Origin of the sequence: Tabrizicola sp. (assembly GCF_041913445.1) — a bacterium.
Lineage (GTDB): Bacteria > Pseudomonadota > Alphaproteobacteria > Rhodobacterales > Rhodobacteraceae > Tabrizicola.
On record NZ_JAYSFG010000008.1, the window covers coordinates 109,270 to 164,873 of the forward strand.

The window sequence follows — 55,604 nt, forward strand, 5'->3', positions numbered from 1 at the left end:
CTTTACGAGGTCTATGTCACCCCCGGCCTCTGCGCGATGATCCAGCTTTTCAACGGGATGCAGTCCTCGCTTTCTATGGTCTACGACCGCGAGACGGGGGCGATGCGGACGCTGCTCGTCAGCCCTGCGCCGCGTTGGTTCCTGCTTCTGTCCAAGCTGATGGCCGGGGTCTTTGTGTCGATCCTGCAGGTCTATGCCTTCCTGCTGATCGCCTGGGCCTGGGACGTCAGGCCGCCCGTCCTGGGCTACCTCACTGTCCTGCCCGCGCTGGTCCTGTCCGGCCTGATGCTGGGGGCGCTGGGGCTGTTCGTGTCCTCGACCATCCGGCAGTTGGAGAATTTTGCGGGCGTGATGAACTTCCTGATCTTCCCGATGTTCTTCGCATCCTCCGCGCTTTATCCCCTTTGGCGGATGCAGGAATCCAGCGAGCTTCTGTACTGGATCTGTGCGGTGAACCCCTTCACCCATGCCGTCGAGCTGATCCGCTTTGCACTCTACCTCCAGTTCCAGCCAACCGCGTTCCTGGTCACCGCCGGAGGTTTCGCCGCCTTCTTCGCAGCGGCGGTCTACATGTACGACCCCGCGAAGGGCCTCTGGGTCCGCCGGAAAGGACAAGCCGCATGAAACCAATGCTCGTCGTCGCCCTTCTGCTGACTAGCCCGGCCTTGGCCGAGGGTCCGGCGGACCACACCTGGCCCTGCATCCAGCGGAAGCAGCCGCATCTGTCCATAGGCCAGCTTTGGCCCGGTCCGCCCCCGGACGATGCAGCAACCGAACTTGCGCAGCGCCCCGACATTGCGGCGCTGGCGCAGGTGCTGGAGCAGCGGCGCGTTTCGCTGGAAGAGGCCGAGGCGGAGATCGCCACCTTTGCCAAGGGCGCCAGCGCCGAGGAGCTGACCGCCCTTTTCGTGGCCGTCTTCGACCGGATCGACCCCTACCGCAGCCGCATCATGGCAGGCATTGCGCGCTATGCCGAAAAGCAGATGGTGCTGAGCAACCAGATCGACGCACGGCGGGCCGAGTTGGCGCGGCTCTCTGCGTCCGAAAACCCTGACTTCGACAAGATCGACGCCGAGGAGGCGAAACTTGACTGGGACATCCGGATCTTCACCGACCGGCAGGCGCAGCTGACCTATGTCTGCGAGACGCCGGTGATCCTGGAACAACGCGTCTTCGCATTGGGACGGGCGATCGCTGGGCATCTGCCTATTCCCACTCCAGCTCCTTGAAGGCGGCAATGGCATTGCGGGCGTTGATCTCGGCGAAGCCCTTCCAGCCGTCCTGCTGGTCGGCCCCGACATGTGTGGCAGCATCGCTCATCGCCTCGCCTGCCTGGATCGCGGCCTGGGTCTGGTCGGCAAGGGCCGTCAGGTAGGCGCGCAGCGGCGCGGTGCCGCTGTTCCACTCCATCTCCACGGGCCCGTGGCCGGGGACGATGCGGTGCGGCAGGGGGGATGGAGCCTGTTCGAGCCAACTCAGCCAGCCCGTCAGCGAGCCATCGAGCGAGGGGGTCAGCCCGGCAAAGACCAGATCCCCGGTGAAAAGCGTGGCGCTTTCCAGATGGAAGACCGTCAGGTCGTTGTCCGTGTGCGCCGTCGCCTCCGGCGTCAGTCGCAAGGTCGCGCCACCAAGATCGATCTTCTCGGGCGCGGCGATCGTGCGGTGGGGCGGTATGGCGCGCGTGCCGAGCATCGCCAATGCCCCGGCCTGAAGCGGGATGCTTTCGGCCCAGGCCGCCTCTCGCCGCTCTATCCCGGAGGGCAGGTTGCGGTGCCCGATGATCTTTGCCCCAGCCTCGGCAAAGACCTCGGCGCCATAGATGTGGTCGGGGTGCATGTGGGTGAGGATCACATGGGTGATCGGCTTGTCGGTGATCCGCCGGATCGCGGCGTAGAGACGCTCGCCGATAGCGCGGCTTCCGCCCGGGTCGATGACGGCCACGCTGTCGCCAAGGACCACACCAAGGTTGGCGATGTCGCCGCCATTCTCGACGGAGACAGGCTCGGACTGGCCAGGGTGAACCAGAACCTTGGGCGCGATCTCGGTCAGGTCGAGATAGGGCAGGTCCCCGGTCGGGCGGCAGCGCCAGTCGCCTGGGGCGAGGTCGGGGTGCAAGGCGATCCAAGCTGCGATCCGGGCCTCGGCGCCCGCGATGCACGCGGCTTCGGTCAGCGTCCCGGGTGTGGGCAACAGTCGCTCGGCACAGATCGAAGGATCAGCTGCAAGGCAGGCCGTGACGACCAGATGGAACATGGGATGCCTCCTGCGATCAGTCTAGCGCATCGCCGGCCCTGGGGGGATCAACCGAAAGTACGACTCGCCCCACGGCCCGCGACGTGCGGTAATCGGGACGGGGAGGATGCGTCATGCACGCCATTCGGACCGCCGTCCTTGTCGTCCTGCTGAGCGCTGCGCCGGGTCTGGCGCAGGACAATCCGCTGGTGGACAGTCCCGCCTGGCAGGAGCTGAAGGCCCTTGTCCCCGCCGGGGAGAGCGCCACCGAGAACTCCAGGGTTCTGCTTCTGGAAGCACCATTCCGCGCCGCGGACCCCGCCTTCGTCCCGGTCCACCTGACGCAGCCGCCCGGCGCCCCGCCGATCCAGGCGCTGACGGTGGTGATCGACGAAAACCCCGCCCCGGTCGCCGCCGAGATCACGCTTGGCCCGGCGATGCTGCCCCTGGACATGGAACTGCGGCTTCGGGTGAACGCCTATTCCAACGTGCGCGCCATCGCGACGACCGACACGGCGAGCGTGCTGGCGGGGCGGTTCGTCAAGGCGAGCGGAGGCTGCGCCGCCCCGGCGTCCAAGGACCTGACGGCCCTGATGGCCGAGATGGGGCAGATGCGGTTCCAGATCCTGTCCTCGGAAACCGAGGGCACGAGGACGCGCCACAACGCAAAGCTGATGCTGCGGCACCCGAACACCACCGGATTCCAGCGAGACCAGGTGACGCTCCTCAACATTCCCGCGCATTTCGTGGATCTGCTGGAGGTGCGGCAGGGCGACGACCTTCTGTTCAAGATCACGGCCGGGATCTCGATCTCGGAAGACCCCGTCTTTCAGTTCCGCTTTCTCGACAACGGTGCCGAACGGATCACCGTTCATGCCGAAGACACAGAGGGCAATGTCTTTGATCAGAGCTTTCCCCTGACCGGGCTCTAGCCGTCCAGCGTGGCCGGACTGCCGGAAAGCGTCAGCGGCTCTGCCTTCAGGCGCGCGGCCTCGGTCGGGTCATGGGTCACGAAGATCAGCGACACCCCGGCGCGGTCCAGAAGCTCTGCCGTCAGGTCCAGCATACGCCCTGCCGTTTCGGCGTCCAGCGAGGCGAAGGGTTCGTCCATCAAGAGGGTGGTGGGCGAGGGTGCAAAGGCCCGCGCCAGGGCAAGCCGCCGCTGCTGCCCAAGTGAGAGCTGGCGCGGATAAAGCACTTCCTTCCCGCCCAACCCCACCTCGGCCATCAGCTTGCGCGCCACCTCGGGTGTTACCCCGGCAGGTAAGGTGATGTTCTCAAGCGCCGTGCGCCAGGGCAGGAGGGTTGGCTCCTGAAACACGACTGTGGTGCGGCCCTCCGGGCTGACGGTCCCGTCGAAGTCCGCGTCCAGTCCCGCCACGATCCGCAAGAAGGTGGTCTTGCCGATGCCCGACGGGCCCAGGATCGCCACCCTTTGCCCCTGGGCCAGGGAAAGCCGGATCGGGCCCAGCACGGGGCGCCCGGAGAAGGACTTGGCCCTGATGTCAATGTCCATCCTGCCTCCACCGCCCGGCATGGCGCTCCAGCGGCCGCAGGATCAGATATTCGATCACCAGCATGACCAGGATGAAGGCGAAGGCATAGGCCAGGATATGCGCCACCCGGAACATCGAGAAGTTGAGGTGAATCTGGAAGCCCACGCCGCTGGAGCGTCCCAGAAATTCCACCACCAGCACGATCTTCCAGATCAGGGACAACCCCGCACGGGCGGCCCCCGCGATGTAGGGGGCCATCTGCGGCAGTACGACGTGGCGCAGCCTGGCGGAAGGGGTCATGCGGAAGATCCGCGCCATGTCATCGAGGTCGGGCCGCAGGGCTCGGGCCCCTTCGCGCACCATGACGGTAACGAGCGGAACCTTGTTGATGACGACGGCGGCGACGGCCGCGACTTCGTTCAGGCCGATCCAGATGTAGCACAGGACCGTGACGACCAGCGCGGGCATGTTGACCAGGATGACCAGCCAGGGATTTACCCAGGTGTCCGTCGTTCGGCTGCGGCCCAGGACCAGGCCGAGCGCGACGCCGATGGCCATCGCGACGACGAAGGCGGCGATGACCCGCAGAAGCGTGATCCCGGTGTGCGAGATCAACCGGCCCGAGGCGAGTTCGTCCATGAGCACAGTCCCGACCTTCATGGGGCCGGGCATGGTGATCGGCTCGGCCACCAGGGCTGCTACGATGGCCCAAAGCGCCAGAAAGGCCGCCAGCGACAGGACGGCAGAAACCAGCCCGCCCGTCCGCCTGCCTTGGGGAATGCCGCTAGTCACCGTTGTAGAAGATGCCTTCGGGCAGTTGCGTGACCGTGCCCAGAAGCTCCTCTCCGCCAAGCTCCACCATCAGGGCAAAGACCTTGGCGGCATTGGCCTCATCCACCGGGGCGTCGGCGGGGACGCCCTGGCGCCAGCCCTCGCGCAGCGCGGCGAATTCGGCATCGTCCTCGGCGTTCATCATCGGGCGCAGACGGTCCCAGGCGGCATCGTCCGTCAGAAGCAAGTCCTTTGCCGACCGCGAGGCGCGCTTCAAGGCGGCGGCGAGTTCCGGCTTTTCCTGAACCAACGCCTCGTCCATTACATAGCCGAGAAGCGGCGTTGCGGGGTCAAGGCCCAGGGCCGTCGCGGCATCGGCAACCGAGATCAGTTCGCGCATGCCGTGGACCTTCATCTTGGCCAGGAAGTTCCAGAAGTTGATCGCGCCGTCGACCTCGCCCGATAGACCCGCTTCATAGATGACGGGCGGTGCGCCGAACACCTGCTCGGTCACTGCAGCCAGATCCTCGCCCGTTTCCTGGCGGGCGTAGGCGCGCAGGATCAGCCAGCTTTTGTCCACCGGCCCGCCAGCGATGCCGATCTTCTTCCCCTTCAGATCGGCAAGCGACTGCGCCGGGCTGTCTGCCGGCACCAGAAGGGCGCCCACGGCGGTGGAGAAGGGGATGAAGACGTAGTTCTGGCCTTCGGCCCGCTGCTGGGCGACCCAAAGCCAGTCCGAGACAATCGCATCGACCTCGCCGCCCGCCAGCGCCACCTGGGTCGCCGGGTTGCCTGCCAGTTCGGTGATCTTCAGGTCGAACCCCTCGGCCTTGTCCAGGCCGTAGTGCTGGATCGTGTCCAATTCCCAACGGACCGTGCCTGTGGCAAGCGTGCCGATCGTCAACTCCTCGGCGCTTGCGGTCAGCGGTGCCGAAAGCACGGCAACCAGAGCCGCAGCGCTTAGGCAGATGCGGTTGAACATGTTCAATCCTCCGGATTTTCCCAACCATGACACGGTGATCCACGTCCGTAAATTCAACCCAAAGTACGAGATACCTGCGGCCGGAAACCTGTCATTCTCGGGGAGAGGAAAACTTTCACGACAACCGGGAGATGAGGAACCTGGAGCCCTCGTCCGGCGTTTATTTCTGATCCGCGCAAGCGTGGCCTGGCGCGGCAAGGGAGGAACACATGCGGCACCAGACTTTCGCCGAGCCCCCGGGCTCGACACCCGGAGTCATGCTCACCATCAATGACCTGCTGATTGTCGATGATCACCCTTTGATGTGTGAGGCCCTGACCCTGACGCTGCGCGTCGCGTTCGGTCTGCGCCAGACGCGGTGCGAACGGAACCTGGCCGCGGCCATCCAGCGGCTCAAGTACGACAAGCTCCCGGATGCGATCCTGCTGGATTTGAACCTGCCGGATGCCAAGGGGTCCGAGGGGATCGTGACCTTGGGCCGCGTCGCCTCGGGCGTGCCCATCGCGGTGATTTCGGCCAATGAGGACCCCGCGATGATCAGCGCCTTGATGGCGGCGGGGGCACAGGGTTACATCAGTAAGTCGCTGGGCCGGGACGAGATGTGCGCCGCGCTGCGACGGGTCTGGTCGGGCGAGCGCGTCACGCCGGATGGCTACGATCCCGACGACGCCCCGAAGAATCCCGCCCGCCCGGACCTGGAAGAGATCGCACAGCGTTTCGCCTCTTTGACGAACCAGCAGGTGCGGATCCTGCGCGAGATCTGCCTGGGCCGGGCCAACAAGGAAATCTCCTACGATCTGAACATCTCGGAGGCGACCGTGAAGACCCACATCGCCGCCATCATGAGCAAGATTGGCGCGCGGCGCCGCACGCAGATCGTGCTGCTGGCGAAGTCGATCAAGCTGTTCGACGGCAATTGAACGGCTAAGGGGGCCGGAGAAGGTGACGACGTCCGCCGCTTCGCAGATTGCCACCCCGGTCCAGGCGACGATCCATATGGGCGACGTGACTTCCGCGGCGGCAAAGCTTCTGTCCGTCATTGCGCCCGCAGACCCCGATCTTGTGCTGGTCTTTGCCTCGCCCAGTGCGACACTTCCGGTGCTCGCGGCCGAACTGCGGAAGGGATTGCGGCCCGGCGCCCATGTCGTCGGCTGCTCGTCGGCCGGAGAGCTGTCGGGCGAGGGCTATTGCAATGGGACCGCCGTAGCCATCGGCTTTCCGAGCCGAAGCTTCCGGTCCGAGTTTCTGGTTCTGGACGAGTTGTCCCGGCTGCCCGTCACGCGCTGGATGACGGGGTTGCGAGACCTGTTTTCGCGGTTCCGCTCGGACCCCGGGCGTCGGCTGTTCGGGATCCTTCTGGTCGATGGGTCGTCGAAACAGGAGGAAGTGCTGGTCGCCACCCTGGACGCAGCCCTGCCGCATGTCATGATTATGGGCGGCTCGGCGGGCGGCGACCTTGAGGTTTCGCAGACCTTCGTGGTCGCTGACCAGGCGGTGCTGCGCGATGCCGCGATCTTCTGCCTGATCGAGACCGATCTGGACGTGCGCGACCTGATCTTCGACCACTTCCGCGCCACGGACACCCGGATGATCGTCACCCGCGCAAACCCCGCGGAACGGCTGCTTTTGGAAATCAACGCCGAACCCGCAGCCGAGGAATATGCCCGCATGGTTGGCGTGCCGACGGGTGAGCTGTCGCCGCTGGTCTTCGCCCGCCATCCGCTCTTGGTGAACATGGGGGGCCGCTACTTCGTCCGCGCGATCCGCCAGCAGACCGAGGAGGGGGGCCTTCTCCTCATGTCCTCGATCGACACCGGGGCCGTGATGTCGCTGGGACTGGCCGAGGACCTGACCGAGGGCTTCGAGGCCATGCTGCGCGACCTGCCCGCGACGCCCTCTCTGATCCTGTCCTTCGACTGCATCCTGCGCCGGCTGGCGATGGAACATGCCGGGCTCGGCTCTGTTATCAGGGACATCTTCCACCGCTACAACATGGCCGGCTTCAACACCTTCGGCGAACAGCATGGCGGCATGCACATGAACCAGACCTTCGTCGGGCTGGCCTTCCTTGATCCCGAGAGGCCGTGAATGCTGCGCGACGGCGACGATCTTGAACGCCGGATCGAGAAACTCGGTCGCATCAACGCCGCCTTGATTGAGCGGCTTGACCATTACGACAAGACCCGCGGCTCGGCCTGGTCGCTGTTCCAGGCGGCGCTGGCGCTGGAGAAGGAAGTCGCGGCCCGCAACCGCGATCTTGAGCGGGCGCTTGCCGACCTAAGCCAGAAGAACCACGAACTTGCCGCGGCCCGGATGGCGGCCGAAGAGGCGAACCGGTCCAAGACCCGCTTCCTTCGCGCGGCAAGCCACGATCTTCTGCAACCGCTCAGTGCGGGGCGGCTTTTTCTGGCGACGCTTGCGACGATGGAACTGGGCGAGGAACAGACCGACCTCGTGAAACGGCTGGGCAATGCCTTCGAGTCCGTGGAAGAGCTTATCCGGGCTGTCCTGGACATCTCGCGCCTCGACTCGCAGCGCATCGAGTTCAACCGCAAGCCGGTCAGCCTGAATGCGCTGTTTGATCGCCTGCGCGACGAATTCGACGCCCCCGCCGCCGCGCGCGGTTTGCATCTGCGCTTCGCCCGCAGTTCGCTGGCCGTAGACAGCGACCCCGTCTTCCTGCGCCGCATTGCGCAGAACCTGGTGTCGAACGCCATCAAGTATACCGAACGCGGCGGTGTCCTTGTGGGCGCGCGGCGCCGCGGCGAGCAAGCCTGGCTTGAGGTGCACGACACAGGCATCGGCATCCCGGCCAGGGACCGCGACCAGATCTTCGCCGAGTTCCACCGGCTGGAGCAGGACCGCCGGGGCGAGCCCGGGATGGGACTTGGGCTGTCCATCGTCAAGCGCGCCTGCGCCAAACTGGACCACCCGATCACGCTGGACAGCGAACCCGGCCGCGGCTCGGTCTTCCGCATCGGGCTGAAGATCGTCACCCGCAGCGCCCCCACGCGTCGCACAGGCGTCCGATCGCGCCTCGACCGAGATCGGCTGCGCGGGGTGAACGCCTTGATCGTCGAGGACAACGCCGCCATGCAGCACGGCTATGCGGTGATCCTGCGGGACAGCTGGGGAATGCGGACGCATGTGGTTGAAGGCACGGCCGGGGCGCGGGCGGCCCTCGCGCAGTCGGGCGGACTGCCCGACCTGATCCTTGCAGACTACCACCTGGGCGGCAGCGACACGGGCCTTCGGACGATCACCAGCCTGCGAGAACTCAGCGGTGCCGACATCCCCGCCGTCATCGTAACAGCCCACCGCAACGCTGCGATGGTCCGCAGCTGCGGTCGCCACGGCATCCGCGTGCTGGAAAAGCCGATCCACCCCGATGAACTGAAAGACGCCCTTCTGCGCCTGGTCGGAGAACGCACATGATCCTACAGTCCAGGGTGATTTTGGCCCTATTGCTTTCCTTTGCCGTGCCGGTCCTGGCGGACCCCGTCGTCGACAGCCTTTTCGCCGAAGCGGTGCTTGAAGATCACCCGACGGGGCAAGAGATCCATTACAGCCACCTGCGCAGCGGACTCGAGGCGCCCGGGTTCCGACCGCTGACCGATGGCAGCCTGATCCTGGTCAAGCCGGACGAGGGTGCCCCTCGGCTGACCCTTAAAATGATCACGGACGGCCGCAGCCAGAGCCTGCCGGATTTTCCCGTCGAAGGCGGCAATCCTGTCCTGTTGGTCTTCCTCGAATCCGTCTCGCGCAGCATGGCCGACCTGACAGGCGGCAGCCCGTTCTACATCCGCAACCGGATCAAGGACGCGCTGCGGGACGGCGGCGCGACGGAAGACCTGGATCTGTCGCGGGGCGATGGCCCGCTCAAAGCACAGGCACTGACGCTGCATCCGTTCAAGGATGACCCGAACCGCGCGCGGATGGGAGGGTTCGCGGATCTGGCCCTGCGGTTCCTGGTCTCAGACGACGTTCCCGGCCACATCCTGGAACTCAGCGCGACCGCTGAAGGATACCACGAAACCATTGCCCTGACGGATGCAGGAAAGGACCGCGAATGACCCGAGCGATGACCTGTGCCGCTTTGGCTTTTTCACTTCAACCCGTGGCGGCCCAGACGCTGCCGCTGAACGACTACCCGACCGAAGCGCGGGCCGAATACGTCTTCGGCTGCATGGCCGTGAATGGCCAGACCGCCGAAGCGCTACGGCAATGCTCTTGTGCCATCGACGTGATCGCGACGGTTCTTCCCTATGAACGGTACGTACTGGCAGAGACGGTTCTGGAAATGCGCCAGACCTCGGGCGAACGCTCGACGCTGTTCCGCGACACGGCACCGGCAAACAGCTTTGTGGCAGACCTGCACCGTGCTGGGGCCGAGGCGGAGATCATCTGTTTCTAAGCCTTGGGTCGAATGACTGCTTTCGTCCGCTCCCGAGGCCGGATACTGGCCGTGGACGTGGTACTTGCCCGACGAGCCGCTTCGCACGCGATGCGCATCTTGCCATGCCGCTCCCTCGCCCCTGACCATATTGTTCGAGTGGACGCAGCGACGACCGCGCATTCGTCTCGCCTCATCGATGTCGGATCGTCCGGCGACCCAGCGCACTGATCGACACCGCCAACAGGATGATCGCGCCCACCAGGACCTGCCGCACATAACTGTCGACCTGCAGCTGCGTCAGCCCATTGTCCATAACCCCTAACGTGACCACTCCAGCCACCGTGGCCAGCACATTGGGCTGCCCATCGCGCGTCACCGTCATGCCAAGGAACACCGCCGCGATCGCTGTCAGCATAAGGCCGTCACCCTGCACCGGATTGGCCGAGGCGACACGTGAGGCATACATGATTCCCGCAAGCGCCGCCCCCATTCCGGTGAAGGCGAACGCCGAAAGCCGTAATTGCGCGACCCTCACACCCGCCAACCGCGCAGCGTCGGCATTGCCGCCAATGGCATAAAGCCTGCGGCCATAGGTAGTGTGTTCAAGAACGACCCAGACGAACAGGGTCACCACCGCCGCAACCACCGTCAGGGCAGGCAGAAGGACCGGGTTTCCGCCCCAGGTGCCTAAGGGCAGGCCGGAGCGGGCGAAATCGGCGAAGGCCTGCGGAATATCCCGCCCGAATATGGTCTTGCCGCCCGACATCAGAAAGGCTGCACCCGAGAACATGGTCATGGTCGCCAGGGTGGCGACGAACGGCAGGATGCCGACCAGGCTGACCAGGATTCCATTGGCAAGCCCACCCAAGAGACCGACGGCCAGGGCCGCGGCAAGGGCGACCGGAACCGGAAGGCCTTGCGTGAACATGACCGCCGCGACCACCCCGGACAGAGATGCCATCGCCCCTACGGAAAGATCGAAGTCGCCCATCACCATGACCACCGTCATCGTCACGGCCACCACGATCAGCATTGAAAGCTGCTGGCTGATGTTCAGCCAGTTGCGCAGGGTCATGAAGGTGTCGGGCAGGGCGATCCAGAAGAAGAGCACGATCGCCGCCATGCCGAAAAGCGATCCGTAGTGCCGCAGGAACGATGCCATAGGTCAGCTTTCCTTCTGGTAGCAGGCCGTCAGCAGGTCGGCCTCGGTCAATCCGGCGGCGGGCAGGACCTGGGACATCTGCCCGGCGTTCAGGATGGCGATCCTGTCCGACAGGCCAATCAGCTCGGGCAGGTCGGAGGACACGACGATGACCGCCGTCCCCTTCGCAGCCAGGTCACGGATGAGCGTGTAGATGTCGAACTTGGCACCGACATCGACGCCCCGCGTCGGCTCGTCCAGAAGCAGGACCGCGGGGTTTCCGGCCAGCGCACGGGCGAAAAGGACCTTTTGCTGGTTGCCACCCGACAGCTCGGCGATCGGCTGGTCGGGTCCCGATGCCTTCAACCGCACGTCCTGCGCCAGGCGACGCACCAGCCCGACTGTCTTTCCGCGCTGGACGAAACCCAGGTACGACAGGCGCGCCAGATGTGGCAAGGCAACCGTCTCGGCCAGCGCGCGGCGCGGCATCACGCCTTCGGTCCGCCGCTCGGCGGGGACGTAGGCCAGCCCTTGCGCCCAGGCCCCTGCGGGGTTTGCCGCCAAGGGCACTCCGCCTAAAGCAAGATCCCCCGCGCGTGGCACCGCGCCGATCAGCGCCCGCAACAGGACCTCGCGGCCCGAGCCGGACAGACCGGCCACACCCAGGACTTCACCTTGCGCCACCGAGAAGGACAGGGGTCCCAGCCCCATGGTCCGCAAATCCCGAACCGAAAGCGCCGGAGAGCCAGAGGTAACCGCCCGCCGGGGGAACAGGTCCGCCATGTCGCGTCCGGTCATGTCCCGGATGACCTCGTCACGACCCGTCGCCGCACGGTCACAAGTGGCCACATGCTTACCGTCGCGCAGGACGGTTATACGGTCGGCAAGCCTCATCACCTCGTCCATGCGGTGCGAGACGTAAAGGACCGCCGCCCCGGCTGCCTTCAACGTGGAAATGGCCTTGAACAGGCGTTCCGCTTCGGTCCCGGTCAGGGCAGCCGTCGGCTCATCCATCACGTAGGCCCAGGGGGCATCGCCGTCGTCCAGCAAGGTGGCCGCAATCCGCACCAGCATCTGGTCGCCGGCCCCCAGCGAGCCCATCACCGACCGCGCGTCGATATGGGAGGCCCCCAGTCGTCCAAGTGCATCCGCGGCCGCCTTGCGGAGCCTTGTCCAGTGGACCAGCCCGAGGCGCTGCGGATAGGGGCGCGAAAGGTGCATGTTTTCGGCCACGCTCAGAGCCGCGACTACATGATTTTCCTGATGCAGAAAACGGAACCCCGCCGCTTTGGCCAGAGCCGGCGATCCCAGCCGCAAGGTTGCTCCGTCCAGTGTCACTTCGCCGGAATCGGCACTCTCCAACCCCGCAAGGATGCGGATCAGCGTGCTTTTGCCGGCTCCGTTCTCGCCCATGAGGGCGTGGACCTCGCCACCGCGCAGGGATAGCGCAGCCCCGCTGAGAGCCCGCGCGGCACCGAAGGTCTTTACAATGCCCGTCAGGCGCAATTCCGGCATGGAGAGGGGGCAGTGGGGCGGTATAAACCGCCCCCTCGGCCTCAGTCCTTGGCGTTTGCGCTGGTGATCAGCTTGGTCGGGACATAGATCACGTTGGTCCTGAGCGTCTCGCCGCCAAGCACACGTGCCACCGTGTCCGCCGTCGTGGCGCCAATGCCCTGGAAATCCTGCGCGACCGAGGCTTCGAAGTTCCCCCCCGCCGCGATGGCGTCGCGCGCCTGCGGGTTGGCGTCGATGCCGGTGATCACGATCCCTTCGCCTTGCCGGCCCGCCGCCTCGATGGCCTGCAAAGCGCCGAGCGCCGGCTGGTCCCATGCTGCCCAGACCGCCTTGATGCTGCCGGGTTCGGGGTTCGCCGCCAGGATGGCTTCCATCTTGGCGCGGCTGTCAGCGATGCCGCCGTCCGAGACATCGGGCGTCACGCGGTCCAGCACGGTGATGTCAGGATGGTTCTTGAAGACCGCGTCAGCGACCGCGCCGCGCACCTGCACCGGCGGGAAGGCATCGAAGACGAACATGACGACGTTCCCAGCGCCACCTATGCGATTGGCGACATAAACCGAGGTTTCCGCTGCCATCGCATAGCCGTTCGAGGTGATGTTGGCCTTTATGCGCGGGTCCGTTCCCGCGTCCATGCCGAAGACGGGAATGTTGGCCGCAACGGCTGCGTCCAGCCCCGCGCCCACCTGCGCCGGATCGACGTTCAGGACGATGGCATTGACGCCCTGCGCCGAGACGTCCTCCATCCGGCTGATGACCGCCGCGACATCGCCCGCCGTGTCGATGACGTTCACTTCCCAGCCCAGCTCCTTGGCGCGGGCCTGGAAGGCTTCGACATAGAACTGCGTCCCGGGCTGCGACAGATAGGGCGTGATCACGGCGATCTTCTCGCCTTCAGCAAAAGCGGCGCTTCCCACCGTTGCCAGTGCGGTCGCCAGTGTCAGCCCCGCGATGCGCCCGAACGTGCGCCGTGTCATTCCCGTCATTTCCGGTCCCTCCCCATGCATATCTCATGCTTGCGGAGGAATGATTGTCAGGCCAGTCTTACCGCGTCCAGAGGTATTGCAAGCCACGACCGGACCTGCACCTTGGGGGAAACGTGTCCACCACCCATCTGATCGGTATCGATATCGGCACCACCTCGGTAAAGGCGGTGATGATCGACCTGTCAGGGCAGCGCGTGGCCGAGTTTTCGGGGCGCTATCCAACGCAGCGGCCCGCAGCCGGCCACGTTGAACAGGACCCGGAAGACTGGCTGCGGCTTGTCAGGGCGGCACTGGAGCAGTTTGCCAAGCACGGGTCCGCGGCCGCCCTGTGCCTGACGTCACAGGTGAATACGCATGTCTTTGCCGACGCTGCGTTGAACGTCCTTCATCCCGCCATCGTATGGCAGGACGGCCGGGCCGCCCAGGCAGGCGCGGCCCTGGATCGCGCCGTTTCTGCCGAGGACAAGATCGCCTGGCTTGGTGCGCCGATCCCGATCGATGCCAGCCATGCCCTTGCGCGAATGGCTTGGATGAAGGCAGCGCACCCCGAGATATGGGACCGGACCGCTCATGTCCTCTTGCCGCGCGACTGGATTCTGGCGCGGCTGACGGGAGCCCTGCTGACTGACCCGATCTCGGCCGTCGGTCTGGTCACTCCCGCTTTCACCTATGCCGAAGGCCTGATAGCGGGCGTCGACGGCGCGGCGCGGCGTCTTGCACCGCTGGCCGACCCGTTTGCCGTGGTGGGCCGGGTCAGCACCGATTGGCCGTTTGCACACACCCCCGTCGTGCTTGGCGTGATGGACGCCTGGGCCAGCCTTTTCGGCCTTGGTGTGGCGCAAGAGGGCGAGGCGTTCTATCTTTCGGGCACCTCGGATGTGCTTGGCATCATGTCGAGCGAACTTTTTCCCCAGCCGGGCATCATAACCTTTCCCGACTGGCGCGGCCTGCGCCTTCACGCAGCCCCCACACAATCGGGAGGGGCCTCGCTTGACTGGGCGGCCCGGCTGCTGGGCCGCTCGACCCGGGACCTTGCCACAATGCCCATCGTCGTGACCGACGACGCTCCCTTGTTCCTGCCCCACCTTCAGGGGGAACGGGCGCCGCTCTGGGATACGGCCTCTCGGGGCAGCTTTGCGGGTCTGACTGCAAGTCACGGCCCGGCCGAAATGGCAGCCTCGATTCTGGAAGGCGTCGCCTTCTCCGCCCGCCTAGCCTTCGAAGCGCTGGAGCGGTCGGCAGGCGCGAAGCCGACGATCCTGCGTGCAGGCGGGGGTGGTTTCGCGTCGGACACCTGGGCACAACTTCGCGCCGACGTGCTCGGTCGGCCCATCCAGCGGGTCAAAGGCAGCGATCCAGGGGCTATCGGAGCTGCTGTGATGGCAGGGATCGGGACGGGTGCCATGACCGATCTTGCAACCGCTACCAGAGCGCTTGTCAAAACGGACCGGATGTTTACCCCGCATCCCACAGAAAGCACCCGCGCGGATACGCGCTACGCCCTGTGGCTCAACCTTTATGGTGCTTTGCGCCCGATCAACCACGCTCTCAGTGCTTTAGGATCATCCTCACTGGCGATGCCCTAGTTCTTGGCACCTTTCTAACCAGATCTGGCTTGCCCCGACTGTCAGCTTCCCGCCCGGTGCCCCACTCCTGGCACGAAACGTGGTATCCTGTGGCCGTTGGCATGACCGAAGAAGGGTGGGCGCGGTGGATAGGAGGTATACTCATGCCCGCCGATTTTCTCCCCGCCCTTCGTCCTGCTCGCGTTCCCTGGAACAAGGGCCGCAGCATCGGTCAGAAACGCCCGCTCCTGCCCTGGCACGTCTGGTCTATCCGGGTCCGCCTCGAGATGGCGGGCAACCCGCGCGACCTCGCGCTGTTCAACATGGCCGTGGACAGCAAGCTTCGCGGGTGCGACCTCGTCGCCCTGCGGGTCCGGGACGTGTTCGCCGGCGGACGGGTCAAGGAACGCGCATCGATGATCCAGAGCAAGACAGGCAAGTCGGTCCGTTTCGAGATCACCGAAAGCACCCGGCTGTCGCTCAAAACTTGGATCCGCGACCCCGAAATGATCGGGCTCGATTTCCTGTGGCCCAGCCGGATCCATGGCAGCCCGCATCTGTCCACGCAACAGTATGCGCGGATCGTCCGGGGTTGGGTGATGTCGCTGGGCCTCGAACCGAGCGCCTACGGCACGCATTCGATGCGGCGCACTAAGGTCGCGCAGATCTACAAGAAGACCGGCAACCTGCGCGCCGTCCAGTTGCGGCTGGGCCACACGAAGATGGACAGCACGGTGCGCTACCTCGGCGTAGACATGGAGGATGCATTGAGCCTCTCCGAGGGGATCGACCTGTAGCGAAGCCTGCCGACCGGCGTCGAAGGCGGCGATCGGTCCAAAGCTGTCCCCCGGGAGCGATCAGTCGATAGCCATCTTCTTCAAAAGCCTTGCCGGGCCAAGGCGGAGTCAATTCGGCTGCGGCTTTCGCCGGGAACAAAGCGTAGCGAGTTGAAGAACTGGGCGCGGCTGGCATCCGGGCGCTTGTCGCGTGCGGTCGCCGACCAGCTGACCGCGCGGTCGGAGTGGCCGGCGATCTCGTTCATCGCAGATGCAATCATCGAAATGACGAAATGGGCGCCCGGAGTGCGGGCAGCGCGGTCGGCAAGGCTTGCCGCTGCCTGCAGATCGCCGCGCTGCAGGCTGCCGAATGACCTAACGCCGATCATTCCGTAGGTCAGCGGGTCGATCGGGCTAAGGCGCAGCGCGCTTCCGCTGCAGGCCATCGCGGGGTCCGGGTTGTCGGTCAGGGCGTTGATCAGTCCCAGCGAGTAATGCGCCTGCGCGTAGTTGGGGTTCAGCTCGATCGCCTTTCCGATCCAGAAGATGCTGTCGTCGAAGGCATCCTCCAACCAGAAGGCGCGTCCAAGCTGCAATGCTGCGAAGGGGTCGCGCGGGTCCAGACTCATCGCCGCTTCTGCATGATCCCTGGCCGCCTGGATCGCCCTTTCCGGGGTGGCATAATGCAGGAAGGCGTCCTGGAAACTGGTGAAGGACAGACCGGCGCGCGCCCTTGCAAAACGCGGATCCAGGCGCAAGGCCTGCTGAAAATAGTCAGTCGCGGCGCGGTTGTCGGCCCGGGTGAACCGGTACATCCGTTCGACCCCGAGATGATAATGCCCCCAGGCGTCAAGCGCCTCGGTGCCAAGCCCCAGGGCCGACAGCGCCTCATGTGCGGGGATGTCGGATTCGATCTCGGCCGCGATCCGGCTGGCGATGGCGTTGCGCGCGCCGGCCACATCATCCGTCGAGAACTCGCTCCGATCGCTCCAGACGATGCGACCCGTGGCTGTGTCCTCAAGCAAGAGGGACAGGACACGCGTTCGACCCTGTGCCTCGGCCGTGCCGGAAAACACGTAGCGGGCGTCCAGTGCCGTCGCGACCGCAGATGTCGGTGTCTGCGCGTCCCGGAAGCGGAAGGTCGAGCCGCGGGCGATCACCACAAGCCAGTGAAGCCGCGACAGCGCCTGGATCAGGTCATGGATGAAGGCGTCGGCAAACTGTCGCAGCTCAGTCGCGCCGGTCAGGACGACCAGCGGCAGGACCGCGACCGACGGCGCACCGCTGAGGCTCTGCGCCAAGGGAGCGCCTTCAATCCGCACCGGGGCAATGAACCGGAACCCCCGGCCGTGTACCGTTTTCAGGTGCTCTTGCCGCTGCCCGTAATCCCCCAGAAGCCGGCGCAGCGAACTGATCCGGCTGTCTACAGCGGCGTCGGAAATAGCCCGACCGTGCCAGACCTGGGCCACGATCTCCTCTCGGCCCACCAGCCGGTCGGCATTGGCGACGAACAGATGCAACAGGTCCCAGACCTGCCGTTCGACGGAAACAAGCTGGCCGTTCCGGCGAAGGTCGCCGCGTTCGGGATCAAGCGTAAATGAGGCAAATCGGTAGATCATCGCCTGATCATAGCAGACTCCGGGAGTTCTGCAGAATTCCTGAAGGATGTCTGCAAGCTTGGCGGCCGAATGAGACCTATGGTTCCCCAACATGCGACAGGAGTATGCGATGTCCCCCGAGCAGATCAGAACCACATCCGGCCGCGGACGGATTTACGACAGTATCCTTGATACCGTCGGCGATACCCCCGTCATCTGGCTTGGCAGCTTGTCACCGCCGGGGGTCGATATCCTGGTCAAGGCAGAATTCTTCAATCCCTGCGCTTCGGTGAAGGACCGGCTTGCGCTGAACATCATCGAGGCAGCAGAACGCGACGGGCGGTTGAATCCCGGGCAAACCGTGGTGGAAGCGACCAGCGGCAGCACCGGCATCGGCCTTGCCATGGTCTGCGCACGGAAAGGCCATCCGCTGGTCGTGACGATGGCCGACAGTTTCTCGGTGGAGCGGCGGCGTCTGATGCGGATGCTGGGTGCCAGAGTGGTCTTGACCCCGCGCGCGGCAAAGGGCCTTGGCATGTACCGCAAGGCTGTCGAACTTGCCGTGGCGAACGGCTGGTTCCTGGCACGTCAGTTCGAAACCGCAGACAACGCCGACGTCCACGAAGCCACCACCGGGCGGGAAATCCTTGCCGATTTCGCGGGCAAGCGGCTGGACATCATCGTGACGGGCTACGGCACAGGCGGCACCGCCACCGGCATCTCGCGCGTGCTGCGGCGCGAACGGCCCGAGACAAGGTTGGTACTCGCCGAACCCGCCAACGCCGCGCTGGTTGGCTCGGGGCGCGCACAGGAGAGGACGGCAGCCGGTGCGCCCGCCGCGCCGCACCCGGCGTTCAAGCCGCACCCGATCCAGGGTTGGACGCCGGACTTCGTTCCCTTCGTCCTGCAAGAGGCCTTGGATGCCGGAGCCTTTGACCAGGTGCTACCGGTTGCTGGACCCGAAGGCGTTGCGACGGCCCAGCGTCTGGCCCGAACCGAAGTCATCCTGACCGGCATTTCGGGCGGGGCCACGCTCGCCGTCGCGCTGAAACTGGCAGAAACTGCGGCCTTGGTCACCGTCATCCTGGTCATTCTGCCGGACACCGGCGAGCGGTACCTTTCCACCCCGCTTTTCCAGTCGATGCCGGAAGACATGGACGATGAGGAACGCGCCATTTCGCTGTCGACACCCGGCTATCAATTGGAGGTTACGGCATGATCAGCCCTTCGCTTGACCCTGTGGATTGGGAAGACTTCCGCGCGCTGGCCCACCAGCTGGTGGATACCGGCATTGACCATACCCGCGATATCCGCACCCGTCCGGCCTGGCAGCCGATGCCCGAAGACGTGCGCGTGCGGTTTCGTGCGCCGCTGCCACGGACTCCGCTGCCCCTGACCGAAGTGGTGGCGGCCCTGGAACGCGACCTGCTGCCCTATCCCATGGGCAACATCCATCCGCGCTTTCATGCCTGGTACATGGGCGGCAGCAATCCCACTGGCGCCCTGGCCGATTTCCTTGCAGCGATCGTCGGCTCGAACCTCGGTGGCGGGGATCACGCCGCCGCCGACATCGACCGTCAGGTTGTCGACTGGTGCCGCCAGATGACCGGCATGCCGGATGGCACAAGCGGCACCCTGGTCTCGGGCGGGTCGATGGCGAACCTTGTCGCTCTGACGGTGGCCCGCAACGTCAAGGCGGGCGTGGACGTCAGGGTGCACGGGATACAGGCCGCCCCGCCGCTGCGGTTCTATGCCTCGGCTCAGGTTCATGGCTGCCACGTCAAGGCTGTCGAGGTTCTGGGCCTTGGCCGGACCTGCCTGCGCCTGATCCCGACCGAGCCGGATTGCCGGATGGACATCGCCCTCTTGCAAAAGGCCATTGCCGAGGATCGCGCCGCCGGCCTCCGTCCTGCCTGCGTCATCGCGACGGCGGGCACCGTCAACAGCGGTGCGGTCGACGACCTGCCTGCGCTGGCCGACCTGTGCCGGGCCGAGGACCTGTGGTTCCACATCGACGGCTGCATCGGCGCTCTGATCGCGCTTGGCCCCCGCCACCGGGGATTGGTCGAAGGTGTGAACCTTGGCGACTCGCTCGCGCTTGATCCGCACAAGCTGTTGCAGGCCCCGTTCGAGCTGGGGTGCTGCCTTGTCCGCGACCGCGACCTGCACCGCGCGACCTTCGCGCTGAACCAAGAGTACCTTCAGGGGACGACCCGCGGGCTAGCCGCTGCGGAATGGCTATACGATTACGGCTTGCAGACCTCGCGCGGGTTCCGGGCGCTTAAGCTCTGGATGAGTATGATGGAACAGGGGGCAGATCGGATGGGCCAGATCATCGACCGGACCATCGACCTTGCCGCCGACCTGCGCGCGCGGCTGTCTGCGACCGAGGGGTTCGAGGTGATGCACGGCTGCGGGCTGAACATCGTCTGCTTCCGGCATGTCGGCCCAGACGAGGCGACACGCAAGGCGCGGAACATCGAAACGATGCTTGTGCTGCAGGATGAAGGCACCGCCGTCCTGTCGGACACGACGATCGGCGGGCAACATTGGCTTCGTGCGGCCTACGCCAACCACCGCACGACGCCAGAGGATGTGGCGGCGCTGATCGGTTCGCTTGAACGCTTGCACTGAAATGAGGGCGCGAAGGCTGCTGACCGGATCTGCTGCGATGGTCTTCCCGCGACAGGAGAGTTTGCCTTCCGCCCTTTGCGTCCACGTGGTCGCTGTCGGCCCATAGCGGACATTGGATGGTCTGCGTCGACTGACCTTAGACACAGCGGCACTACTGCAGTTCCAGCACCCGGTCGACGATCATCATCGGACATCCGCGCGAGCAGGTCTCCACCCGCGCCTCGATGCCGTAAAGCGCGCGCAGCAGGTCGGGGTTAAGGGTCTCCAGCGTCGGCCCGGTGGCGACGATCCGACCGTCCGCGACGGCGATGGTCATGGCGCAGGCCCGCATCACCTGGTTCAAGTCGTGCAGGGCAAGGATCACCACGGCACCCGTCTCGGCGGCGTAGCGGCGCAACAGGTCCAGGACCTCGTATTGCCGGTAGAGGTCCAGCGCCGAGGTGGGTTCGTCCATCAGCACGACCCGGGGCCGGCTGACCAGCGTTTGCGCGATCGAGACCATCTGCCGCTGTCCGCCGGACAATTCTGCCAAAGGCGCGTCCGCAAGTCCGGCGATGTTCAGCCGCTGGAGGATGCCGTCCACTGCGGCAAGTTCGCCCGCGTCCAGCCGCCAGCCGCCGCGGCCCTGTTTCAAGGACAGGATCACGGATTCATAGACACTGAGCGCCGCAGTCATCCCGGTATCCTGCGGCATGTAGCGCAGGTCCTGCGGGCTGGCTCCGGACAGGGTGACGATGCCACCGCCGGAGAGTTGTCCGGCAATGCGGCGGAAGAGGGTGGACTTCCCTGCGGCATTGGCCCCGACCAGTGCGGTCAGCTGGCCGCCGGCGATCTCGGGCGTGGAAGCGTCGGCGTAGATGACCTTGCGGCTATAGCGTGCTTCGACGTGGGAGAGTTGCAGAGCTACCATTGCCGCCGTCCGTGCGTGAAGATCAGGGTCGCGAAGAAGGGAACGCCCACCAGCGCGGTGATGACGCCGATGGGCAGGACCGCACCGGGCAGGATCGTCTTGGACAGGACCGAGGTCGCGGACAGGATCAGCGCCCCGGCGAGAATGGAGCCTGGCAGGAAGAACCGCTGGTCCTCGCCGAGGAGCAGTCGCGCGATGTGCGGGCCGACGATGCCGATGAAGCCGATGGTGCCCACGAAGGACACCGGCACGGCCGCCAGAGCCGATACCAGGATCAGCGTCTCAAGCCGCAGGCGGCGGACCGGCACGCCCATCGCGGCGGCGCGCGTCTCGCCCAGCCGGATCGCGGTCAACGCCCAGGCGCGGCGGGCGAAGAGCGGGGTGATGACCACCAGGATTAGCGCCGTGACGGCGACCTTGGTCCAGGTGGCCTTGGTCAGGCTTCCCATCGTCCAGAAGACCACGGCCGCCAGAGCCTGTTCCGAGGCGAAGTATTGCAACAGCGCAAGCAGCGCGTTGAAGGTGAAGACCAGAGCGATGCCCAGAAGCACGATGGTTTCCACCGTCACGCCCCGCATGGTGGAGAGGCCGAAAATCAGCATCGAGGCAACCATCGCCATCGCGAAGGCGTTGATCGGCACCATCAGCGCCAGGGCCGTCGGCACCAGCGCCACGCCCAGGACCATCGCCAGCGCCGCGCCGAAACTGGCGGCGGCCGAGATGCCAAGGGTGAAGGGGCTGGCCAGCGGGTTTGCCAGGATCGTCTGCATCTGCGCCCCCGCCAGCGACAGGCAAGCGCCGACCGTGACCGCCATCAGCGCCATCGGCATCCGGATCTCCCAGATGACCATCCGCATCTGCGCCTCGGCCTGACCGGGTTGCAGCAGCGTCGCCACAACCTCTTCCAGCGCATAGCGGGCGGGGCCAAGCGAGACATCGACGGCTACGGACAATGCAAGCAGCGCGAAGAGGCCGCCCAGCATCAGGATCCGTCGCAGGACCAGCCGGCGGTACGGGTGGCCCGGCTGTGCCTGGGCAAGAGGTTCTGCGAATGTGGACATGATGGGCCCCAGACAGGAATGGGGCGGCACGCGGTGCGCCGCCCCAGGTAGCTCAGTTCAGCGAGACCCAGTAGCCGGGACGGTATTCCACCGGCAGGAACCGTTCGTGCAGCTCCTTCAGCGTCGCTTCCGGGTCGAGGTCGGCGAAGAGCTCGGGGTGGACCCATTTCGCCAGTTGCTGGACGGCGACGAAGCTGTATGGGTTGTTGTAGAACTGGTGCCAGATGGCATGGACGTTGCCTGAGGTCACCGCGCGTGTACCCACGAAACCGGGCCGCTCCATCAGCGCTGCAAGCTTCTGTTTCGCCACGTCCAGGTCCGCGCCGGGGGCCACGCCCACCCAGGCGCCGCCGGGGACATAGGCCTCCCAGTTGCCGCCGGTGACGACCACGATCTCGGGGTCGGAGGCCACGATCTGCTCGGCATTCACCGTGCCGAAGGTGCCGGGGATGAAGGGCTCGGCCATGTTGGTGCCGCCCGCCTCCTCGACCATGCGGCCGAAGTTTTCGGATCCGAAGGACATGCAGCAGTCTTCCGAATATCCGCCGGCGCGTTCGACGAAGACCAGAGGGCGCGTCAAATCGGTCTGCGCCGCGATGACCGAGCGGACCTTGTCCATCTGCCCGGTGTAGAAGGCATTGAACTCGGCCGCGCGCTCCTCCTTGCCGTAAAGCTGGCCGATCAGCTCCATCGACTTCATCGTGTTCTCGAAGGGCTTCTCGCGGAAGTCGACATAGATGATCGGGATGCCCACGGCGGCAAGCTTCTCCTCATACCCGGCCTCGGCGGTCGCGGCCTTGGCCTCAAGGTTCAGGATCATCACATCGGGGTTCAACGAGACGGCCTGTTCGATGTCGAAGGTGCCCTCCTTGAAGCCGCCGAAAGTCGGGATCGCGTCGATCTGGGGGAATTTCTCCAGATAGGCGGCATAGCTGTCCGGGTCGGCCTGCTTCAGGTCATCGCGCCAGCCAACGACGCGGGCGAAGGGGTTCTCGGTCTCCAGGACAGCCGTGAAGAAGGCCTGCCGCCCCTCGCCCAGGATCACGCGCTGGACGGGCGTCTCGACCTGCACCTGCCGTCCGGCAACATCGGTGAGGGTGACTGTGTCGGCTTGCGCGAGGCTGGCTGCGATCAGGCCCAGTGCGGCGGCACCGAGCAGGGTGGAAAGGCGGGTCATCACGGCTCCTTGGTTGATGATGGCGCCGGCCTAATAATTCCGACTATCCTTGTCAACAATAGAATCCGAGTTGTTTTGTCGGAAATAATCGGATAGGCCCCGCGGAAAAGGAACAAGGGGCAAATCAATGGCAGGGCTGGATATTTCACCCACGCATTCGAACCGCGATTTGCGGGACGAGATCAAGGATTACTGGTCCGACCGCGCCGCGACTTTCGATCTGGACCCAGGCCACAAGATTGCAGCTGGAGCAGAGCGAGCGGCCTGGAAGGTGCTCTTCCGGCGCCATCTGGGCGAAGCTGGCGGGCGGCGGCTTCTGGACCTGGCCTCCGGAACCGGGGAGATTGCGATGCTGTGCCACGAGCTTGGCTATCGCGTGACGGGTCTCGACTGGGCCGAGCCGATGCTGGACCGGGCCCGCGCCAAGGCAGCCGCGGCGGGGGCGGACGTAATCTTCCTGCAGGCCGATGCCGAGCGCACCATGCTCCCCGCAGCATCGCAGGACGTGATCGTGACGCGGCATCTGGTTTGGACCCTGGTCGATCCAGCCGCGGCCTTCGCCGAGTGGTTCCGCGTTCTGGCCCCCGGCGGACAGCTGCTGGTCGTCGACGGGGACTTCGTCTCGAAAAGCCGAGCCCACAGGCTTCTTTCCCGCCTTCTGGGCCTCACCCGCCGTCCTGTTGAAGGCGGCATGGCGGACAGGCATGCCGGGATCCTGTCGCGAGTCCACTTCTCGACCGGGGCTCGGGCGGTGGAGGTGGCGTTTCTGCTGGAGCAGGCAGGTTTCACCGAAATCGTGATCGACACGCGCCTTGGACAGATCCACAAGGCACAGTTGTCCGGGCTGGGCTGGAAACGTGTGCTTCTTCGGTCGAGCGAGCACAGGTACGCGATCAGCGCGCGGAAAGAGTGATCTATCAGTTTGCGGTGCTGACACTCCTCGGGACGAGGGAAGTGACTGTCCGCTATCCGCCCTTCGCGTCCACGGGAGCTCTCGGCCCATAGCTGCCATTCACATGATCGCCAAGGGAATACCCAGTTAAAGGTTCTCCCGAGTGTAGATCTCGAACGGAACGATGGTTGTCTGGTTGCTACCGGGCTGCGCACAGGCTCTTACCATGCCGTCGATCGCCTCGCGGGCCAGGCGGGGAAGGGGATGCGAGAGCACCAGGTTCATCGTGCCGTCCAGAAGCGCCGCCCGGGTCACGTCCATCAGGTCGTAGCCTACGACGACGATCGACGCTGCCCGCCCCGATCCGCGCAAGGCGGCGACCGCACCGCTGATACCGCCACCGGACACGTAAAGACCGGCTAAGTCCGGGTGTTCGGAAAGGAGCTTCTCGGTCATCTCCTGAGCGACGGCGGCGGACTCATGGGTGGATAGCGGTTCCAGCAGGATGAATTCAGGCGCGTGTTCGCGGAAGTAGGACCGGAACCCAGTCTCGTTCATCTCCTGGTTCCGGTAGCGGGGGTTTCCCATCAGGATGCCGATCTTTCCCGGGGCTTTGCAGATGTTGGCGAAGGCCCAGGCCGAAGTGCGCCCGACCTTCCAGTTGTCCAGCCCGATGTAGGACATCTGCCCCGTGACGCTGATCTGCGAGATGAGGGCGAAGACCGGGATTCCGCGCGCCTGAATCTGTTCCAGCGCCGCGGTGACGACCGGGTGAACAGCGGCCGTCAGACAGATGGCATGGCAGTCATCGGCAAGTGCCAGGGCGCGGTCTGCAACGTTCTGCGGCGTGAGGTCTTCCAGGAACTCTACTCGCAGGTCGACCTCGGCCATCGCCGCGGTGGTGGCGGCTTCTTGCAGCGCATTCGCAACGTTCTGATAGAAGGGCCGGTGCCTCTGCAGCAAAAGCACGCCGAAGCGCAGATGCGGACGCGCGGCGGCTACGCGGGCCTGAATGCTGCCCAGACCGTAGAAGCCGATCTGCTCGGCCGCTTCCTGCACCCTTTCCCGGGTCGCCTGACGGACATTCTGGGCGCCTGAAAGCACTCGGTTAACGGTCGCAACCGAAACTCCTGCAGCTTCGGCAAGGTCCGGGATCGTTGGCCTGCGCATCGGGACCTCTTTGCAATCCTTCGTATCATCCAAGGGTCATATTGATACGAATGAGACGATTTAGTGTTTACGCTATCATGGCGGGTTGATTTGACTTCCGTCAAGGCGCTTATCTCCACCCGACGACACGGGCGGTGAGGGCGAGTCTCAAGCCGCCGGGGGGAAGGTTTGAAACGCATGAAGTGGGGGCCGCTGGCCCTGTCTGACCGGGGCCGCACGCCCTGGAACGAAACTGCTCATGGCTTCGCGTCCGCCCCCGGAAACTGACGGAGGATGACATGGACGATCTGCAATACGGCACCCGCAACAAGCGCGGCGATTGGGCTCCGAACGCCCATCTGGAGCTGCCGCCGTTCTGGCGCCGTCCGGTCAGCCTGCCCAAGGTCCTCGGCTGGATTCCCGAATACCTGTGGCCGTGGAACGCTTTCCACATGGCGACGGCGCTGGTCTGGTGGTTCTACGTCGTGCCGGATGTCGAGACGATGAAGACCCTGACCTGGGGCTGGGCGCTGTGGCTTTACGCGGTGAACGCGGCGGCGATCTTCGTCTTCTACGGCTCGGTCGAGCTTTTCTGGTATGTGAAGAAGAAGCAGGGCACCCGGTTCAAATACAACGGCAAGTTCCCCGCCGAGCAGCCTTCGGACGTCTTCTGGTTCAAGAGCCAGAACATCGACAACTTCCTGCGGTCTTTCTTCATCTCGATCCCGCTATGGACCTTGGTAGAGGTGCTGTTCCTCTGGGCCTTCGCCAACAGCTGGGCCACTTGGCTACCTTGGGTGACGCATTGGCCCTGGCTCGTCGCGCTGACGCTGCTTTGCCCCGCGATCCACGAGATCCACTTCTTCGCGATTCACCGGCTGATCCACACGCCGTTCCTCTATAAGTGGGTGCATTCGGTCCACCACAACTCGGTCAACCCCTCGCCGTGGTCGTCGCTGTCGATGCATCCGGTGGAAGGTTTCCTCTATCATGCGGTGGCGTTCTGGCACCTGATCATCCCGTCGAACCCGATCCTGGCCATGTTCCAGCTGCACATCGCGAGCTTCGGGGCGGTGAACGGCCACATCGGCTTTGACAAGCTGGAACTGACCGAGGACCGCACGCTCAATAGCCACGCCTATGCCCACTACCTGCACCACAAGTATTTCGAGGTGAACTACGGCGGCGATGGCCTGATCCCCTTGGACAAGTGGTTCGGCTACTGGCACGACGGATCGAAGGACGGCGAGGCGCAGATGAACGCCCGCTTCCAGAAGAAAAGAGAGCGGATGAACGCCAAGGCGGCCCGCACCTGACCTCACTCAGCAATTCCACCGACCCGTCGAGGAGGCGGGCCAGGTGGTGATGACCCCAGGATCAACAACCCGCCACGAGAGGCGGACCAAGGGAGGAGACAGACCAATGAGCTTCATGAAGACGTTCGCCAAGGTTCTTGCGACCACGGCGCTGGTATCGACCGGATCGGCCGCGATGGCCGCCAAGATCGCCGTCATCGGCGGATCGAACGACGATGCTTTCTGGAACATCATCAAGAAGGGTATTGATGATGCCACGCCGGGCGTCGTCGCGAATGGGGGCGAAGTGACTTACCTGCGCCTTGTGAACTATGACAACTTCGCGCCGGACGTCGTGCAACTGATCCGCACCGCGATCAGCATGGAAGTCGATGGTCTGGTGATCCCGAACTGGGTGCCCGAGGCCGAAGACCCGGCGATCAAGGACGCGATGGCGGCGGGCATCAAGGTCATCCTGATGAACGCGGGTGGTGCGGACAAGGCCAAGGAGCTGGGCGCGATCAACTACGTCGGCTCGGATGAATACGTGGCGGGCGTCGCGGGCGGCGAATACTTCGCCGACGCGGGGCAGAAGAACGTCCTCTGCATCAACACCCTTCCGGGAACGGCCAACATCGAGGCGCGCTGCAAGGGCGTGATCGACGGGATCACCGGCAAGGGCGGAAAGGGCGCGCAACTGCCGTTGCCTTCGACCTCGTTCGGCGATGCGACCGCCGTGGCCGAGGCGATCAAGGCGGAACTGCTGAAAGACGAGACCATCGACGGCGTGATCACCATCAGCGCGGGCGACGCGGACAGCGCGGCGATCGCAGTGGAACAGGCGGGCAAGACGGGGGCTACCAAGCTGGGGTCCTTTGACATGAACCAGGCGGGTCTGGACCGGATCAAGGCGGGCACTCAGGCCTTTGCCATCGACCAGCAACCCTACCTGCAGTCCTACCTCGCGGTCAGCCTTCTGGCCTCGCACATCGACTTCGGAACCGACCTGCCGGTCTTCCCGGTGCTGACCGGGCCGGGCATCGTCGATGCGTCGAACATCGATGCGACGCTGGCCGGCGTGAAGCTCGGCGCGCGTTGAGGCCCTCCGGGGACCGGCCACGCGTCGGTCCCCATTCCTTCTGTCCAGACCGGGAACGACCCATGTCCAGCATCTCCATCGGCGGTCTCTTGCGCCGCCCCGAGGCCGGGGCCGCGCTTGGCCTGATCGCCGTCCTGATCTTCTTCGCCGTGTTCGGCGGCATCACCTTCCTGAAACCCGCCGGCATGGCGAGCTGGCTGAACGTGGCCGCCAACCTGGGCGTCATTGCCATTCCGCTGGGTCTTCTGATGATCGCGGGTGAACTCGACATCTCGGTCGGTGCGATGGTGCCCTTTGGCGCCATGACCGTTGCCGTCGTATCCGGCCACTACGGCCTGCCGATCTGGCTTGGCGTCGCTGTGGCGCTGTCCTTCGGCGTGATCGTCGGGTTAGTGAACGGCATCCTGGTCGTGAAAACCGCTGTCCCCTCGCTGATCGTGACTCTTGGCAGCCTGTTCGCCGTGCAGGGAATCGTCCTGGGCCTGACGGTCCTGATCACCAAGTCGACCTCGGTCGCGCTGACGGTGGAAGGTCCGGCCAAGGCGCTGTTGGGGGACTTCATCCTGGGCGGACAGTTGCAGGTCATGGTGCTGTGGTGGCTGGCGCTGACCGCGCTCTACCTTTTCTTCGTCCACCTTTCGCCCTTCGGGAACTGGATCTTCGCGATGGGTGGGGACAAGGTCTCGGCCCGCAATGCTGGCATCCCGACCGATCGGCTGACGATCATTCTCTTTGTCCTGTCGGCCACATCTGCCGCCTTCGTCGGCATGTGCCAAGCGATCCTCTACAACTCGGCCCAGGTCGCGGGCGGCCAGTCCTTCATCTTCAATGCCATCATCTCGGTCGTCGTTGGTGGGGTCTTGCTGACAGGTGGTTTCGGGTCGGTCGTGGGCATCTTCTTCGGCACGATCACCTTCGCCATTGTGACCCAAGGAATCTACTACACCGACTTCGACCGGAACTGGTCCTCGCTGATCATTGGCGTTCTGCTTCTGGGCGCGGTCCTGATGAACAACACCTTCCGCAAGATGGCGCTGTCCTATAGCCCGAAGAAAGGAGCCAAGTGATGGCCGCTCCCATCCTTGCCCTTCGGGGCGTGAACAAGAGCTTCGGTCCGATCGACGTGCTGCACGACATCACGCTTGAGGTCCGGCCGGGCGAGGTGCTGTGCCTGCTGGGCGACAACGGTGCGGGCAAGTCGACGCTGATCAAGATCATGTCTGGCGTGCACCAGCCCTCCTCGGGCAAGATCGAGCTTGACGGGGCGGAAGTGAGCTTCCCGACGCCTCGCGCGGCGCAGGATGCAGGCATTTCCACCGTCCACCAGTTCGGCGGCACCTTCCCGCTGATGTCCATCGGACGGTCCTTCTTCGTGGGGGTCGAGCCGACCAAGGGCTGGGGCCCGTTCAAGGTCTATGACCGGAGGACCGCCAACGCGGTCGCGGTCAAGGCCGTGCAGGAGATGGGCATCACCCGCATCACCGACGGCGACCGCCTGGTTGGGGGCCTGTCGGGTGGTGAACGCCAGTCGCTGGCAATCGCCCGGGCCGTCCACTTTGGCGCTCGGGTGCTGATCCTGGACGAACCCACCGCGGCGCTTGGCGTGAAGCAGGCAACCCACGTTTTGCGCATCGTCAACGAGGCGAAGAAGCGCGGCCTTGCCGTGATCTTCATCACCCACCAGGTCATGCACGCAATGGCGGTGGGCGACCACTTCGCCGTTCTGATCCGTGGTGCCGTCGCGGCTGACTTCAAGAAGGGGGAGAAGACCCGCGAAGAGATCACCGACCTGATGGCCGGGGGCGCCAGCATGGCGAGCCTTGAAGCCGAGATCGAAGGCTACATGGCGAGCCACGGCGGCCATCCGCCTCCGCCCGCCGCCTGACCCCTTCCCGTCGGAGCCTTCCTCCGGGTTTCCGACCCTTCCCCAACCCGGTTGCCCCCGGGTCGGGGCCTTCAACTCTGGACAAGAACCATGCCAACCTGGATCCGCGCCTGCGCCACCGACGACATCGAAACCGACGACCTGATCCGCTTTGACCATGGATCGCAGACCTTCGTCATCATCAGGTCCGAGGAGGACACCTTCCATGCGATGGATGGCATCTGCAGCCACGAGAAGGTCCATCTCTGCGATGGGCTGGTGATGGACGGCACCGTCGAGTGCCCCAAGCACAACGCCACCTTCGACTACCGCACGGGCGAGGCGAAACGTGCCCCCGCCTGCATCAACCTGAAAACCTTTCCCGTCCGGGTTCAGGACGGAGAGGTCTGGATCGAGGTCTGACATGAGCTTCCAACTTGCCGCCTGCGCCGAGATGCTTTGGCGCGACCGCCCCATCGCCTGGCGTGCCAGCCGCTTGAAAGAGATGGGTTTTGGTGTCGGCCTCTGGAACTGGCCGAACTGGGATCTCACCGCGCTGGAAAAGACCGGGGCGACCTTCACCATCATGAACGGATACCTGAAGGGCCGCCTGACCGATGCCGAGGGCTGCGAAATGCTCCTCGCCTCGGCCCGCGAGACTGCCAAGGTCGGCAAGCGGCTGGGAGTCCACCGGCTGAACCTGCATGGCACGGGCCTGGGTGACATGGGCATTCCGATTCCGCAGATCGGGACCTTTGCCCCCGGCATGGAACAGCGCGCTCGAGACACGCTGCACCGGATCTGCGATCTGGCCGAGGCCGAGGGGCAGGTTTTCACGCTGGAGAACCTGAACCACATAGATCATCCCGGCTGTCCGTTTGGCAGCACGGCGGCGGTGCTGGGCCTGGTCAGTGCCGTCAACCGCCCGCAACTCAAGGTCAACCTCGACCTCTACCACACCCAGATCGGCGAGGGCGACCTGATCCGTTGGTGCCAGGCCTGCCTGCCCTGGATCGGCGAGGTCCAGGTCGCTGACAACCCGGGCCGCTGCGAGCCCGGGACGGGCGAGATCAACTATGCCGGCGTCGCCAAGGCGCTGACGGACATGGGCTACCAAGGCCCCGTCGGCATGGAAGCCAACGCCAAGGGCGATGAGGAGGCTGCCCTGGAAGCCTTCCGCAAGGCATTCACGGTGTAATCATGGTCCACAAGGCAAACCGCCCCACCGTCCACGACATTCGCGCGATGAAGGCGCGGGGGCAGAAGATCTCGATGCTCTACGTCACCACGTTGGAAGAAGCGGCGGCGGCGGATGCGGCTGGGATCGACATGCTGTCGATCGAGAGCCGCTTCTTCAGTCCCGAAATGCGCGAGGCGGCGGGCCGCTGCTTCGTGCAGGTCGGACTTCCCTATGGACCCTACGGCAGCCTTGCCACCGCCGAGGACTACCTCCGCGCAGCCTTCAAGTTCACCGCGATGGGGGGAGACTGCTTCTACTGCGCGGCCTCGCTCGATATCCAGAAAGCCCTTTGCGACAACCACGTTCCCATCGTGGCCCATGTCGGCCTGATCCCGTCCTACATCACCTGGACCGGCTGGCGCGCCGTGGGCAAGACCGCTGCCGAGGCGCGCGCCGTCTGGGACCACGTGAAGCAGCTGGAAGCGATCGGGGCCTTCGGGGCCGAGTTGGAAGTCGTCCCCGACAAGCTGGGTGAGTTCATCAGCCGGAACACCCCGATGATCATGCTGGGCATGGGCGCAGGCCCGGGGGCCGACGCCCAATACCTCTTCGCCGAGGACGTCCTCGGCTGCACCGACGGCCACAAGCCGCGCCACGCCAAGACCTACCGCAACTTCGCAGCCGAATACGCCCGGCTGCAAGACGAACGCATCGCCGCGTTCAAGGAGTTCATCGCGGACGTGAACACCGGCGGCTACCCGCAGCCGCAGCACGACGTCGCGATGGCGGACGCGGAATTCGAAACCTTCAAGGCCGGTCTCGGCCAGTAACATCAAGGAACCTACCCCATGCTGAAAGTCGGCCTCCTTGGCGCCGGGCGTATCGCCGGCGTCCATGCCACCGCCATCACCACCAACCTCGGCTCGACCCTCGTCGCCGTTAGTGACATCAACACCGAAGCCGCCACCAAACTTGCCGCCCAATATGGGGCAGAGGCGCGGACCACGGACGCCATCCTGAACGACCCGGCCATCGACGCAGTCCTCATCGCCACCTCGACCGATACGCACTCTGACCTGATCGAGCGCGCCACGGGTGCGGGTAAGGCCGTCCTCTGCGAGAAGCCCGTCGACCTGTCGCTGGCCCGTGCTCAGGCCTGCCAGAAGGTGGCTGCCAGGAACGGGAAGCCCGTGATGATCGGCTTCAACCGCCGCTTCGACCCGAACTTCGCGGCTCTGAAAGCCGCGCTGGACAAGGGCGAGATCGGCAAGGCCGAGCTCCTGTCGATCACCTCCTTCGACCCCGCCCCGCCGCCGGTCGCCTACATCAAGGTCTCGGGTGGCCTCTTCCGGGACATGATGATCCATGACTTCGACATGGCGAATTTCCTGATGGGCGCCGCTCCGGTCACGGTTAGCGCCGTGGGGTCCTCCATCGTCGACCCCGCCATCGGCGCGGCCGGGGACGTGGACACCGCCGTAGTCACCCTGACCTATGCCGACGGCCGCATCGCGGTGATCAAGAATTCGCGCCGGGCCGTCTATGGCTACGATCAGCGGGTGGAACTCCTCGGCTCCGAGGGCTTGCTCCAGGCGCAGAACATGCTGGAAAACACCGTGGTCAAGTCGACGACTGTGGGCGTGACCGGCGCGAAGCCCACCTACTTCTTCCTGGAGCGTTACATGCCCGCCTACGCCGCAGAGTGGGCCGCCTTCGTGACGGCGATCAACGCGGGGTCGACCCTACCGGTTACACTGGATGACGGGGTCGCAGCGCTCGCAATAGCAGAGGCAGCGACGCAGTCGGCAAAGACTGGCTCCCAGATTAAGCTGGCAAGCGTCCTGGCATGAGGCTCAGGGCCCGCTTCCGCTGGTGCTGAGGCGGGCACTCTGATCGATAGAAATTTGGAAGTTGGTGACGTTCCCGCGACGTCCGCTTTCCGCCCAATGCTGGCAGGCGACGTCGCACGCCGATTAACTACAGGCACTGAAGCTAAACTAGTGTTGAATGCGGAGTAGAGGCAGGATGCAAAGCTCAGCGACGACCTGTTGGGTTCGCTTTTCCTGCTTTGACCACCTAACCCTGAACCCGCTTCACTTATGACCCAAAAACACACGCGCCGTACATCAGAGCATCCTTGGATAGACATCGTGTGGCAGACGGTTTGTCTGACGGACGGCGTCTATCGAGCCACGCCGGACGGTTCTTGGGATCTGATCCGGTCCTGTTCGCCTGACGGAACGGAGATGGTATTCCTGACCGGACAGGCGACCGAGCCTGTCGATGTGCCATATTGCGAAGGAGAGCAATCCGTCGTCATTTCTTTTGCCGCGCATGTGTTTCTTGCAGCGGATCCGGAGGTGAGGACAGGCGCCGCGATCCGCCTGCTTGAGGTGCAAGACGGCACGTTCGAGCTGGATGGAGTGGTACTGCCTCTGCCGAGCTTCTTGGGTGCGGAAGAACTGGTCGACAAGATGGTCGTAGCGGGACTGCTGCGGTCCGACGACTTGGTGGCTAGGGCATTCAGCGGACGGCCAAAGGCGGCTTCAAAACGGTCGGTGCAACAACACTTTCGCAAGACAACCGGGATAACGCAGAAGGATTTCCAACTGATCCGACGCGCGCAAGAGGCGGTTCGGCAGTTGAAAGCCGGTCACAACGCAGCAGATGTTGCAATCGACCTCGGTTATTCCGACCAGTCGCACATGATCAAATCAATCAGGAAGATCATGGGGCATCTGCCGTCGAACTTGGACACGGTTCACAAGCTCTGAGGTGGCGTAGAAGCGTTCCGAGGTCACTCCGCTAAGTCGAACATCCGACCCCAAAAAAGCGACAAACGGGCAAGCTCTTGTTTGATCAGCTGGGCGTCGAGTCTGCCAACGTCAGGAGCGATGACAAGCTGCACCCGAGCGGTTTTGGGCCCGACCACCTTCTTCCAGGTTCCGACGAGCCGACCGTTTGCACAGATTGTCGGACCGAAAAACGACAGCGCCGGATCCTGAATTCCCGGATGACGATCACAGGCGGAACGGTCCTTGTAAGCGACGAGGATTTCGTCAAACGGCGACAGAAGCCGCAGCAGGTTGCCGTCGTCCGATTTCCATGGTGACCGGAACCTGTGCATCCACATTGAACAGCCGTCCAACCTGCGCTCCTCCAAGAGATCGTCCGCAAGGCGGATCGCCTCGCGCGCGACTGTCAGTGGAAGGCCCGACCACCAGGCGAAGTCGCGGTCGGTTGCCGGTGCTCGGCTCTGGAAATAACGGGTGGCCAAGGTTCGATGGGCCGTGCCTTGATCGAGCGTGTTGTGGCGTGTGCCAGCAAGCCAGTCATCGAGGAGGGCGAAGGTCGGCTGGCTGAGCCGATGGGCGCCAAAACAGATCAAACCAGCCTGCGCCCAGTAGCCGATAATATGGAGGCCGGCGCCCTTTCTTAGTGCAAGGCCCGCGGTATCGAAGGCCGCATAGATCTCAGGCCGGGTCAAAGGACCGTCTCGCAGTGCCGCTTCGAGGATCGACCTCCCTCGGTTGAGGATCGCCTGATCAAGGCCGACGCTTCGCAAGACGGACCAGGACCGTTCGTTCTGCCGCGCGCCGGTCAGGGCAAGCATCCACCGCACATCTGCTGCAGGCACGAAGTGGATGGTCCCACGCAGCGGCCAGGTCCGGACGATTTGCCGATCCGCAATCGCGCGCTCGACCTCGGTGGCCGTCAGGCTGTTCGAGCGTTGGCCGATGGCCCAGAGAGCTGCGCCAAAATCCTGTGCCTGCATCGCGCCGAACCATTCGACAATTTCAGAGGCGGATGTCCCGTGGTCTCCGGCGAGGAGTTGGTTGCGACAACGGGTGAGCGCAATCTCGTTGGTCATGGCATCCCTCGAAGGCCGGGCAAGAGGCAACCGAGCATGTCCAAGAGATTAAGAAATAGCGATGAAGACCGATTGTAAAATAGCGCAAAGCAGAACGGAGGGGAGACCGCGTGGGTTGCAACGGTTGGTTGGGTCTCGGAAAAGCCTGGATGTAGCTCGCATTTCCCACCGGTTGACCCGAGGTGACTTGCATTGGCCCAGCGGAGCGCCTGGACGGCGTCCAGTTGCCGGAAATCACCGAGAACGTTAAGCTATCGGCATGGCGTTCGACTTCTTCAGGCGCGTCTCTCCGCATCCGTGGATCGATAGTGTCTGGCGGTTTTCCTTTCACGACAATGGCGTGTATCGGGCGACACCGGACGGGTGCTGGCGACTTTTCCTTCTTCTGACGCCGGGTGAAGCAGCAAGAGTTGTCAATGTCGGCCAGAGGGCGGGACCCGTCGATGTGCCGCATCTGGCCGGGGAGCAGGTGGTGGTCATTGCCTTTGCAGGTCATGTCCACTTTGCCGACGACCCCGCCCCACCGACGGGCGCCAGGGTCCGTTTCTTGCCGGTGCATGATCGGGAATTCAACGTCCAGGGTTTGAGGCTTCCGTTGCCGACCTTTGAAAACGCCGAGGGCATTGTGGCGGAGATGGAAGGGAAGCGCGTGCTCAAGACGAACGATCTGGTGGCCAAGGTGCTGAAAGGATCGGCTGATTTAGCCCCCGATCGGACGGTGCAGCACAACTTCATGCGCACGACGGGCATCACGCAAACGGATTTCCGGCTGATACGACGGGCGCAGGATGCCGTGCGCCGGCTGAAGGCTGGGGGCAGCGGCGCCGACGTTGCGGCCGAGCTTGGCTATACTGATCAGCCTCATATGATAAAATCGATCAAGAAGATCATGGGCTTCCTTCCGTCGGATTTGGAAGCGGTTCACAGGATCTGACAGAGCGACGGCTTAGTCACGCCAAGGGAGTAGTCCAGCGGCTGCGCGAGTTCTTTCGGGTTCCCTTGGGATCGCGGATCCGTGAACTCCCGAACTTCGCTGTTCCATTCGTGATTCTGAAGAACGGTAACCTTCGCTGCACCTGCGCCCAGGTGCGGCCATTTGATATCGACGCCAAGGACTTTCCGCGCCACCTCTGGCCAGCGACTTGGGTCATTCTTTGGCGCGAAAGAAAACTCCACCGATGTCGACGACCTTTTGCACGGCAATTTCCTCAGTTGATCTCTTGGATTCATGGCCGCGACCTCACGGATCACAGGGAGAGTTGCCCTTTCATCACGACGACGCCAGAGCCACTCAGCTCGGCGTCCGGAGCCATTGCGACATTCAAAACGCTTGGCCGACCCATCAGCCTGCCCTGTTCAATTGCCAACCGTTTCCTGGCCGAAAGCATCCCATGATGGTCCAGATAGGCGCATAAGGGCCCGGCAGCCGTCCCGGTGGCAGCATCTTCCCAAAGCCCCACCGTCGGGTTGAAGAACCGCGCGTAAGCCTCTTCGGGAGCACCCTCATCGAAGGCGTAAAGATAGCAACCCTCGGCCCCACAATCTCGGAGGCAGGACAGCAGGGCCTGCGTACTAGGCCGTGCCGCGTCGACGACATCGCGTGAGCGCGCCCTGACCATCAGATGGTTCGCGCCGGTATCCGCGACCCGCGCCTGGGGATGCTGCAGCAGATCGGCGGCCTTAAGGTCAAGCGCCAAAGCCAAGATTGTTTGATCTTCAAGCGTTCGACCGAGGGTCAGGGCCGCCTGCTGCATCGCGCCGTGGACGCGGCCGTCGTGCTGCCAGACGCGGATCGGCAAGACAAGGTCTCCAATTTCCTGATCGAGGATAACCGGCTGGTCCAGCGGCCCCAGCTGCCCGGTTTCGCCGAGCCAGATCCAGGCACCCAAGGCGTTGTGTCCGGCCCCGAAGACCTCGGACCCGGCGGCCGTGAACGACCGCAGTTTGCGGATCGCCCGGTCGCTCGGGAAAATGAAGGTGGTTTCGGCTTGGTTGAATTCGGCCGCCAGCTTTCGCATCACTTCGTCCGACAGACCGGTCGCCGCGTCGACCACGGCAAGCGGATTTCCCTGCAGCGGCGATTCAGCGAAGACATCTACGAGGGCAAAGGGATATTCGCTCATTCGGTTCTCCATGGGATGCTGTGTTCTTCAACCCGCGAGACACTGGTCCCGTGTCGCAAACTGGCCGGTCGCACAGCTGACCACCGGCCAGGACCATACCGGGTCAGCTGTTCAGCAGCGCAGCAAAGTCCCGGAGGTCCTGCACGTAGAAGTCAGGATCCTCCCAGGCAACAAAGTGACCGGCGGTTCCCATGTCGTGGAACTGGACGACATTTCCACCGGTCTGCCGATCTGCCCATTCGCGCGGCATCCGTACCATACCAGGGATCGGCGCTTCGGTAGCGACCGCAACCGGAACCTTGGTATCGGTTCCGGTGATTGTCGGCATTTGCATGGCGTTCACATTGTAGATGCGGAAGGATGAGGCCACCGTGCCGGTCAGCCAGTAGATCATGATGTTGGTCAAGAGCGCATCGCGGCCAAAGCGGCTGTCAGCCTCGTCACCGACCCCCATCCCCGCCATGAAGCTGAGGATCCACGCGGCCAGCCCGACCGGAGAGTCTGTCATGCCGAAGGCCAGGCTCTGGGGTTTCGAAGACTGCACCATGTTGAACGCGCCGTGCTGGAAGAACCATTGCTGCAGAGCCCCTGCATAGGCCTGCTGGGTCCGCTGAGGGCAGCAAAGTCCGTGGTGTGGTCCGGATAGCCGACGTCAGTCACATGATAGCCGAGCAGTTTTTCCGGGTGGCGCTGGGACAAGGACATCGAGATGATCGATCCCATGTCGCCTCCGGCGGCGATGAACTTCGGATAGCCCAGGACCTCGGTCATCAGCTTTACGGAAAGGTCGGCAACTGTGTCGAACGGCAAGGCGGTCCTTCCTGAAAAGCCGGTGCCCGGAATGGAAGGGACGACGACGTGAAAATCCTCAGACAGGCGGTCGACAACCCGGTGGTAGCGGAAGAAGGAATCCGGCCAGCCGTGAAGCAGCAGTAGCGGTGTCGCATCTTTGCGAGATGAGGGTTTGTGAACGAAATGCAGGTCAATCCCGTCGATTGCCGCCTTGTAGTTCGGCAGGGTATTCAACTCGGCCTCGGCCTTGCTCCAGTCATAACCGTTCAGCCAGTAGTCCGTCAGCCGCTGCATGTAGGCAAGGTTGGTTCCCACCATCCAGCCCGCCGCGTCGGGCTCGTCTGGCCAGCGCGTCAACCGAAGGCGCGCCTTGAGGTCCTCGATGTCCGCCGAGGGGAAGGCAATCTTGAAGGGAGTCGGTGTGGTCATGGCAGTCCTCTCCTGTGCGAAAGTGGCACGGGCCGCAACGCCGCCAAGAAGCGTTGAAACAGCGAGAGTGCTGGCAAACTGACGGCGGTTCATCTGGTTGGTCCATGCTGGGTTGCGATGAAGGCAACCTAGGCAAGGCGGCCGCCGAACGATTGTAAAAATGCGCAAATGTCCGGTGCCGGCATCAGGTAGGTAGACGGTCTTTGCTATCTATCTTGGAAGCTGATCTTTGGATTCTATTGACCAGTTGGGCAGACCCGCCTTTCGAACTCAGCCTTGGTGAAAGAACACGTCCGCTTTTCACTTTGAGGCGCTGATCGGTCGCACGCGGCCCGAATCGCACGTTCGGGGTGCCGCTCTCTCTTCGTCTTGCGTCCTGTCTACAGTCCGACAATACCCGTCCAATCTAGCTTGTATCTGAAGCGGGCCAGATTTTTACGCAGTCGATGGGCGACATTTCGGCTTTGCCCTCATGAGATAGGCGAAAAGCTGGCGACCGACGACAGATAAGTTGGCTGACTGTCGGCATAACCGGAGGACACGGTCGGAAAGGTCAAGCGCCGCCGGGTCCGGAAGCAAGGACGACAGAAGATCTGCCTCAGCCTCGGCCACGACCGCGGACATCTTGGCAGTATGGGGTGCGATATCGGCTTTGACCATCGCCATGGGCCAGGGGGGCCTGCTCTACAAGTACGGATGTAGGTCGCCGAGCGCTTCCGGCGCGCCTTGGGGATGAGTTCTAGAATCTGCGATTGTGCTAATAGAGATCCACCCGGAAGGGCGTGGTACTCCAGTGGATCCGGGCGATGTCGATCAGGCGCTCGGTGGGGTCGGTTTCCAGCGTTGTGTCGGCGTGCTGGCTGGCGATGGTCTGATAGGCCATGAGACTGTCCTCGCCGAAGGCCCCGTCCGGCGTGATGTCGGCCCCGAGTGCTTGGAGGAGGTGTTGGGAGGCTTCGTCGATCGCATCGTTTGGCAAAGCCTCTAGCACCTTCCGGGCGCGTTCGACCGATTTCGCGTCGCGGAGCGCGGCTGCGCGGCCCGCTCGATAGGCGGCATCGGCTTGGGAAAGGCCGCCCGCGCCTTCAGTCAGGATCAGATAGGCGGCATAGGCGCCAGCATTAGCATCGCCGCGTTCCAGGCCCTTGTCGAACCATTCCACAGCGAGGCCGAGATCGGGTTTCCCCAACGCGCCAGAGGCGATCAAGGTGCCAATGTTGCCAGGTGCGTTCGGATGCCCGCCATCCGCGGCCTTAGTGAACCAGTCGAGCGCCAATTGAGCGTCCTTCTCCTGACCGCCGAGGCCGTTCATGTAGACGAGGCCCAAATTGTTGTAACCGTAGATGTCCCCTCGCGCAGCGCTTTCGTTCAGGTAGCGCAATCCGCGGGCAGGGTCGTAATACTCGCTCCCGGAATCCAGGTAGAAGTACCCCAGCTCGTTCATCGCGTAGGTGTGGCCAACCTCCAGCGCCCGCATGAGCAGGTCATAGCCGCGAAGCCGGTCCTGGTCGGTCGCCCCGAAGCGCACCAGTTGGCGTCCGAGGGCGTAGAAGGCATAGGGATCCCCAAGCTCCACCCCCTCGCGGTAGAAGGCCAGCGCCTCTTCCGGCGCGGCCTCGTTTGCGGTGCCGCCGGTTTCCCGCGCCTCATTCAGAATCGCATTGCCAATCGCATAGGATGCGCGGGTATGGCCCAGCTCCCGGGCTTTGGCGAGCTCCGCCCGGGCCTCGTCGTTCTGGCGCAGCGCGGTAAGTGCGCGCGCCAACTGGTAGTGGAAACGGGCATTCTGGGGTTCGCGCTCAACGGCAGCGCGGCAAGCCTGCAGGGCGGCCTCGGGCTGGATCTCGTTGGCGAAGCGGGCAAGGCCGACACCTTCGGGATCAAGGTGGTCAGCCGCGGCAAGGTCGCATGGGTCCGGAGTCAGATCGACCTGGACCACCTTCTCGGCCCCGCCCTGATCGACCTTGAACTGGACCTTCAGGACCGGATCCTGACCGAACTGGATCACGGGTCCGCTGACATAGGCAAACGCGAGACGACCGAGATCGGCGCTGGAGAGCGGGAAGACCGGCGCTGACTGCAGACCATCGTCATCCAACAGCACAAGACGGCCACCCCGCGGCGGTTCGGTCAGACCCACGGTGTCGGACGGACCAAGCCCGAGGTCCTGAACCAGCGTTGCGCCGATGGGAACGGCCGGGGAAAGGGGGGCGGCGATGCTTATGTCAGGGATTGGCAGCGTTGCCTCGACCTGGAAAAGTTCGGCAGAGCTGGCAAAGAGGGTCAGGCCGCGCGCTACGGATGTGCCCTTTTCGACCTCGGCCACGGCGGCTGCCGTCTGGGCATTGACCTGAGAGATCGTCGCCTCCTCCACCATGGTGGAGCTGTCCCAGGGCACCTGAACACCCTGCGTCTCCACAAAGACCTCGCGGCGGACCTTTTCGAACACATCGGTCACCGGCATCGCGCCCTCTGATGCGGCCTGCAGGAAGGCGCTCGCAAAGGGGCTATTTTCGCCCGCGCCGTCAAGAGCCACCTCACCTGGCGAGGTCGAGAAGACCACGTAGGAGTTCACGGGGGCCGCCAACGATGCGAAGCCCGTCTCGACCTCGCGCACGTCGGGTCCGAGGGAGTCCTGCAGCTTGACCCCGGCGAAGGGATTGTTACGGCAGCTGTCGAGGATGACAATCTGGAGCCGCGCCCGCGCACCGACGATGGAGACGAGGCTGCCCACGGAGACCGTCTCGAACGGCAAGTCGTCGACCTGATCAAGCTCGGCGTCCGTCGGAATCAGATAGTTCTCGGATCCGATCTGGACGCCGTGACCGGCATAGTAGAACAGCACCTCTGTCTCGCGGTCGACGTCGAACAGGACCCGCTGCATCAGCGCCTCAAAGTCGCGTTTGGACGCGTCCTTCATCAGCGTGACGTCATAGCCCTGGTCGGCCAAGAGATCGGCCACATCGAGGGCGTCGTTCCAGGCGTTGGGCAGCTGCGGCGCGTGGGCGTAAGTCTGGTTGCCGATGACGATCGCGTATTTCTGGCGGGGGCCGGAAGAGTCCGCGAGCTTTCGTGAACTTGCGGCAACGTGTCCTTTCGGGAAAGGGCCCAAACCGCCGTCCTGCGCCAAGGCGACCGAAGCAGCAGCAGTTAGACACAGGGCCGCGACAGAGCCGTTCACCAGGATGCGCCGCGACGGCATGGTCAGTTCCAGCCGCCGCCACCCGACCCGCCGTCATCGAACACGATCACGGGGGCCTTCTTCTTGACCGGCGCCGGCGCGGGAACAGCCTTCTTCTTGACCGGCGCGACGACGGGCACCGTCTCTTGTGGCGGCGGCATCAGCTCTTCACACGCGGCTACGAAGCTGAGCGAGACAAGCAGGAAAAGTGGGCGAGACCATGAGGCAAGCATGAGGGACCCATTTGCTGAAGCGAAGGCCGGTCGCAAGAAGAATGGCACAAACAATGCAAGGAGGATGCCACAACACGACCCGTTGGGCAACGGCGCCATCATGTGCCCGGGGGTCGGGTTTTGCCGTCCCTATGGGTCAGCTGAGTGCCTGGAACTCCACGCGACGGTTCTGGTCTGAGTCAGGATCGGTGTTTTCAAGAAGGAAGCGTTCGCCTAGGCCCACGGCCTCCAGGCGCGACGCTTCGATGCCGCAGTCATTGATGAAGAAGCGCTGCACCTCCTCGGCCCGCAGGCGGGACAGACGCTCGTTGTAGTCATCGGTCCCGGAAGCGTCGGTGTGTCCGATGATCCGGAAAAGCTGGATGTCGGAGGACTTCATCACGTTGCACAGCTTGGAAAGCTTTGGCTTCTGCGCCTCGTCGAGTGCAGCGCTGTCGAATGCGAATTCGATGCGGATGTTTACGCCCAAATCTTCGGGCATCTTCACCAAGGTTGCTGACTCCGCTTCCTTCACAACCGTTTCAGTTGCAGATTCGTTGACGGCGACCTCGGACGTCGCTGACGTATCGATTGCTGGTTCTGTAGCGGCGGGTTCGGTCTTTTCGACTTCTGTCGCAATCTGCACGTCGTCGGCGGTGACAAGCTTCAATCCGCGCGTCAGACCGGTCTTGCCTTCGACCGCCGCCTTATAGGCGTCGCGCTGAGCCAGGAACAGCTCCAAGAGCTCCTCTTCCGAAAGGTCCTGCGACCATGCCCCAGCCGGAAAGAGCGCGGCACATATTGCAAGGCCGGCAAGCACGTTGCGCATATTCGAAGCACCTTCCAAAAAACGGATTTATGACTGGTGGAAGTCTAGGCTATGATGGGTTTGCATTCAATTCACACCTTTGGGCGGGCCCTTGCCATGCTGCATGTCTCGACCGTTTTTCGGCCTTGCCTGTCCGCCCAGGCGGTCAGGCCATGACAACACCAACCACTGTGGTTCCGCGGCCCGCGCCGGCCTTGCCGGTGGCAATAGGGGCGGGGCTGACGAACCGCGGAGTGGTGCGCGAGCGAAATGAGGATTCGATCCTGACCGATCCTACCGGCGTGCTTTGGGCCGTGGCTGATGGGATGGGGGGCTATGGGAATGGCGATGTTGCCTCGGACATCGTCATCGACTGTCTGGCCAAGATCCCGGACGAGGCGGACCCTGGGCCGGCGCTCGTGGCCCGGCTGAAGGAGGCGAACGAGATGGTGCTTGAGCGCCAGCGAATGCCGGGGATGGGCCGAATGGGCTCCACCGTCGTCGCTATGCTGATCTCGCGCGCGGTGGCACATGTGGCGTGGGCCGGGGACAGCCGGGCCTATCTCCTGCGCGGGGGGCATCTGCGCCCGCTGACGCGCGATCATTCGGTGGTTCAGGAGATGGTTGACCGGGGCGAGCTGTCGCCGGACGAGGCGGAGGGCCATCCGGAATCGCACATGGTGACGCGGGCGGTGGGCGGCGGACCGGAACTGGAGGTCGACCTCATCAGTGTGCCGCTGGCGGTTGGGGACCGGCTTCTTCTGTGCAGCGACGGGCTTACGCGTTGCGTCTACGAGCAGACGGTCGAGACCCTTCTGCGTGAGGCGGCCGGGCCTGAGGACGCCTGCCAGCGACTGGTGCGCGAGGCGCTGGAGAATGGCGCGCCGGACAACGTCTCGGCCATAACCGTGCAGATCCGGGACGCCTAGCGCCATGCAGCAGAACAACCTGATCGCGCCCATCATCGTGGCCATTGGCGTCATCATCGCGACAGTGGCATTCGCGATGGTTACGACTCTGCTGGAATCGGCGGATAGCGCGGCCGATCTGCGGCTGACCCGTTTGGAAGAGGCCTTCGATACCGAGGCCGCGCAGCGCTCGCGGCTGGAGGCCGAGATCGGCGCCGTAAAGGCAGACCTGGCCCGCCTGCGCGACGACATGAGCCTTATCGCTAACCGCGCGCCGGTAGCACCGTCGACCGTGGAGCCTCCGATGGTGGATGCCGAGGGTCTGAGCGGCGGAGAGGATGCGCAGCACATGCCCGAAACCGAGGCACTGACCGAGCAGATGCGCGCTGCGCGGGACCGTTTCAACAAGGGCATTACCCAGCCGCGCAACAAGACGATGCTGGCGCTTCTGGGCCGGCCGCGCGAGGATCTGGGCACGGATTGCCGGGGCATCACCAACCCAAGACTCAAGTCGCTGGTCGAGACGCGGCAGATCGGTCCGATCAAGGCTACCATGTTGAAGCCCGCGCTCGATAGCCTGGGCCGGATCGTCGCCAAGCTGCAGGAGGACGAGCCGGACATCGCCGCCAAGCTGGGGACAGCAGGGGCCCTGTGTGTTCGGCTGATCCGCGGGTCGAATTCCTCGGTTTCAAACCATTCCTTCGGGACGGCCATCGACATCACCCTGCAGGGCGAGCTTGACCCGTTTGCGGACGGCACGATGCAGATTGGCCTGGTCATCCTGGCCGAGCATTTCAATGCCGAGGGTTGGTATTGGGGCGGCGGGTACAACCGCGAGGATGGGATGCATTTCGAGGTCGGCGAGGAGACGCTGAAGAAATGGGTCGATGAAGGCCTGATCCCTTCGCAATGAGTTCCGACCCCAACAGCCCGCGCACGGTCCTGCCGCCACGGCGCGGGGCGCAGCGGTCCGACCCGGAGGTATATGAGCAGGCGGCGGCGCCAGTTTTGCGAATGGCCGAGCAGTTGGCGACTGTGCGGGGAACAGAGGTACAGCTCCTTGTCCAGCGCGCTGCCGAGGCGCTGGACCGGTTTGATGCGGATCTGGAGCGCGCCGGCGTTCCACCCTCAACCATAAGGCCGGCGCGCTATGCGTTGGGCGTGCTCCTGGACCAAGTGGCACGGAAGAACCGGGCGGTGGACGTGTCGCTGTGGGGGGCAGGCGCGCATCGGTTGATATTCGACGGGCGCGACATCTCCTCGGCAACCTTGCGCGACTTTGTCCGCAAGGCCGGAGAGGCGGGCCCGGACTTCGCGGGCGTGCGGACCTTCATGGAGCGCAGGCTTTCGGTGTTGGAGGGGAGCCGTACTGCATTTGACCGCAACATTGGCACGGGCTGGACGGGAATCACCCTCGTTCTTGTCATGGCCTTCGTCCTGCTTGTCGCCGGTTGGGCGGGCTTCGTCGAATGGCGTTTCCATCGCGACCTGACGCGGCTCTTTGACGCGGAGGCGCTGGAAATCGGCCTTGACCGCGATGGAGCACTGCCGGACCTGCCGCAGCGGCTGACCCGTCTTGGCTCGGCGGCAGAGGGAGTTGCGCGGGCTGCCGAGAAGGCACCTATCCGCTTGTTTGCTGGCATCTTTGGTTTTGACGCGGCCAATCATGCAGATGCAATCTACGACGAGGCAGTCCAGAAGCATCTGCCGGGTGCCTTGGCGCGCGCGGTGGATGCCGCACTGGCGACGGAAGGCGAAAGCCTGCCGCTTTACGACACCCTGCGCGCGTGGTCTGTGCTTTCGGGACAAACGGACTGGTCGTCGGCCTACCTCGCGGGTTGGCTCGCCAACCGGGCGGGGACGATGGCCGATCTCCAGCAGCTGGTCCCCCATGTCGATCGGCTGCGCCCGCCGACCCAAGTCCTGCCCCAACCAGACCCCGAACTCCTGGCCCAGGCTAGGGGGTACGCGGCCGAGGCTCCAGAGTCGATGCGGGCCTATCTGGAACTGCTCCGTTCCCAAGGGGCAACCGATCTTGCCCCTTGGGTACCGGAGGCTGCGGTGCCGGGATTGGACGTCGTTCTTCAGCGCCGATCGGGAATGGGTATGGAGATGCCGATTGACGGGCTTTTCACCCAGTCCGGCTGGGACTACGCCCGGAAGGTCGGGGCTGGCCTGGCCGTGCAGACCGCGCGGGCCGAGGCGGCCCGGCTTTTCGACAAGCTGCCGCCGCAGGAAAATGACTCTCCGGACCAGGTGCTGGACATCTTGCAACGCGAGACGCTGACACAGTGGAAAGCCTTCCTCGGCGACATCCAGGTACGGCCGTTCAGCGACCCGGAACAGGCAGTGCTGGTTTCGGGCCGCCTTGCTGCACCGGATTCCCCGCTCGCGAAGCTTCTGCCTGAAGTCTGGGCCCAGGTGGGCGGTCTGGATCGGACGCGGCCGCACGCGATGCAACTGCGCATCGCCTCCGATTTCGCGGCGTTGATCCAGTATTCCGAGGACGGCAGGATGGACGAGATCGCCGATCTTTTTGCGAGCCTCAATGTGGCGCTCGGCGCGATGGACCGGGATGAGCCGCGCGGGTTGCAGCGCCTGACGAACGCAAAATCACGTGGGGCGACACTTGCGGCCTTGCGGACCGCCCCACCAATGGTCGTGCAGATTGTCGAAGACGTTTTGGCCCAGACCAGCGCGGCGCAGGCAGATCCCTTGTCGAACCCGCTGACCAAGGCCTGGCAGGCGGAGGTCCTGTCCCTGTGCAAGCAGGTGACGGAGGGCCGTTACCCCTTTGCCGAGGGTGCGGATGTGCCGTTGTCCGAACTGGTCGCGCTACTGGGATCTGGGGGCGCGATCGACCGATTCTACCGAACTCGTGCCGAGCCCTATATCGACACGTCCGCCACCCCTTGGCGCTGGAAGCCGGATGCCCGTTTTGCGGGTTTGGACCCGAAAAGCGCTGAGTTCCTGCAACGGACGCAGGCTATTGCCGCGGGTTTCACCGCAAAGGGCACCGAAATGACGTTGGCAGCGCTGGCAGAACGCGGAAAGACTTTCGTGGCGGTGGGAGGGCAGGGCGGCCCGGTAGAAACGACGCTGGAGCCCCTGAGGCTTATTTGGCCAGGACCCGAGCCGTCAGCGGGGGCAGAGGTCCGCTTCACAACCACGGCCGGAAGCGCGACGGTGGTGGAACCCGGCGAATGGGGTCTATTCCGCATTCTCGATGGCATCCGACTGCGAGAGCGCGATGGTGGCAAACGCTTCCTGATTGACCTAAAGTCTGGTGACGCCCGGCTTTTCATGGAGATGACAGTCCCGAACGAAGCTAACCCGGTATCGCGTTGGGCTCTGCTGAAGGGTCTGGCTTGCCCCACCGCACTATGATCGCTTTTCGGCCCCACGACCGCGAAATTGGTCTAGAGTGGCTGTGCATTGCCCCAGACCCGATTTGACCAGGCTTTCGGACAGGAGAGATCAGCATGGCTGACGGCCGCACCATCACGGTCAGCACCGCGCTTGGCGACGCGCTCCTCTTTTCGCGCATGGAGGGGTCCGACGAGATCAGCCAGTGCTTCCGCTATGAGCTTGGTCTGGTCAGCAAGGACATCAACCTGAAAGCCGATGACATTCTTGGCACGCCGGTCACGATCACAGTGCGCACCGACAGCGGCAAGCGGCATTTTCACGGTATCGTCGACGAATTTGCTTTCCGCGAATACCACGAGGATTACGCCCATTTCCGGGCAGTCCTGCGGCCCTGGCTTTGGTTTCTGAACTACCGCAGCGACAACCGCATCTTCCAGAAGAAGAGCGTGGTCGAGATCGTGGAAGAGGTATTCAAGCCCCATGCCCACGTGAAGGTCGAAAAGCGCCTGAAGAAGTCCTACCCGCCGCGCGACTATTGCGTTCAGTACCGCGAAACGGACTTGGCCTTTGTGCAGCGTCTGATGGAGCACGAAGGGATATTCTATCATTTTGACCATGCCGACGGCGAACACACTTTGGTCCTTTCGGATGCGAATGCCAGCGTGAAGGACGCAGAGGGGTTCGGGACGGTGAAATTTCACGGACAGACCGGGACAGTTTCTGGCGAGAATGACTACATCAATGCGCTTCTGCCCCGCGCCTTTGTGCGTTCTGGGGCCTACGTCCACACGGATTATGACTTCAAGAAGCCGGCCACGGATCTGATGACCAAGTCCGATGCGCCGAAATCGCATGAGGCCGCAAAGGGCGAGCTTTATCACTACCCCGGAGATTACCTGGAGGTCGGTGCAGGTGAGCCGATCGCGGCGATCCGGCTGGAAGAGGCGCAGGCACCGCATGTTCGGGTCGAGGCAACGGGGACGGTCCGCGGCCTTTGGTCGGGTGTCAGCTTCCAGTTGGAAGAATTCGACCGCGAGGCGGACAACGTAAAGTACCTGGTTCTGCGATCAGAATACGAAATGTGGCAAGACCAGTATCGGGCAGGGATGCAGAAAGGGGGCGAAGGGTTCGAGGTGAGAATGCAGCTGCAACCGCTGTCGCTGACCTATCGTCCTGCGCGGCGAACGCCGAAGCCGCTGATGTCAGGCCCACAGACGGCCGTGGTCGTCGGCCCATCGGGCGAGGAAATCTTCACCGATGAGTATGCCCGCGTGAAGGTCCAGTTCCACTGGGACCGGCTGGGCGGGAAGGACGAGAATTCCAGCTGCTTCGTCCGCGTCAGTTCGGTCTGGGCCGGATCGGGCTGGGGCTTCATCCAGATCCCGCGGATCGGACAGGAGGTGATCGTCGACTTCCTGGAGGGGGACCCCGACAAGCCGATCATCACCGGCCGGGTCTACAACGCTGCGCAAATGCCACCGTATGGCCTGCCCGCCAATGCCACGCAATCAGGGTGGAAGTCGAACTCGTCGCCCGGCGGTGGTGGCTGGAACGAGATGCGGTTCGAGGACAAGAAGGGGTCCGAAGAGGTCTACTTCCAAGCGGAGAAGGACCACAACGAACTGATCAAGAACAACGAGACCCGCACCATCGGCAACGACTTCGCCGAGGATGTGGGGCACGACGCCAAGCAGGACATCGGCCACGACCGGACCGAGACGGTCGGCAACGACAAGTCGGTGGCGGTGGGGCATGACCAGACCACCAGCATCGGCAACAACGACACCGAGACAGTGGGCGTGGACCGCACGCTAACCGTGGGGTCGAACGAGACGATCTCGATCGGGTCAAACTCCAGCGAGACGATCGGGATGAATCACTTGCAGACAGTTGCTGTGGCGCAGACGATCACGGTGGGCGCGGCGCGGGTGGACAGCGTCGGGGCGTCCGAGACGCGGACGGTGGGCGCGGCGCAGGACAACACCATCGGCGCCTCGCGTAGCGTGACGGTCGGGGCGTCCCAAACCCACTCCATCGGCTCGGACGACAGCTGGACCGTCGGGGCCAACCGCTCGGTGTCGGTCGGCGCCGACGAGTCGATGACGGTGGGCGGCAACCAGACAGAGACCGTCTCGGGTGACGTGGCGCTGAAGGTGGGCAAGGGGCGGGCCACCGACATCGCCAATGCCGAGATGATGAATGTCGGCAAGGACATGGGGATCAAGGTCGGCAAGAAGTTCGTTCTGGACGTGACCGACGAGATCACCCTGAAATGTGGCGATGCGCAGGTGACGATGAAGAAGGACGGGACCATCACTATCAAGGGCAAGGACATCAGCCTGACCGCGTCGGGCAAGATCAATGCTAAGGCGGACGGCAACATCACGATGAAGGGCGCGAAGATCAACCAGAACTGAGGCGGGGCGGTCATCGAACGGAGCACCTTTCGGCGCGAAGACCTTTCCTGTCGCAGTCTCTGGTGAAGGACACCAAACTGCTCAGCGTGCCTCCGGCGGGGATGTTTGGGCAAATCCGATAGGCTCAGTCGACGCCGAGGAGCTGCCGAAGTTTCGTTTCGGGCGCCGCGGGGTCGATCGGGATAGGAGACTGGCCCGGTGTCCAAAGTTGCATCGGTCCGCTGGCTGGGCCGTGGGGCGCAGGGGAGGGCAGTTTGTCGAGGGCGTACCAGAGCGCGTCCGGGTCCAGGGTTTCTGGCCCCAGGGCGAGGGCCTCATCGCACCAGGTGTCGACCTGATCGGGCGTCAGGTTTTCATCGGACAGAAGGAGAAGCGAGAGCGGGAAGTGCCGTCCGGCCTTGTCGCGGCTGGGCAGGATCACCCCGACGGCAAGGCGACCGCCGGATGGCAGGCGGAAGCGGAGACCGCCGGGAGGGAACTCATGGCCATGGCGCTGGAGATGGGCGATGTGGCGGGTCAGCCAGAAGTCCCAATGCTTGCGGAAGGCGTCGGGCAGCCCGCGCCACACGAAGTCGCCCGTCGCGGGGAGCTTGCCGAACAGCGCGGCGACGGGCCGCCGTTCGTCGTCGCTCAGAAGCTCGTCGGGCATTTGAAGTTGCCGAACATCTTCAGGTCGAAGGGGTTGTCGACCGAGGCGGCGCGCAACTCGAAGGCGGCGGAGAAGCCAGACAGGCCGAGACTGAGACTGAAGACCTCGGGCAGGGCGGTGCCGGACAGCCTGCCCTTGCGGATCAGCCGCAGCCAGGCCCAGGCGCCGGTTTCCGAGGTGAGGACTTCTCCGGTTCCGTCGGCGGGCTGGAACGAGAGGGAGATCAGGTTGGTGCCATCGGGTCCGGGCCAGGTCATTGGCATCGGGCGGGTCGCGGCGTTGAGGTAGGTCAGGACCTGGCCGTCGACGTTCAGCGTGACTGATGCGGCGTTGGGGGTCAGGTCCTTGGCTTCCAGCGTAAAGGCCATCACGGGGCCACTGCCGCCGGGGAAGAGCCCGTCGCGGATCGACCGGGCGCGTTCGAAGGGGGAGAGAAGCGCGCCGTCGAGGCCGAAGTCGGCGCGCCAGGCCCAGGGTTTCACGGTGGTGTCGATATACGGGAGCAGGTTGTCGGTGACGAACTTGTCGATCCGCGCGCCGGGGGCGAAAAGCTCGCGGAAATCGGCGACGTTGACGTCGATTGCAGAGGCCTCGTCGAACGGATAGCGGCCTTCGGTTGCCTTGACGCAGAAATCGTAGACGTCGGCGCGCCAGCGGTCGTTGAGTTGCGCGATCACTGCGTCGCGGGTCACGGCGATGGTGTCACCGGCGATGCCTGCAACCCAGTCATCCAGCGGGTCGGGCAGCGTCTTCGCGGCATTGGCGACCGCTCCCGTCAGCTCGCCCAGGCCGCCCCGGGCGAGGAGCGTGGCCTCTGGGTCGGGGGAGTTCATCGCGCTGGCCAGTTCCTTGGCAAGGCCGTCGAGTTGCAGGCCGACGTCGTCGAGAAGCGGCGGCAGGCCGTCCACCTCTTCGATGGCGGCCTTGAGCGGCGCGAAATGCAGCGCGATGTCGGTGCCGGGGGGCGGGCCTTCGATCCCGCCGGTCGATGTTGCAAGCTTGCTGCCCGCCTTCAGAAGCTTGCCGACCTTGCCGAGCTTTGCGGTGGCCTTCTTGACCACGCCATCGGCGGCGGCGTTTTCCTCTTCAGGGATGACGCGCGTCAGGTCGACCTCGTCCACCACGGCACGGACCAGGCGGCGCAGCGTGCTGTCAGGGCTGGCGAGGTCCTTCATGTTGGCCGTGGCCGTGGGCAGGTCGGTGATCGGGGCAAGACGGATATCGCGCAGGAAGCCGTTCCACTGGGCGATGAAATCGTCCTGATAGAGCTTGAGGATATCGGTTTCCAGGCTGGCGACCGAGGCGTCGGAGCTTTCGGCGCAGCCCCCGGCGAAGACCTGCTGGTCCAGCGCGGCTGTGGCGGCGACCTCGGGGATCAGCGGCAGGACGGTGTTGTGGAAGCCGTCATAGGTGAAGGCGCCGGGCAGGCCGACTCGGAGCGTCTTTTCCGAGATCCGGGTCAGGACACGGGTGGCGTTGGGGCCGGCCTTTTCCGCCGGGATCCATTCGGGCAGCGCGGTGACTGTGGGGTCGGAGATGAGCGCGGAATAGGCCCGGGCGGCCAAGGGGATAGTGCAGATCGACTGCAGCGCCTGCTGGACGAGGTCCTGGTCGGGGGCGATCTTCTGTTCCTCTGACCCCATGCGGTCGATGGCGGCAAGCTGGTGCTCCAGCGCGGCCTCGGTCGGGAAGGGGTCGGTGGGGGCGTTCTGTGGCAGCTGGTCCTGCCACCACTGCGCCGCGAATTCGCGGTCATAGGGGGCGAGGCCGGTCATCATGTAATAGACCTTGAGCGCGCCGAGGAGGTATTCCGGGTCGCGGATCTGGCGCCACATGGTGGCTTCCAGCATGGCGACCATCCGGGGTTCCATGATGTTGCGGAGCGAGCGGTCGTAGGCGATGCGCTGTGCCTCGGCCAGTTCGGAGCGCGCGGTGGGGCCGATGTAGGTGAGCGGCGAGGTCGGCACTTCGGTCGCGGCGGCCCTCACCTCGGTGACGCCTTCCAGGGCGAGTTCGAGGTCCAGCGGGTCGGTCGGGGCCTGGCGGGCGGCTACGTTGGCCAGGCGGCCGGAGAGGTCGGCCAAGAGGCGCTCCTGGTCGTCGATGCCGCCGGAGTAGCGCAGGAAACTGAAGAGGAAGACGAGGCCCGCGATCAGGGTGACCAGCGAGGCCCCGGCGATGGAGCCGCGCCAGATCCATTTGCGGCGTTCCTCGGCAGCGGCGTCGAAGGTGCCGAGACCCGCCTCGGGGAAGATGAGGTCGGTCAGCATGTTGCGCAGGAAGTAGGACCGCTTTTCACCGAAGGCGCGGCGGGGGGCGGGGTCGGCGTTGATGCCGAAGGATCCCGCGAGTTCCCCGACGAGGCGGTCGATGGGCGAGCCTTCCTGGGTGGCGGAGGTCAGGTAGAAGCCGCGCAGCCAGGGGCTTTCCTCATACCGGCTTTCGCCGAAAACCGTGTCGATGAGGAGCTTCAGGGGCGCTTCGAGCCGTTCGACTTGCGAGGGGAAGCGGAAGATCTCGGCCCGCTGGTCGAGGGGGACATCCTCGGCCATGCGGGTGGTGAGGCGGGTTTCGAGGTTGGCGAGAAGCGCCTTGATCTCGCGTTCGATGGTGGTGCGGTCGATGCGGGCGTCGGTGGGCAGCGTCGCGCCCCAGACCTGTTCGCGGTCCTTGGTGGGCAGGTTGCCGAAAAAGGCCTCGAAGCCCGGGACGAGGTCGACCTTGGTCAGCATCAGGTAGACGGGCAGCTGGATCTGCAGACGTTCGCGCAGTTCGGCAAGGCGCTTGCGGATTTCGCGCCCGTGTTCGCGGACGGCGGCCTCACCGGCGAGGAGTTCCTTGAGCGAGAGGGTCAGGATCACGCCGTTCAGGGCGCGTTTGCCCCGGTGCTTCTTCAGCATGTCCAGGAAGCCGAGCCACTCGGCCGCGTCGATCTCGGGGTCGCTTTGCTGCTGGACGTAGCGGCCGGCAGTGTCGACGAGGACGGCGTCTTCGGTGAAGAACCAGTCGCAGTTGCGGGTGCCGCCGACACCTTTCAGGTCATCGGAGAGGTCGATGGGGAAGTGAAGGCCGGACTGGCGCAGCGCGGTGGTCTTACCGCTGCCGGGGGGGCCGATGATCACATACCACGGCATGTCGCGGAGGAATTTCTTGCCGCCGAGTTTGGACCGCTTCATCTCGGTCAGGACGGAGGCAAACTTGGTGTTGATCTCGGCGACGTTGGCTTCGCCTGGGAGTGAGACCCTGGGTTTTTCGGGGGTCGCGAGTTCGGTGACGAAAAGCTGGTTCTTCTTCGCGGCGCGGAGTTGCGCGAGGAGGAGGGAGAAGAGCCAGAGGACCAGGATGACGGCGATGACGATCATCCGGACGAGGTCGTCCTCCAGCGGGACCATGTCGCCGACCGAGACGAGGGGGCCGAAGAACCAGATCAGCGCACAGAGGAGGACGACGCCGATGAAGGTCCAGAGGCGGCGGGAGAACAGGAAGCGGAAGATGGCTTTGAGGACTTTCATCTAGAGCTTCTTCTCGATCTTGATCTCGATGCGCCGATTCTCGGCCCGGCCCTGCTTGGTCTTGTTGTCACCCACGGGTTCGCTGTCGGCCCGGCCTTCCGACACCAGCAGGTCCGGCGGGACCCCGGCGGCGGTCAGGAGGTCGGCGATGGTCTTGGCGCGGGCTTCGGACAGGCCCTGGTTCGAGGCGAAGGGGTTCGAGGCCTGGACCGGCACAGAGTCGGTATGGCCGATGATCGTGACCTTACCGATGACGTCGATGTTTTCGCTGATGCACTGCGCCAAGGCGGTGACGAGGGGGCCATAGACGTCATTGATGTCGGCCTTGGCCGAGCGGAAGACCTCGGGGTTCGATCCGCGCAGGGTGAGGAAGGCGAAGCTGACGTCGTCCTTGCCGGTCAGGGCGGCGGCGGTGTCGGCGGGGGCTTTGGCCAGGCAGGAGGGGACCAGCTCGATAACCACGGGCTCGATCTTGATCTCGGGCGCAGCGGGTTCGGCATTGGTGCGGACGGGGCGGAAGATCTCGGCCCGCTCGGGGGGCGGCAAAAGGTTGGCAAGCGCGTAAAGCTGGGTCGCCTTGTTCGAGAGCTGGATGCCGAGGCCCACATACAGCGCGGCGATGACGGCGACGGCGGCCAGGCCGATGGTCCACAGGGGCACGGCGAAGCGGGGCTTTTCGTCCGGCGCGATGACCCCCTGCCAGTGCGGGGAGAGGGGGGCGGCCTCGGCCTCGGGGTTGCGGATGGTGCGGGCGATGGCCGAGCGCATGGCAAGGAGGGCGGCGTCGCCGGTGCGGCCCTCGAGCCGGTACTTGCCGCGGAAGCCGAGGTTCAGGCAATGGAAGCCCAGTTCCAGCATCTCGGGGTCGCGGTTGGGGTAGCGGAGAAGCTCTTCGAGGCGGTCGAAGAACTTGGTCCCGGCGTCGACCTCTCCCGTAAGGCCCACGACGAGGGGTTGGCGCGGCCAGCTTGAATGGCCGCCCCAGGGGGTGTTGAGCGCGAGGTCATCGACCAGCGCCCCGACGAACCAGGCGGCCTGGTTGGCGCGGGTCATGGGGACGCCCATGCCGACGGCGCTGTCGCGGGCGTCGATCAGGTTGTCCTGGAGGCGCAGGCGCAGCGCGTCGGGATTGGCCGGGGGCATGGCGTGCTCAAGCTCGGGCGCGAGTTCGAGGAGCGAGGCGAAGGCGACGATGAGGGGGTTCGGGTTCGCGCGGGTCAGGCGCGGTTTCGGGGCGCGCTGGCCGGGGTCGGGCGGGGTGCCGAAGGGTTGGTTGTAGCCTTGGCCGTAGGATTGCCCGCCGTATGGCTGGCCGCCATAGGACTGCCCCCCGTAAGGTTGCTGTGGGGGCGGCGCGGGACGGTCTGCGCCAAAGGTCGGCGGCTGCGGCGTGGTGACCGGGGTGCCGGATTTCACCGGCCGGATGCGGGTGCGTCCGGCGTCGTTCGACAGGCCGAAGGGGTCGTCCTCGTTGCTCATCGGTTCACGGCGTAGCAGTCGATTTCGGGTTCACGCTCCAGCGCGCCCGAGACCCCGATGACGAAGCCGGGCGCATCGGTGAGCTGGGAGAAATGTTCGGACTTCTGGTCAAGCTCCAGGCAAAGACGCTCCCCGTCATAGGGGATCTCGCGCGGCTGGGAGTGGAGGGGCTTCAGCGGTATACCGGGCAGGCGGGATTTCCAAAGCTTCTCGAAGGCGTCCGCCGCGCCCACAGTGGCCTGCGACACGAAGATGCGGCGCAAGGATTCGTCCGACATCTCAGAGCCGATGCGCAAGACGATGCGGCTCGTCTTCAGGAGGTCGGGGTTGTCGATGCGGACCTTCCAGATGTTCTGGGCGTGGCGCGCGACCTGCAGGGCGCGGGACTTCGGTTCGACGTGGCGGAGGGAGAGCATCAGCGACCGCAGCGTGTCGGCCAATGCGGCAAAAGCGGGTTGCGGGTCGAGGTGGTCGTAGGCGGGGAGGTCGGAAAGCCTGCGCGACGAGGAGCCATAGGTCGCCATCCGGCCCGCCAACCCTGCGAGTTCCATGAAGAATTCGGACGGATGGTGCAGGTTCTGCGCCAGCATGTGGGCCACGCGGGGGCGGGCGGTGTTCGCAAGCTCGAGGAGGAGGAGGTTCTCGATCGACCGTCCCGCACCGCCGAGGACCAGCTTGCCATGCGCATCGGCGATGCGGTCAAGGCCGGTGACGACCTCTTGCGCAAGGCCCGCATACCAGGGGTTCGCCGCAAGAGTCAGGGCAGGGGCGAGGTAGCCTTCGGCCAGCGCGACCGAGCCTTCGGCGCGCAGGCCCTCAACCCGGGCGACGGGGAGGGTGACGAAACCCGCGCTGTCCTCGGTCGGTAGGATCAGGCGGGCGGACAGCTGGGCGACCTCGATCTCTTCGGGCTCGGCCCCGCCGCGGATGGCGTCGCGGACGGTCTGGATGACGCCGCGATAGCGCGATCCGGCGGGGTCGGCGTGGGCGGGGTCGATGGTGGCGGCGCCGGGGCGTTCGATGGGTATGGCCAGCGCGACGTGGCCCGCCATGTCCCCCTTGATGGCGACGGGCGCAGGGGCGGACATGGTGTCGGGGATGGCGAAAGGCGTGCCGTCGGGAAAGATGCCAGAAG

Annotated in this window: 50 protein-coding genes (2 of these 50 only partly in view); 27 read left to right on the forward strand and 23 right to left on the reverse strand. The window is 64.5% G+C overall.

Going from position 1 to position 55,604, the window contains the following annotated elements:
* Together ACE3Q6_RS11415 and ACE3Q6_RS11420 are read left to right on the forward strand one after the other, a co-directional pair.
* A protein-coding gene (locus tag ACE3Q6_RS11415) for an ABC transporter permease (RefSeq protein ID WP_374432361.1) crosses the window boundary here: on the forward strand, window positions 1-624 show its 3' portion. Its footprint begins 186 nt before the window's first position; the window shows 624 of its 810 coding nt (coding positions 187-810); its start codon lies beyond the left edge, outside the window; its stop codon occupies window positions 622-624.
* Entirely contained in the window at window positions 621-1,229 is a 609-nt protein-coding gene (locus ACE3Q6_RS11420; protein ID WP_374432362.1) for a hypothetical protein, read from the forward strand. The genes ACE3Q6_RS11415 and ACE3Q6_RS11420 overlap by 4 nt, the downstream gene beginning before the upstream one ends.
* Here ACE3Q6_RS11420 and ACE3Q6_RS11425 read toward each other — a convergent pair.
* Window positions 1,207-2,253, reverse strand: coding sequence for a quinoprotein relay system zinc metallohydrolase 2 (locus ACE3Q6_RS11425; protein ID WP_374432363.1), 1,047 nt, complete (start codon window positions 2,251-2,253; stop codon window positions 1,207-1,209). The genes ACE3Q6_RS11420 and ACE3Q6_RS11425 overlap by 23 nt on opposite strands.
* Before the next feature lie 113 nt (window positions 2,254-2,366).
* On the opposite strand from ACE3Q6_RS11425, the gene ACE3Q6_RS11430 reads away from it, so the two are divergent.
* Window positions 2,367-3,164: a quinoprotein dehydrogenase-associated SoxYZ-like carrier gene (locus ACE3Q6_RS11430; protein WP_374432364.1), complete on the forward strand. Its 798-nt coding sequence runs from the start codon at window positions 2,367-2,369 to the stop codon at window positions 3,162-3,164.
* On the opposite strand, the gene ACE3Q6_RS11435 is transcribed toward ACE3Q6_RS11430, so the two are convergent.
* From ACE3Q6_RS11435 to ACE3Q6_RS11445, 3 genes are read right to left on the reverse strand one after another with little or no spacing between them, the layout of a single operon-like run.
* Window positions 3,161-3,748, reverse strand: a complete 588-nt coding sequence (locus tag ACE3Q6_RS11435; RefSeq protein ID WP_374432365.1) for an ABC transporter ATP-binding protein — start codon at window positions 3,746-3,748, stop codon at window positions 3,161-3,163. The genes ACE3Q6_RS11430 and ACE3Q6_RS11435 overlap by 4 nt on opposite strands.
* Complete coding sequence (locus ACE3Q6_RS11440; protein ID WP_374432366.1) at window positions 3,738-4,520, reverse strand: ABC transporter permease; 783 nt, start codon at window positions 4,518-4,520, stop codon at window positions 3,738-3,740. Before ACE3Q6_RS11440 ends, ACE3Q6_RS11435 begins: the two co-directional genes overlap by 11 nt.
* Complete coding sequence (locus tag ACE3Q6_RS11445) at window positions 4,513-5,481, reverse strand: ABC transporter substrate-binding protein (RefSeq protein WP_374432367.1); 969 nt, start codon at window positions 5,479-5,481, stop codon at window positions 4,513-4,515. The genes ACE3Q6_RS11440 and ACE3Q6_RS11445 overlap by 8 nt, the downstream gene beginning before the upstream one ends.
* 209 nt (window positions 5,482-5,690) lie before the next feature.
* Here ACE3Q6_RS11445 and ACE3Q6_RS11450 point away from each other — a divergent pair, with 209 nt between their 5' ends.
* Genes ACE3Q6_RS11450 through ACE3Q6_RS11470 form a run of 5 tightly spaced genes read left to right on the forward strand, consistent with a single transcriptional unit; the run spans window position 5,691 to window position 9,895 of the window.
* Window positions 5,691-6,401, forward strand: coding sequence for a response regulator (locus ACE3Q6_RS11450; RefSeq protein ID WP_374432368.1), 711 nt, complete (start codon window positions 5,691-5,693; stop codon window positions 6,399-6,401).
* A gap of 22 nt (window positions 6,402-6,423) precedes the next feature.
* Window positions 6,424-7,569: an FIST N-terminal domain-containing protein gene (locus tag ACE3Q6_RS11455; protein WP_374432369.1), complete on the forward strand. Its 1,146-nt coding sequence runs from the start codon at window positions 6,424-6,426 to the stop codon at window positions 7,567-7,569.
* Window positions 7,570-8,916: a hybrid sensor histidine kinase/response regulator gene (locus ACE3Q6_RS11460; protein ID WP_374432370.1), complete on the forward strand. Its 1,347-nt coding sequence runs from the start codon at window positions 7,570-7,572 to the stop codon at window positions 8,914-8,916.
* Window positions 8,913-9,554 (forward strand): hypothetical protein, encoded by a 642-nt coding sequence (locus ACE3Q6_RS11465; RefSeq protein WP_374432371.1) that lies wholly within the window; start codon window positions 8,913-8,915, stop codon window positions 9,552-9,554. The genes ACE3Q6_RS11460 and ACE3Q6_RS11465 overlap by 4 nt, the downstream gene beginning before the upstream one ends.
* Window positions 9,551-9,895, forward strand: a complete 345-nt coding sequence (locus tag ACE3Q6_RS11470) for a hypothetical protein (protein WP_374432372.1) — start codon at window positions 9,551-9,553, stop codon at window positions 9,893-9,895. The genes ACE3Q6_RS11465 and ACE3Q6_RS11470 overlap by 4 nt, the downstream gene beginning before the upstream one ends.
* A gap of 172 nt (window positions 9,896-10,067) precedes the next feature.
* Here ACE3Q6_RS11470 and ACE3Q6_RS11475 read toward each other — a convergent pair whose 3' ends face one another.
* From ACE3Q6_RS11475 to ACE3Q6_RS11485, 3 genes are read right to left on the reverse strand one after another with little or no spacing between them, the layout of a single operon-like run.
* Window positions 10,068-11,039 carry an ABC transporter permease gene (locus ACE3Q6_RS11475; protein WP_374432373.1) on the reverse strand — a complete coding sequence of 324 codons (972 nt, stop codon included), beginning with the start codon at window positions 11,037-11,039 and terminating at the stop codon, window positions 10,068-10,070.
* Window positions 11,040-11,042: 3 nt separating this feature from the next.
* Window positions 11,043-12,533, reverse strand: coding sequence for a sugar ABC transporter ATP-binding protein (locus tag ACE3Q6_RS11480; RefSeq protein ID WP_374432374.1), 1,491 nt, complete (start codon window positions 12,531-12,533; stop codon window positions 11,043-11,045).
* A gap of 41 nt (window positions 12,534-12,574) precedes the next feature.
* Window positions 12,575-13,510, reverse strand: coding sequence for a substrate-binding domain-containing protein (locus ACE3Q6_RS11485; RefSeq protein ID WP_374432375.1), 936 nt, complete (start codon window positions 13,508-13,510; stop codon window positions 12,575-12,577).
* A 122-nt stretch (window positions 13,511-13,632) separates the two neighbouring features.
* Between ACE3Q6_RS11485 and ACE3Q6_RS11490 the strand changes: the two genes are divergently transcribed.
* On the forward strand, window positions 13,633-15,105 hold the full coding sequence (locus ACE3Q6_RS11490) for an FGGY-family carbohydrate kinase (RefSeq protein WP_374432376.1): 1,473 nt from the start codon (window positions 13,633-13,635) through the stop codon (window positions 15,103-15,105).
* A 143-nt stretch (window positions 15,106-15,248) separates the two neighbouring features.
* Window positions 15,249-15,881: a tyrosine-type recombinase/integrase gene (locus tag ACE3Q6_RS11495; RefSeq protein ID WP_374432377.1), complete on the forward strand. Its 633-nt coding sequence runs from the start codon at window positions 15,249-15,251 to the stop codon at window positions 15,879-15,881.
* An 80-nt stretch (window positions 15,882-15,961) separates the two neighbouring features.
* Here ACE3Q6_RS11495 and ACE3Q6_RS11500 read toward each other — a convergent pair whose 3' ends face one another.
* A complete protein-coding gene (locus ACE3Q6_RS11500) occupies window positions 15,962-17,479 on the reverse strand; it encodes a winged helix-turn-helix domain-containing tetratricopeptide repeat protein (RefSeq protein ID WP_374432378.1) in 1,518 nt (505 codons plus the stop codon).
* Between the two features lie 109 nt (window positions 17,480-17,588).
* Here ACE3Q6_RS11500 and ACE3Q6_RS11505 point away from each other — a divergent pair, with 109 nt between their 5' ends.
* Window positions 17,589-18,677 carry a PLP-dependent cysteine synthase family protein gene (locus tag ACE3Q6_RS11505; RefSeq protein WP_374432379.1) on the forward strand — a complete coding sequence of 363 codons (1,089 nt, stop codon included), beginning with the start codon at window positions 17,589-17,591 and terminating at the stop codon, window positions 18,675-18,677.
* Entirely contained in the window at window positions 18,674-20,092 is a 1,419-nt protein-coding gene (locus ACE3Q6_RS11510; protein WP_374432380.1) for an aspartate aminotransferase family protein, read from the forward strand. Before ACE3Q6_RS11505 ends, ACE3Q6_RS11510 begins: the two co-directional genes overlap by 4 nt.
* A 151-nt stretch (window positions 20,093-20,243) precedes the next feature.
* Here ACE3Q6_RS11510 and ACE3Q6_RS11515 read toward each other — a convergent pair whose 3' ends face one another.
* The 3 genes from ACE3Q6_RS11515 to ACE3Q6_RS11525 are packed head-to-tail and all read right to left on the reverse strand — an operon-like array spanning window position 20,244 to window position 23,240.
* Window positions 20,244-21,002: an ABC transporter ATP-binding protein gene (locus ACE3Q6_RS11515; RefSeq protein WP_374432381.1), complete on the reverse strand. Its 759-nt coding sequence runs from the start codon at window positions 21,000-21,002 to the stop codon at window positions 20,244-20,246.
* Complete coding sequence (locus ACE3Q6_RS11520; protein ID WP_374432382.1) at window positions 20,996-22,063, reverse strand: FecCD family ABC transporter permease; 1,068 nt, start codon at window positions 22,061-22,063, stop codon at window positions 20,996-20,998. Before ACE3Q6_RS11520 ends, ACE3Q6_RS11515 begins: the two co-directional genes overlap by 7 nt.
* 52 nt (window positions 22,064-22,115) lie before the next feature.
* The gene (locus ACE3Q6_RS11525) at window positions 22,116-23,240 is read right to left on the reverse strand and encodes an ABC transporter substrate-binding protein (protein ID WP_374432383.1); all 1,125 of its coding nucleotides are present in this window, start codon (window positions 23,238-23,240) and stop codon (window positions 22,116-22,118) included.
* 127 nt (window positions 23,241-23,367) lie between these two features.
* On the opposite strand from ACE3Q6_RS11525, the gene ACE3Q6_RS11530 reads away from it, so the two are divergent.
* Window positions 23,368-24,153: a class I SAM-dependent methyltransferase gene (locus ACE3Q6_RS11530; protein WP_374432384.1), complete on the forward strand. Its 786-nt coding sequence runs from the start codon at window positions 23,368-23,370 to the stop codon at window positions 24,151-24,153.
* Between the two features lie 126 nt (window positions 24,154-24,279).
* On the opposite strand, the gene ACE3Q6_RS11535 is transcribed toward ACE3Q6_RS11530, so the two are convergent.
* The gene (locus ACE3Q6_RS11535) at window positions 24,280-25,302 is read right to left on the reverse strand and encodes a LacI family DNA-binding transcriptional regulator (RefSeq protein WP_374432385.1); all 1,023 of its coding nucleotides are present in this window, start codon (window positions 25,300-25,302) and stop codon (window positions 24,280-24,282) included.
* Window positions 25,303-25,580: 278 nt separating this feature from the next.
* On the opposite strand from ACE3Q6_RS11535, the gene ACE3Q6_RS11540 reads away from it, so the two are divergent.
* The 9 genes from ACE3Q6_RS11540 (at window position 25,581) to ACE3Q6_RS11580 (ending at window position 33,493) form a co-directional block, all read left to right on the forward strand.
* Complete coding sequence (locus tag ACE3Q6_RS11540) at window positions 25,581-26,597, forward strand: sterol desaturase family protein (RefSeq protein ID WP_374432386.1); 1,017 nt, start codon at window positions 25,581-25,583, stop codon at window positions 26,595-26,597.
* A 106-nt stretch (window positions 26,598-26,703) separates the two neighbouring features.
* Window positions 26,704-27,675, forward strand: coding sequence for a substrate-binding domain-containing protein (locus ACE3Q6_RS11545; RefSeq protein WP_374432387.1), 972 nt, complete (start codon window positions 26,704-26,706; stop codon window positions 27,673-27,675).
* Between the two features lie 62 nt (window positions 27,676-27,737).
* Complete coding sequence (locus tag ACE3Q6_RS11550; RefSeq protein WP_374432388.1) at window positions 27,738-28,742, forward strand: ABC transporter permease; 1,005 nt, start codon at window positions 27,738-27,740, stop codon at window positions 28,740-28,742.
* The gene (locus tag ACE3Q6_RS11555; RefSeq protein ID WP_374432389.1) at window positions 28,742-29,560 is read left to right on the forward strand and encodes an ATP-binding cassette domain-containing protein; all 819 of its coding nucleotides are present in this window, start codon (window positions 28,742-28,744) and stop codon (window positions 29,558-29,560) included. Before ACE3Q6_RS11550 ends, ACE3Q6_RS11555 begins: the two co-directional genes overlap by 1 nt.
* A 90-nt stretch (window positions 29,561-29,650) precedes the next feature.
* Window positions 29,651-29,962: a MocE family 2Fe-2S type ferredoxin gene (locus tag ACE3Q6_RS11560; RefSeq protein WP_374432390.1), complete on the forward strand. Its 312-nt coding sequence runs from the start codon at window positions 29,651-29,653 to the stop codon at window positions 29,960-29,962.
* A 1-nt stretch (window position 29,963) separates the two neighbouring features.
* Window positions 29,964-30,737: a TIM barrel protein gene (locus ACE3Q6_RS11565; RefSeq protein ID WP_374432391.1), complete on the forward strand. Its 774-nt coding sequence runs from the start codon at window positions 29,964-29,966 to the stop codon at window positions 30,735-30,737.
* Between the two features lie 2 nt (window positions 30,738-30,739).
* A complete protein-coding gene (locus ACE3Q6_RS11570; RefSeq protein WP_374432392.1) occupies window positions 30,740-31,549 on the forward strand; it encodes a 3-methyl-2-oxobutanoate hydroxymethyltransferase in 810 nt (269 codons plus the stop codon).
* A gap of 18 nt (window positions 31,550-31,567) precedes the next feature.
* On the forward strand, window positions 31,568-32,569 hold the full coding sequence (gene iolG / locus ACE3Q6_RS11575) for an inositol 2-dehydrogenase (protein WP_374432393.1): 1,002 nt from the start codon (window positions 31,568-31,570) through the stop codon (window positions 32,567-32,569).
* 396 nt (window positions 32,570-32,965) lie between these two features.
* On the forward strand, window positions 32,966-33,493 hold the full coding sequence (locus ACE3Q6_RS11580) for a helix-turn-helix domain-containing protein (protein ID WP_374432394.1): 528 nt from the start codon (window positions 32,966-32,968) through the stop codon (window positions 33,491-33,493).
* Window positions 33,494-33,516: 23 nt separating this feature from the next.
* On the opposite strand, the gene ACE3Q6_RS11585 is transcribed toward ACE3Q6_RS11580, so the two are convergent.
* Complete coding sequence (locus ACE3Q6_RS11585; RefSeq protein ID WP_374432395.1) at window positions 33,517-34,590, reverse strand: winged helix DNA-binding domain-containing protein; 1,074 nt, start codon at window positions 34,588-34,590, stop codon at window positions 33,517-33,519.
* A gap of 259 nt (window positions 34,591-34,849) precedes the next feature.
* Here ACE3Q6_RS11585 and ACE3Q6_RS11590 point away from each other — a divergent pair, with 259 nt between their 5' ends.
* A complete protein-coding gene (locus ACE3Q6_RS11590; RefSeq protein WP_374432396.1) occupies window positions 34,850-35,524 on the forward strand; it encodes a helix-turn-helix domain-containing protein in 675 nt (224 codons plus the stop codon).
* A 313-nt stretch (window positions 35,525-35,837) separates the two neighbouring features.
* Here ACE3Q6_RS11590 and ACE3Q6_RS11595 read toward each other — a convergent pair whose 3' ends face one another.
* The 6 genes from ACE3Q6_RS11595 to ACE3Q6_RS11620 all read right to left on the reverse strand — a co-directional run bounded on the left by ACE3Q6_RS11595 (window position 35,838) and on the right by ACE3Q6_RS11620 (window position 42,156).
* Window positions 35,838-36,713, reverse strand: coding sequence for a PhzF family phenazine biosynthesis protein (locus tag ACE3Q6_RS11595; RefSeq protein WP_374432397.1), 876 nt, complete (start codon window positions 36,711-36,713; stop codon window positions 35,838-35,840).
* 103 nt (window positions 36,714-36,816) lie between these two features.
* A complete protein-coding gene (locus tag ACE3Q6_RS11600; RefSeq protein ID WP_374432398.1) occupies window positions 36,817-37,221 on the reverse strand; it encodes a hypothetical protein in 405 nt (134 codons plus the stop codon).
* Window positions 37,218-37,934, reverse strand: coding sequence for an epoxide hydrolase family protein (locus ACE3Q6_RS11605; RefSeq protein ID WP_374432399.1), 717 nt, complete (start codon window positions 37,932-37,934; stop codon window positions 37,218-37,220). The genes ACE3Q6_RS11600 and ACE3Q6_RS11605 overlap by 4 nt, the downstream gene beginning before the upstream one ends.
* 757 nt (window positions 37,935-38,691) lie before the next feature.
* Window positions 38,692-41,136 (reverse strand): caspase family protein, encoded by a 2,445-nt coding sequence (locus tag ACE3Q6_RS11610; RefSeq protein WP_374432400.1) that lies wholly within the window; start codon window positions 41,134-41,136, stop codon window positions 38,692-38,694.
* A 2-nt stretch (window positions 41,137-41,138) separates the two neighbouring features.
* Window positions 41,139-41,348 carry a hypothetical protein gene (locus ACE3Q6_RS11615; RefSeq protein ID WP_374432401.1) on the reverse strand — a complete coding sequence of 70 codons (210 nt, stop codon included), beginning with the start codon at window positions 41,346-41,348 and terminating at the stop codon, window positions 41,139-41,141.
* Between the two features lie 136 nt (window positions 41,349-41,484).
* Window positions 41,485-42,156, reverse strand: coding sequence for an OmpA family protein (locus ACE3Q6_RS11620; RefSeq protein WP_374432402.1), 672 nt, complete (start codon window positions 42,154-42,156; stop codon window positions 41,485-41,487).
* A gap of 152 nt (window positions 42,157-42,308) precedes the next feature.
* On the opposite strand from ACE3Q6_RS11620, the gene ACE3Q6_RS11625 reads away from it, so the two are divergent.
* The 4 genes from ACE3Q6_RS11625 (at window position 42,309) to ACE3Q6_RS11640 (ending at window position 48,829) form a co-directional block, all read left to right on the forward strand.
* On the forward strand, window positions 42,309-43,064 hold the full coding sequence (locus ACE3Q6_RS11625) for a PP2C family serine/threonine-protein phosphatase (RefSeq protein WP_374432403.1): 756 nt from the start codon (window positions 42,309-42,311) through the stop codon (window positions 43,062-43,064).
* A gap of 4 nt (window positions 43,065-43,068) precedes the next feature.
* Window positions 43,069-43,956, forward strand: coding sequence for a M15 family metallopeptidase (locus tag ACE3Q6_RS11630; RefSeq protein ID WP_374432404.1), 888 nt, complete (start codon window positions 43,069-43,071; stop codon window positions 43,954-43,956).
* Window positions 43,953-46,430: an ImcF-related family protein gene (locus tag ACE3Q6_RS11635; protein WP_374432405.1), complete on the forward strand. Its 2,478-nt coding sequence runs from the start codon at window positions 43,953-43,955 to the stop codon at window positions 46,428-46,430. Before ACE3Q6_RS11630 ends, ACE3Q6_RS11635 begins: the two co-directional genes overlap by 4 nt.
* A gap of 95 nt (window positions 46,431-46,525) precedes the next feature.
* Complete coding sequence (locus ACE3Q6_RS11640; protein WP_374432406.1) at window positions 46,526-48,829, forward strand: type VI secretion system Vgr family protein; 2,304 nt, start codon at window positions 46,526-46,528, stop codon at window positions 48,827-48,829.
* A gap of 124 nt (window positions 48,830-48,953) precedes the next feature.
* Here the strand turns inward: ACE3Q6_RS11640 and tagF are convergent, their stop codons facing one another.
* The 4 genes in view from tagF to tssK are tightly spaced (each overlapping or abutting the next) and all read right to left on the reverse strand, a layout consistent with a single transcriptional unit that may run on beyond the window.
* The gene (gene tagF / locus ACE3Q6_RS11645) at window positions 48,954-49,478 is read right to left on the reverse strand and encodes a type VI secretion system-associated protein TagF (RefSeq protein WP_374432407.1); all 525 of its coding nucleotides are present in this window, start codon (window positions 49,476-49,478) and stop codon (window positions 48,954-48,956) included.
* Window positions 49,460-52,990, reverse strand: coding sequence for a type VI secretion system membrane subunit TssM (gene tssM / locus ACE3Q6_RS11650; protein WP_374432408.1), 3,531 nt, complete (start codon window positions 52,988-52,990; stop codon window positions 49,460-49,462). The genes tagF and tssM overlap by 19 nt, the downstream gene beginning before the upstream one ends.
* Window positions 52,991-54,469, reverse strand: a complete 1,479-nt coding sequence (gene icmH, locus ACE3Q6_RS11655; RefSeq protein WP_374432409.1) for a type IVB secretion system protein IcmH/DotU — start codon at window positions 54,467-54,469, stop codon at window positions 52,991-52,993.
* On the reverse strand, window positions 54,466-55,604 hold the 3' portion of the coding sequence (tssK, locus tag ACE3Q6_RS11660) for a type VI secretion system baseplate subunit TssK (RefSeq protein WP_374432410.1). The gene runs 193 nt beyond the window's last position; only the last 1,139 of its 1,332 coding nucleotides appear in the window; its start codon lies off the right edge, out of view; it ends in the stop codon at window positions 54,466-54,468. The genes icmH and tssK overlap by 4 nt, the downstream gene beginning before the upstream one ends.

What these genes read in the sequence shown, in the direction of transcription:
- ACE3Q6_RS11535 (WP_374432385.1), bottom strand. Translation starts at nt 25,302, where the DNA reads ATGCGCAGGCCAACGATCCCGGACCTTGCCGAAGCTGCAGGAGTTTCG.
- ACE3Q6_RS11470 (WP_374432372.1), top strand. Translation starts at nt 9,551, where the DNA reads ATGACCCGAGCGATGACCTGTGCCGCTTTGGCTTTTTCACTTCAACCC.
- ACE3Q6_RS11565 (WP_374432391.1), top strand. Translation starts at nt 29,964, where the DNA reads ATGAGCTTCCAACTTGCCGCCTGCGCCGAGATGCTTTGGCGCGACCGC.
- ACE3Q6_RS11520 (WP_374432382.1), bottom strand. Translation starts at nt 22,063, where the DNA reads ATGTCCACATTCGCAGAACCTCTTGCCCAGGCACAGCCGGGCCACCCG.
- ACE3Q6_RS11510 (WP_374432380.1), top strand. Translation starts at nt 18,674, where the DNA reads ATGATCAGCCCTTCGCTTGACCCTGTGGATTGGGAAGACTTCCGCGCG.
- tagF (WP_374432407.1), bottom strand. Translation starts at nt 49,478, where the DNA reads ATGCCCGACGAGCTTCTGAGCGACGACGAACGGCGGCCCGTCGCCGCG.
- ACE3Q6_RS11505 (WP_374432379.1), top strand. Translation starts at nt 17,589, where the DNA reads ATGTCCCCCGAGCAGATCAGAACCACATCCGGCCGCGGACGGATTTAC.
- ACE3Q6_RS11480 (WP_374432374.1), bottom strand. Translation starts at nt 12,533, where the DNA reads ATGCCGGAATTGCGCCTGACGGGCATTGTAAAGACCTTCGGTGCCGCG.
- ACE3Q6_RS11640 (WP_374432406.1), top strand. Translation starts at nt 46,526, where the DNA reads ATGGCTGACGGCCGCACCATCACGGTCAGCACCGCGCTTGGCGACGCG.
- ACE3Q6_RS11515 (WP_374432381.1), bottom strand. Translation starts at nt 21,002, where the DNA reads ATGGTAGCTCTGCAACTCTCCCACGTCGAAGCACGCTATAGCCGCAAG.
- icmH (WP_374432409.1), bottom strand. Translation starts at nt 54,469, where the DNA reads ATGAGCAACGAGGACGACCCCTTCGGCCTGTCGAACGACGCCGGACGC.
- ACE3Q6_RS11475 (WP_374432373.1), bottom strand. Translation starts at nt 11,039, where the DNA reads ATGGCATCGTTCCTGCGGCACTACGGATCGCTTTTCGGCATGGCGGCG.
- ACE3Q6_RS11525 (WP_374432383.1), bottom strand. Translation starts at nt 23,240, where the DNA reads ATGACCCGCCTTTCCACCCTGCTCGGTGCCGCCGCACTGGGCCTGATC.
- ACE3Q6_RS11580 (WP_374432394.1), top strand. Translation starts at nt 32,966, where the DNA reads ATGGTATTCCTGACCGGACAGGCGACCGAGCCTGTCGATGTGCCATAT.
- ACE3Q6_RS11620 (WP_374432402.1), bottom strand. Translation starts at nt 42,156, where the DNA reads ATGCGCAACGTGCTTGCCGGCCTTGCAATATGTGCCGCGCTCTTTCCG.
- ACE3Q6_RS11445 (WP_374432367.1), bottom strand. Translation starts at nt 5,481, where the DNA reads ATGTTCAACCGCATCTGCCTAAGCGCTGCGGCTCTGGTTGCCGTGCTT.
- ACE3Q6_RS11555 (WP_374432389.1), top strand. Translation starts at nt 28,742, where the DNA reads ATGGCCGCTCCCATCCTTGCCCTTCGGGGCGTGAACAAGAGCTTCGGT.
- ACE3Q6_RS11615 (WP_374432401.1), bottom strand. Translation starts at nt 41,348, where the DNA reads ATGCTTGCCTCATGGTCTCGCCCACTTTTCCTGCTTGTCTCGCTCAGC.
- tssM (WP_374432408.1), bottom strand. Translation starts at nt 52,990, where the DNA reads ATGAAAGTCCTCAAAGCCATCTTCCGCTTCCTGTTCTCCCGCCGCCTC.
- ACE3Q6_RS11570 (WP_374432392.1), top strand. Translation starts at nt 30,740, where the DNA reads ATGGTCCACAAGGCAAACCGCCCCACCGTCCACGACATTCGCGCGATG.
- ACE3Q6_RS11425 (WP_374432363.1), bottom strand. Translation starts at nt 2,253, where the DNA reads ATGTTCCATCTGGTCGTCACGGCCTGCCTTGCAGCTGATCCTTCGATC.
- ACE3Q6_RS11545 (WP_374432387.1), top strand. Translation starts at nt 26,704, where the DNA reads ATGAGCTTCATGAAGACGTTCGCCAAGGTTCTTGCGACCACGGCGCTG.
- ACE3Q6_RS11560 (WP_374432390.1), top strand. Translation starts at nt 29,651, where the DNA reads ATGCCAACCTGGATCCGCGCCTGCGCCACCGACGACATCGAAACCGAC.
- ACE3Q6_RS11550 (WP_374432388.1), top strand. Translation starts at nt 27,738, where the DNA reads ATGTCCAGCATCTCCATCGGCGGTCTCTTGCGCCGCCCCGAGGCCGGG.
- ACE3Q6_RS11450 (WP_374432368.1), top strand. Translation starts at nt 5,691, where the DNA reads ATGCGGCACCAGACTTTCGCCGAGCCCCCGGGCTCGACACCCGGAGTC.
- ACE3Q6_RS11590 (WP_374432396.1), top strand. Translation starts at nt 34,850, where the DNA reads ATGGCGTTCGACTTCTTCAGGCGCGTCTCTCCGCATCCGTGGATCGAT.
- ACE3Q6_RS11500 (WP_374432378.1), bottom strand. Translation starts at nt 17,479, where the DNA reads ATGATCTACCGATTTGCCTCATTTACGCTTGATCCCGAACGCGGCGAC.
- ACE3Q6_RS11540 (WP_374432386.1), top strand. Translation starts at nt 25,581, where the DNA reads ATGGACGATCTGCAATACGGCACCCGCAACAAGCGCGGCGATTGGGCT.
- ACE3Q6_RS11485 (WP_374432375.1), bottom strand. Translation starts at nt 13,510, where the DNA reads ATGACACGGCGCACGTTCGGGCGCATCGCGGGGCTGACACTGGCGACC.
- ACE3Q6_RS11495 (WP_374432377.1), top strand. Translation starts at nt 15,249, where the DNA reads ATGCCCGCCGATTTTCTCCCCGCCCTTCGTCCTGCTCGCGTTCCCTGG.
- ACE3Q6_RS11635 (WP_374432405.1), top strand. Translation starts at nt 43,953, where the DNA reads ATGAGTTCCGACCCCAACAGCCCGCGCACGGTCCTGCCGCCACGGCGC.
- ACE3Q6_RS11420 (WP_374432362.1), top strand. Translation starts at nt 621, where the DNA reads ATGAAACCAATGCTCGTCGTCGCCCTTCTGCTGACTAGCCCGGCCTTG.
- ACE3Q6_RS11585 (WP_374432395.1), bottom strand. Translation starts at nt 34,590, where the DNA reads ATGACCAACGAGATTGCGCTCACCCGTTGTCGCAACCAACTCCTCGCC.
- ACE3Q6_RS11630 (WP_374432404.1), top strand. Translation starts at nt 43,069, where the DNA reads ATGCAGCAGAACAACCTGATCGCGCCCATCATCGTGGCCATTGGCGTC.
- iolG (WP_374432393.1), top strand. Translation starts at nt 31,568, where the DNA reads ATGCTGAAAGTCGGCCTCCTTGGCGCCGGGCGTATCGCCGGCGTCCAT.
- ACE3Q6_RS11460 (WP_374432370.1), top strand. Translation starts at nt 7,570, where the DNA reads ATGCTGCGCGACGGCGACGATCTTGAACGCCGGATCGAGAAACTCGGT.
- ACE3Q6_RS11430 (WP_374432364.1), top strand. Translation starts at nt 2,367, where the DNA reads ATGCACGCCATTCGGACCGCCGTCCTTGTCGTCCTGCTGAGCGCTGCG.
- ACE3Q6_RS11465 (WP_374432371.1), top strand. Translation starts at nt 8,913, where the DNA reads ATGATCCTACAGTCCAGGGTGATTTTGGCCCTATTGCTTTCCTTTGCC.
- ACE3Q6_RS11435 (WP_374432365.1), bottom strand. Translation starts at nt 3,748, where the DNA reads ATGGACATTGACATCAGGGCCAAGTCCTTCTCCGGGCGCCCCGTGCTG.
- ACE3Q6_RS11600 (WP_374432398.1), bottom strand. Translation starts at nt 37,221, where the DNA reads ATGACAGACTCTCCGGTCGGGCTGGCCGCGTGGATCCTCAGCTTCATG.
- ACE3Q6_RS11530 (WP_374432384.1), top strand. Translation starts at nt 23,368, where the DNA reads ATGGCAGGGCTGGATATTTCACCCACGCATTCGAACCGCGATTTGCGG.
- ACE3Q6_RS11625 (WP_374432403.1), top strand. Translation starts at nt 42,309, where the DNA reads ATGACAACACCAACCACTGTGGTTCCGCGGCCCGCGCCGGCCTTGCCG.
- ACE3Q6_RS11605 (WP_374432399.1), bottom strand. Translation starts at nt 37,934, where the DNA reads ATGACCACACCGACTCCCTTCAAGATTGCCTTCCCCTCGGCGGACATC.
- ACE3Q6_RS11595 (WP_374432397.1), bottom strand. Translation starts at nt 36,713, where the DNA reads ATGAGCGAATATCCCTTTGCCCTCGTAGATGTCTTCGCTGAATCGCCG.
- ACE3Q6_RS11610 (WP_374432400.1), bottom strand. Translation starts at nt 41,136, where the DNA reads ATGCCGTCGCGGCGCATCCTGGTGAACGGCTCTGTCGCGGCCCTGTGT.